The sequence below is a fragment of the Psychrobacter sp. TB15 genome (genome assembly GCF_000511655.1).
In the GTDB taxonomy this organism is placed as follows: domain Bacteria; phylum Pseudomonadota; class Gammaproteobacteria; order Pseudomonadales; family Moraxellaceae; genus Psychrobacter; species Psychrobacter submarinus.
This window is the reverse complement of sequence record NZ_AYXN01000040.1, coordinates 1-57,671: the sequence shown is the minus strand read 5'-3', so window position 1 is coordinate 57,671 and position 57,671 is coordinate 1. Positions and strand designations below refer to the sequence as shown.

The 57,671-nt window shown below is 44.5% G+C and carries 53 protein-coding genes and 1 pseudogene; 35 read left to right on the top strand and 19 right to left on the bottom strand.

What is annotated here, in order from left to right; all coding sequences use genetic code 11:
* Window positions 1-89: 89 nt before the first annotated feature.
* The 3 genes from W234_RS0110100 (at window position 90) to W234_RS0110090 (ending at window position 3,235) form a co-directional block, all read left to right on the top strand.
* The gene (locus W234_RS0110100; protein WP_025646734.1) at window positions 90-806 is read left to right on the top strand and encodes a response regulator; all 717 of its coding nucleotides are present in this window, start codon (window positions 90-92) and stop codon (window positions 804-806) included.
* Between the two features lie 173 nt (window positions 807-979).
* On the top strand, window positions 980-2,662 hold the full coding sequence (locus W234_RS0110095; protein WP_025646733.1) for an ATP-binding protein: 1,683 nt from the start codon (window positions 980-982) through the stop codon (window positions 2,660-2,662).
* A 393-nt stretch (window positions 2,663-3,055) separates the two neighbouring features.
* Window positions 3,056-3,235, top strand: coding sequence for a hypothetical protein (locus W234_RS0110090; RefSeq protein WP_025646732.1), 180 nt, complete (start codon window positions 3,056-3,058; stop codon window positions 3,233-3,235).
* 99 nt (window positions 3,236-3,334) lie between these two features.
* Here W234_RS0110090 and W234_RS0110085 read toward each other — a convergent pair whose 3' ends face one another.
* Window positions 3,335-4,852, bottom strand: coding sequence for an ATP-binding protein (locus W234_RS0110085; protein WP_084212655.1), 1,518 nt, complete (start codon window positions 4,850-4,852; stop codon window positions 3,335-3,337).
* Window positions 4,853-5,092: 240 nt separating this feature from the next.
* Here W234_RS0110085 and rpsP point away from each other — a divergent pair, with 240 nt between their 5' ends.
* From rpsP to rplS, 4 genes are all read left to right on the top strand, one after another.
* Window positions 5,093-5,359 (top strand): 30S ribosomal protein S16, encoded by a 267-nt coding sequence (rpsP, locus tag W234_RS0110080; RefSeq protein ID WP_025646730.1) that lies wholly within the window; start codon window positions 5,093-5,095, stop codon window positions 5,357-5,359.
* A gap of 138 nt (window positions 5,360-5,497) precedes the next feature.
* Window positions 5,498-6,028, top strand: coding sequence for a ribosome maturation factor RimM (gene rimM, locus W234_RS0110075; RefSeq protein ID WP_025646729.1), 531 nt, complete (start codon window positions 5,498-5,500; stop codon window positions 6,026-6,028).
* Window positions 6,029-6,048: 20 nt separating this feature from the next.
* Window positions 6,049-6,801, top strand: a complete 753-nt coding sequence (gene trmD / locus W234_RS0110070) for a tRNA (guanosine(37)-N1)-methyltransferase TrmD (RefSeq protein ID WP_025646728.1) — start codon at window positions 6,049-6,051, stop codon at window positions 6,799-6,801.
* Between the two features lie 223 nt (window positions 6,802-7,024).
* The gene (rplS, locus tag W234_RS0110065) at window positions 7,025-7,456 is read left to right on the top strand and encodes a 50S ribosomal protein L19 (RefSeq protein WP_025646727.1); all 432 of its coding nucleotides are present in this window, start codon (window positions 7,025-7,027) and stop codon (window positions 7,454-7,456) included.
* A 191-nt stretch (window positions 7,457-7,647) separates the two neighbouring features.
* Here rplS and W234_RS13935 read toward each other — a convergent pair whose 3' ends face one another.
* Window positions 7,648-8,286, bottom strand: a complete 639-nt coding sequence (locus tag W234_RS13935; RefSeq protein ID WP_025646726.1) for a DUF4442 domain-containing protein — start codon at window positions 8,284-8,286, stop codon at window positions 7,648-7,650.
* A gap of 219 nt (window positions 8,287-8,505) precedes the next feature.
* Between W234_RS13935 and W234_RS0110055 the strand changes: the two genes are divergently transcribed.
* Window positions 8,506-8,844, top strand: a complete 339-nt coding sequence (locus W234_RS0110055) for an HNH endonuclease (RefSeq protein ID WP_025646725.1) — start codon at window positions 8,506-8,508, stop codon at window positions 8,842-8,844.
* Between the two features lie 179 nt (window positions 8,845-9,023).
* Complete coding sequence (locus W234_RS0110050; RefSeq protein WP_025646724.1) at window positions 9,024-10,550, top strand: DUF3360 family protein; 1,527 nt, start codon at window positions 9,024-9,026, stop codon at window positions 10,548-10,550.
* 610 nt (window positions 10,551-11,160) lie between these two features.
* Here the strand turns inward: W234_RS0110050 and W234_RS0110045 are convergent.
* Window positions 11,161-11,778 (bottom strand): thiol:disulfide interchange protein DsbA/DsbL, encoded by a 618-nt coding sequence (locus W234_RS0110045; RefSeq protein ID WP_025646723.1) that lies wholly within the window; start codon window positions 11,776-11,778, stop codon window positions 11,161-11,163.
* A gap of 409 nt (window positions 11,779-12,187) precedes the next feature.
* Here W234_RS0110045 and ubiG point away from each other — a divergent pair, with 409 nt between their 5' ends.
* The 4 genes from ubiG to W234_RS0110025 all read left to right on the top strand — a co-directional run bounded on the left by ubiG (window position 12,188) and on the right by W234_RS0110025 (window position 15,117).
* Complete coding sequence (ubiG, locus tag W234_RS0110040) at window positions 12,188-13,018, top strand: bifunctional 2-polyprenyl-6-hydroxyphenol methylase/3-demethylubiquinol 3-O-methyltransferase UbiG (RefSeq protein ID WP_025646722.1); 831 nt, start codon at window positions 12,188-12,190, stop codon at window positions 13,016-13,018.
* Window positions 13,019-13,099: 81 nt separating this feature from the next.
* Window positions 13,100-13,810, top strand: a complete 711-nt coding sequence (locus W234_RS0110035) for an HAD family hydrolase (RefSeq protein WP_025646721.1) — start codon at window positions 13,100-13,102, stop codon at window positions 13,808-13,810.
* 63 nt (window positions 13,811-13,873) lie between these two features.
* Entirely contained in the window at window positions 13,874-14,710 is an 837-nt protein-coding gene (locus W234_RS0110030) for a YciK family oxidoreductase (protein ID WP_025646720.1), read from the top strand.
* 140 nt (window positions 14,711-14,850) lie between these two features.
* The gene (locus W234_RS0110025) at window positions 14,851-15,117 is read left to right on the top strand and encodes a DksA/TraR family C4-type zinc finger protein (protein WP_025646719.1); all 267 of its coding nucleotides are present in this window, start codon (window positions 14,851-14,853) and stop codon (window positions 15,115-15,117) included.
* Between the two features lie 65 nt (window positions 15,118-15,182).
* Here W234_RS0110025 and W234_RS13930 read toward each other — a convergent pair whose 3' ends face one another.
* Both W234_RS13930 and ompR read right to left on the bottom strand, forming a co-directional pair.
* Window positions 15,183-15,878 (bottom strand): exopolysaccharide biosynthesis protein, encoded by a 696-nt coding sequence (locus W234_RS13930; protein WP_198013369.1) that lies wholly within the window; start codon window positions 15,876-15,878, stop codon window positions 15,183-15,185.
* 23 nt (window positions 15,879-15,901) lie between these two features.
* Window positions 15,902-16,651: a two-component system response regulator OmpR gene (gene ompR / locus W234_RS0110015; RefSeq protein ID WP_025646717.1), complete on the bottom strand. Its 750-nt coding sequence runs from the start codon at window positions 16,649-16,651 to the stop codon at window positions 15,902-15,904.
* Between the two features lie 426 nt (window positions 16,652-17,077).
* Between ompR and W234_RS0110010 the strand changes: the two genes are divergently transcribed.
* On the top strand, window positions 17,078-19,591 hold the full coding sequence (locus W234_RS0110010; RefSeq protein ID WP_025646716.1) for a Tex family protein: 2,514 nt from the start codon (window positions 17,078-17,080) through the stop codon (window positions 19,589-19,591).
* Window positions 19,592-19,706: 115 nt separating this feature from the next.
* Here W234_RS0110010 and W234_RS0110005 read toward each other — a convergent pair whose 3' ends face one another.
* The 3 genes from W234_RS0110005 to W234_RS0109995 form a co-directional block, all read right to left on the bottom strand.
* A complete protein-coding gene (locus W234_RS0110005) occupies window positions 19,707-20,126 on the bottom strand; it encodes a hypothetical protein (protein ID WP_025646715.1) in 420 nt (139 codons plus the stop codon).
* 75 nt (window positions 20,127-20,201) lie between these two features.
* Window positions 20,202-20,990 carry a hypothetical protein gene (locus W234_RS14220; protein WP_025646714.1) on the bottom strand — a complete coding sequence of 263 codons (789 nt, stop codon included), beginning with the start codon at window positions 20,988-20,990 and terminating at the stop codon, window positions 20,202-20,204.
* A gap of 511 nt (window positions 20,991-21,501) precedes the next feature.
* Window positions 21,502-22,767 (bottom strand): saccharopine dehydrogenase family protein, encoded by a 1,266-nt coding sequence (locus tag W234_RS0109995; RefSeq protein WP_025646713.1) that lies wholly within the window; start codon window positions 22,765-22,767, stop codon window positions 21,502-21,504.
* 742 nt (window positions 22,768-23,509) lie between these two features.
* Here W234_RS0109995 and W234_RS14340 point away from each other — a divergent pair.
* Entirely contained in the window at window positions 23,510-23,665 is a 156-nt protein-coding gene (locus W234_RS14340) for a DUF1328 domain-containing protein (RefSeq protein WP_025646712.1), read from the top strand.
* 114 nt (window positions 23,666-23,779) lie between these two features.
* Here the strand turns inward: W234_RS14340 and W234_RS0109985 are convergent, their stop codons facing one another.
* The 4 genes from W234_RS0109985 to W234_RS0109970 all read right to left on the bottom strand — a co-directional run bounded on the left by W234_RS0109985 (window position 23,780) and on the right by W234_RS0109970 (window position 27,510).
* Complete coding sequence (locus tag W234_RS0109985) at window positions 23,780-24,073, bottom strand: 4a-hydroxytetrahydrobiopterin dehydratase (protein ID WP_025646711.1); 294 nt, start codon at window positions 24,071-24,073, stop codon at window positions 23,780-23,782.
* Between the two features lie 99 nt (window positions 24,074-24,172).
* Entirely contained in the window at window positions 24,173-24,466 is a 294-nt protein-coding gene (locus W234_RS0109980; RefSeq protein ID WP_025646710.1) for a GNAT family N-acetyltransferase, read from the bottom strand.
* Between the two features lie 306 nt (window positions 24,467-24,772).
* The gene (locus W234_RS0109975) at window positions 24,773-26,140 is read right to left on the bottom strand and encodes a fatty acid desaturase family protein (RefSeq protein WP_025646709.1); all 1,368 of its coding nucleotides are present in this window, start codon (window positions 26,138-26,140) and stop codon (window positions 24,773-24,775) included.
* A gap of 161 nt (window positions 26,141-26,301) precedes the next feature.
* Window positions 26,302-27,510, bottom strand: a complete 1,209-nt coding sequence (locus W234_RS0109970; RefSeq protein ID WP_025646708.1) for a flavin reductase family protein — start codon at window positions 27,508-27,510, stop codon at window positions 26,302-26,304.
* 432 nt (window positions 27,511-27,942) lie between these two features.
* Between W234_RS0109970 and ettA the strand changes: the two genes are divergently transcribed.
* Window positions 27,943-29,604 (top strand): energy-dependent translational throttle protein EttA, encoded by a 1,662-nt coding sequence (gene ettA, locus W234_RS0109965; RefSeq protein WP_025646707.1) that lies wholly within the window; start codon window positions 27,943-27,945, stop codon window positions 29,602-29,604.
* 108 nt (window positions 29,605-29,712) lie between these two features.
* On the opposite strand, the gene plsB is transcribed toward ettA, so the two are convergent.
* Window positions 29,713-32,484: a glycerol-3-phosphate 1-O-acyltransferase PlsB gene (gene plsB, locus W234_RS0109960; protein ID WP_025646706.1), complete on the bottom strand. Its 2,772-nt coding sequence runs from the start codon at window positions 32,482-32,484 to the stop codon at window positions 29,713-29,715.
* 218 nt (window positions 32,485-32,702) lie between these two features.
* On the opposite strand from plsB, the gene ybaK reads away from it, so the two are divergent.
* Together ybaK and W234_RS0109950 are read left to right on the top strand one after the other, a co-directional pair.
* Entirely contained in the window at window positions 32,703-33,197 is a 495-nt protein-coding gene (ybaK, locus tag W234_RS0109955; RefSeq protein WP_025646705.1) for a Cys-tRNA(Pro) deacylase, read from the top strand.
* A gap of 71 nt (window positions 33,198-33,268) precedes the next feature.
* Complete coding sequence (locus W234_RS0109950) at window positions 33,269-33,640, top strand: 5-carboxymethyl-2-hydroxymuconate Delta-isomerase (protein ID WP_025646704.1); 372 nt, start codon at window positions 33,269-33,271, stop codon at window positions 33,638-33,640.
* Window positions 33,641-33,760: 120 nt separating this feature from the next.
* On the opposite strand, the gene W234_RS0109945 is transcribed toward W234_RS0109950, so the two are convergent.
* Complete coding sequence (locus W234_RS0109945; protein WP_025646703.1) at window positions 33,761-35,581, bottom strand: acyl-CoA dehydrogenase C-terminal domain-containing protein; 1,821 nt, start codon at window positions 35,579-35,581, stop codon at window positions 33,761-33,763.
* A 364-nt stretch (window positions 35,582-35,945) separates the two neighbouring features.
* Between W234_RS0109945 and W234_RS0109940 the strand changes: the two genes are divergently transcribed.
* Window positions 35,946-37,076 carry an FUSC family protein gene (locus W234_RS0109940; protein ID WP_025646702.1) on the top strand — a complete coding sequence of 377 codons (1,131 nt, stop codon included), beginning with the start codon at window positions 35,946-35,948 and terminating at the stop codon, window positions 37,074-37,076.
* A gap of 46 nt (window positions 37,077-37,122) precedes the next feature.
* On the opposite strand, the gene aroE is transcribed toward W234_RS0109940, so the two are convergent.
* Window positions 37,123-37,959, bottom strand: coding sequence for a shikimate dehydrogenase (gene aroE, locus W234_RS0109935; protein WP_025646701.1), 837 nt, complete (start codon window positions 37,957-37,959; stop codon window positions 37,123-37,125).
* Between the two features lie 389 nt (window positions 37,960-38,348).
* On the opposite strand from aroE, the gene W234_RS0109930 reads away from it, so the two are divergent.
* Both W234_RS0109930 and W234_RS0109925 read left to right on the top strand, forming a co-directional pair.
* The gene (locus tag W234_RS0109930; RefSeq protein WP_025646700.1) at window positions 38,349-39,014 is read left to right on the top strand and encodes a hypothetical protein; all 666 of its coding nucleotides are present in this window, start codon (window positions 38,349-38,351) and stop codon (window positions 39,012-39,014) included.
* A 3-nt stretch (window positions 39,015-39,017) separates the two neighbouring features.
* Complete coding sequence (locus tag W234_RS0109925) at window positions 39,018-40,061, top strand: aminotransferase class IV (protein WP_025646699.1); 1,044 nt, start codon at window positions 39,018-39,020, stop codon at window positions 40,059-40,061.
* A gap of 7 nt (window positions 40,062-40,068) precedes the next feature.
* On the opposite strand, the gene W234_RS0109920 is transcribed toward W234_RS0109925, so the two are convergent.
* Both W234_RS0109920 and W234_RS0109915 read right to left on the bottom strand, forming a co-directional pair.
* A complete protein-coding gene (locus W234_RS0109920) occupies window positions 40,069-40,833 on the bottom strand; it encodes a DNA-methyltransferase (protein ID WP_264673190.1) in 765 nt (254 codons plus the stop codon).
* A gap of 65 nt (window positions 40,834-40,898) precedes the next feature.
* Window positions 40,899-41,147 carry a hypothetical protein gene (locus W234_RS0109915; RefSeq protein ID WP_025646697.1) on the bottom strand — a complete coding sequence of 83 codons (249 nt, stop codon included), beginning with the start codon at window positions 41,145-41,147 and terminating at the stop codon, window positions 40,899-40,901.
* Window positions 41,148-41,225: 78 nt separating this feature from the next.
* Here W234_RS0109915 and W234_RS0109910 point away from each other — a divergent pair, with 78 nt between their 5' ends.
* The 5 genes from W234_RS0109910 to tmk all read left to right on the top strand — a co-directional run bounded on the left by W234_RS0109910 (window position 41,226) and on the right by tmk (window position 45,654).
* Window positions 41,226-41,492, top strand: a complete 267-nt coding sequence (locus W234_RS0109910; RefSeq protein ID WP_264673191.1) for a helix-turn-helix domain-containing protein — start codon at window positions 41,226-41,228, stop codon at window positions 41,490-41,492.
* Window positions 41,476-42,312 carry a DNA adenine methylase gene (locus W234_RS0109905; RefSeq protein ID WP_025646695.1) on the top strand — a complete coding sequence of 279 codons (837 nt, stop codon included), beginning with the start codon at window positions 41,476-41,478 and terminating at the stop codon, window positions 42,310-42,312. The genes W234_RS0109910 and W234_RS0109905 overlap by 17 nt, the downstream gene beginning before the upstream one ends.
* Complete coding sequence (locus W234_RS0109900) at window positions 42,305-43,594, top strand: type II restriction enzyme (protein WP_025646694.1); 1,290 nt, start codon at window positions 42,305-42,307, stop codon at window positions 43,592-43,594. The genes W234_RS0109905 and W234_RS0109900 overlap by 8 nt, the downstream gene beginning before the upstream one ends.
* Before the next feature lie 71 nt (window positions 43,595-43,665).
* Window positions 43,666-44,949, top strand: a complete 1,284-nt coding sequence (mltG, locus tag W234_RS0109895) for an endolytic transglycosylase MltG (protein ID WP_025646693.1) — start codon at window positions 43,666-43,668, stop codon at window positions 44,947-44,949.
* 63 nt (window positions 44,950-45,012) lie between these two features.
* Window positions 45,013-45,654, top strand: coding sequence for a dTMP kinase (gene tmk / locus W234_RS0109890; RefSeq protein ID WP_025646692.1), 642 nt, complete (start codon window positions 45,013-45,015; stop codon window positions 45,652-45,654).
* Between the two features lie 128 nt (window positions 45,655-45,782).
* On the opposite strand, the gene W234_RS0109885 is transcribed toward tmk, so the two are convergent.
* Window positions 45,783-48,101, bottom strand: a complete 2,319-nt coding sequence (locus tag W234_RS0109885; protein WP_025646691.1) for a cation:proton antiporter — start codon at window positions 48,099-48,101, stop codon at window positions 45,783-45,785.
* A gap of 960 nt (window positions 48,102-49,061) precedes the next feature.
* Between W234_RS0109885 and W234_RS0109880 the strand changes: the two genes are divergently transcribed.
* The 6 genes from W234_RS0109880 to W234_RS0109855 all read left to right on the top strand — a co-directional run bounded on the left by W234_RS0109880 (window position 49,062) and on the right by W234_RS0109855 (window position 54,401).
* On the top strand, window positions 49,062-50,501 hold the full coding sequence (locus tag W234_RS0109880) for a Do family serine endopeptidase (RefSeq protein ID WP_025646690.1): 1,440 nt from the start codon (window positions 49,062-49,064) through the stop codon (window positions 50,499-50,501).
* 264 nt (window positions 50,502-50,765) lie between these two features.
* The gene (gene dapA / locus W234_RS0109875) at window positions 50,766-51,671 is read left to right on the top strand and encodes a 4-hydroxy-tetrahydrodipicolinate synthase (RefSeq protein WP_025646689.1); all 906 of its coding nucleotides are present in this window, start codon (window positions 50,766-50,768) and stop codon (window positions 51,669-51,671) included.
* A gap of 118 nt (window positions 51,672-51,789) precedes the next feature.
* On the top strand, window positions 51,790-52,122 hold the full coding sequence (locus tag W234_RS0109870) for a hypothetical protein (protein WP_025646688.1): 333 nt from the start codon (window positions 51,790-51,792) through the stop codon (window positions 52,120-52,122).
* 243 nt (window positions 52,123-52,365) lie between these two features.
* On the top strand, window positions 52,366-53,079 hold the full coding sequence (gene purC, locus W234_RS0109865) for a phosphoribosylaminoimidazolesuccinocarboxamide synthase (RefSeq protein WP_025646687.1): 714 nt from the start codon (window positions 52,366-52,368) through the stop codon (window positions 53,077-53,079).
* A 311-nt stretch (window positions 53,080-53,390) separates the two neighbouring features.
* On the top strand, window positions 53,391-54,038 hold the full coding sequence (locus tag W234_RS0109860) for a DNA-3-methyladenine glycosylase (protein WP_025646686.1): 648 nt from the start codon (window positions 53,391-53,393) through the stop codon (window positions 54,036-54,038).
* Window positions 54,039-54,089: 51 nt separating this feature from the next.
* Entirely contained in the window at window positions 54,090-54,401 is a 312-nt protein-coding gene (locus tag W234_RS0109855) for a YqfO family protein (RefSeq protein WP_025646685.1), read from the top strand.
* 161 nt (window positions 54,402-54,562) lie between these two features.
* On the opposite strand, the gene W234_RS0109850 is transcribed toward W234_RS0109855, so the two are convergent.
* On the bottom strand, window positions 54,563-55,192 hold the full coding sequence (locus W234_RS0109850; RefSeq protein WP_025646684.1) for a PepSY domain-containing protein: 630 nt from the start codon (window positions 55,190-55,192) through the stop codon (window positions 54,563-54,565).
* A gap of 272 nt (window positions 55,193-55,464) precedes the next feature.
* On the opposite strand from W234_RS0109850, the gene W234_RS0109845 reads away from it, so the two are divergent.
* The 3 genes and pseudogenes from W234_RS0109845 to W234_RS0109835 all read left to right on the top strand — a co-directional run.
* Entirely contained in the window at window positions 55,465-56,172 is a 708-nt protein-coding gene (locus W234_RS0109845; RefSeq protein WP_025646683.1) for a ZIP family metal transporter, read from the top strand.
* 649 nt (window positions 56,173-56,821) lie between these two features.
* Window positions 56,822-57,262 (top strand): transposase family protein, encoded by a 441-nt coding sequence (locus tag W234_RS0109840; protein ID WP_025643546.1) that lies wholly within the window; start codon window positions 56,822-56,824, stop codon window positions 57,260-57,262.
* A gap of 8 nt (window positions 57,263-57,270) precedes the next feature.
* Window positions 57,271-57,654 (top strand): annotated as a pseudogene (locus W234_RS0109835) (transposase family protein); the annotation flags it as partial.
* Window positions 57,655-57,671: the final 17 nt, after the last annotated feature.

The following is a 57,671-nucleotide window of genomic DNA, read 5'->3' as shown; positions in this document are numbered from 1 at the left end:
AGAAGCATTGTTAAGACTACTGCTCTCTTAATATTCATTCTCGCTGCAAATTTTCTGTTTTTAATTTAGATGTATTAGAGGATATAACGATGACAACCCCTGAAGATGACAACACCCCGCGAATTTTGATTGTTGAAGATGATGAGCGTCTGGCTATGTTAACCCAAGATTATTTGGTTAAAAACGGCTTAGAAGTCGCTATCGAGACAGATGGCAATCGTGCTATTCGCCGTATTGTCAATGAACAGCCTGACATGGTAGTGCTCGATGTCATGCTGCCAGGTAGTGATGGTTTGACGGTCTGCCGTGAAGTGCGCCCGCATTATCAAAATCCAATTTTGATGTTGACCGCACGTACTGAAGATATGGATCAAGTACTAGGTCTTGAGATGGGCGCGGATGATTATGTTGCCAAGCCTGCCCAGCCGCGCGTACTATTAGCTCGTATTCGTGCGTTATTGCGCCGCTCAGAAAACGCCCCATCAGAAGATGTACCGCAGCGTTTAGAGTTTGGTGAGCTAGTCATCGATAATGGTGGCCGTTCAGTGAATCTAGGCGAAGAATTGGTTGACTTCACTAGCGCTGAATATGACCTGCTTTGGTTGTTAGCATCTAATGCTGGCCGCATCTTATCTCGTGAAGATATCTTTGAGCGCCTGCGCGGTATTGAGTATGATGGTCAAGATCGCTCTATTGACGTACGTATCTCGCGTATCCGTCCTAAAATTGGTGACGATCCAGAAAACCCAAAACGTATTAAGACTGTCCGTAGTAAAGGCTATTTGTTCGTCAAAGAAGGCAACTAGGGCTATAGGGATTATTTGTAAAGAAACCAGCGCTGTGCTGGTTTTTTTATTTTTTGAATAAAGATCTTAATCAAGTTTTTAATGCAGCAAACTCTAACATATTTACGAGCGTTGCTATAGAATAGCAGCAGCAATTTACTAATAAATCATTTCATGCTTTGGTTACGGCAATTATGTCATTAGTCTCATCTTTAAAACACAGTATCTTTGTTCGTATATACGCTGGGCTCTTGATAGTCTGCTTGTGTGTTGCTCTTTTTGCGCAGTTATTGATGGATACTATCAATCAAGAGCGTATGCAAACCTATCGCGAGAATATGGCGACTGGCGCTTTTTACTTGGTAAGTGAGGGTCTTGCGCATCAGGAGTCGGAAACCCAGCGCGAGTACTGGCTATCTGATGCTAGTAGTTTATTCGGCTCAACGTTTCGTATCGTGCCAATCGAAAATATAGATTTTAGTGCTAGTGAACGACGCCGTTTCGAAAGTGGCGAAACGGTAGTTCGTTATGTCAGCCAACCGGCCTATGCTGATGTCTACCACCGTTTACCTGATGATAAAGTATTGACCGTGCGTGTCTCGCAGGTCACTGAGCAACAAGTACGCGCTATGGCGGTGTTCTTATTAGATGATTTGTCTTATTACGCGACCCTGCCGGAGAAGCGCGCACGCCTAACGGAACTTGAAAACAAATTTTCTTATCCCTTGACGTTAGACACTATAGATACTTTTGATTTAGATGATGACCAGTTGGCACGCTTGCGCCGTGATGAAGTGGTTATTTTGCTGCAAGATAGCAATAGTAGCCAAGGTAACTCTTCTATCAAGATTGTCATTCCCTCTGAGATCAATGATATGGCCGTTTTAATGGGGCCAATACCATTATTTAACTGGTTTCCACTGAATTTGATTATCAGTATGGTACTGATTAGTATGTTTCTAATCAGCTTAGGTGTCTATGCGCTTATCTTCCCACTTGAGCGCAAATTGCAGCTGATACAAGTGGGGGTGAATGAGGTCAGCGATGGTAATCTCGACATTCAGGTACAAGTGATTGGTCAAGATGAGATTGCGCGCCTCTCTGCTACTTTCAATGCGATGACCTCTCATATTAAGCGCTTGATTGAATCGCAGCGCGAGCTGACACGCGCGGTATCGCACGAACTGCGCACACCTGTTGCCCGTATTCGCTTTGCGGTTGATATGCTAGCCGATACCGACGATGAAGACTCGCGCTTTATGCAGCGCGACTATATCGACGAAGATATCGAAGCTTTGAATGGTTTAATCGATGAGATTTTGACTTATGCCAAACTAGAGGAAGGTTCACCTAAGCTCGACTTAGAGTCAGTCAATCTGAAAGAATTGGTAGAACAAATTGTCCGTGAGACAGAAGCCCTAGGCAAAGATATCAAAATCGTTGGCAATCCTCCTAATAGTAAAGTGACTGCCGTGGCCGATCGGCGCTACTTACACCGGGTGATTCAAAACCTTGCCGGTAACGCGCTGCGTTATGCCGAAGGTACTATCATTATTAGCGCTTGGGTGAAAAAGGGCAATGCATTTGTCAGCGTAGAAGATGATGGGCAGGGTATTCCAGAAGAAGATCGCGAAAAGGTCTTTATTCCTTTTGCTCGCTTAGACGACAGCCGTACCCGAGCTTCAGGCGGTTATGGTTTAGGGCTGTCGATTGTCTCGCGCATTGCTTTTTGGTTCAATGGCAGCATGAGCGTTGATGAAAGCCCAGAGCTTGGCGGCGCTCGTTTTATCATGACTTGGCCTGTCAAGCCCCTAACTCAGACGATTGCCGCTGACCAAATCACCCAAGAAAAGAGCGAGCGCAGCTTTGAGAGTTAAGCTTAAACATTTAGCTTATTATAGGGCGTGTTGGACATTCACAAATGCGCACTGCTGATCGCTACTAGTTTATCAAAGCTGTGTTCTAGTCGTCGTTAAAATTGCAGGTAATGCTTATTGCATTGGTTAGCTGATTTTATTTAAACAGTCGCAACGACTAGGGCGATTTTAGCATCAGCCCTAACTACAACAACAGGGACAGGACTATTTTTTGCCGCTTTATTGATAAAAATAGACGCTTAGAACGACTAAACTTACCATTTTTATCTGCAAATCGCCTAAAAAATAGTCTCTGTCAGTGCCATGGTCGAATGTTCAACACGCCCTAGACTTATTAGAATTAAATAGTATTATTGCGCTTTATAAATAGGACGAAGATAGAGGAGAGCTTGGATGCCTTACTTGTTTGGCGGCTTGATAATACTCAATGCAGCAGTACTGGTGAGCTATTTGTTTTTTCAACAGCCTAGTACTACCCAGAGCTTACAACAAGCGCAAGATGAGCTGGTGCAGCCTATAGACTTTATCAACAGCTCTGAGCATATCCCGCCCCCTATCGGTACTACAGATTAGCTTTTGGCTTACCTTTTAATCAGCAAATGCTTTTATCTTCTATTCGCCATGTCTCGATAGTATCACTGATAGTGTTGCCGATAGTGTCGCGGGTAGCACTTAGCGATCTGTAGCCTTAGTATCGGCCTTTTCATAGCTCCCTTCTTTATCAGCAGTCTCCGTATTAATAGTTTCTGTATTGTTAGTTTCCTTATTAACAGTCTCTTTATCAGTCGCTGCTGCTTGGTCAACTTCAGCAATCAGCGGTATTTTGACACAGACTTGTAAGCCGCCTTCGGGGTGATTAATCGCCTCTACCGTACCGTGATGTAATCTAGCAATACGGTTCACGATAGCCAGACCTAGACCACTACCTTGTGTGGTACGAGCGGTTTCGCCGCGCTCAAACGGCTGCATGATACGCTCTAACTGATCTTCTGCTACGCCATCACCGCAGTCACGCACACAAATGACCAGCTGCTCTTGCGCCTCACCCATAACCTCGCTCTCACTAATGACATCGCTCTCAGTTGTCGCTAGCGTCTCTTTAAAGGTTGGCACCACCGTCGCTGATAGAAATATAGGCGTCTTTCCATAACGATTGGCGTTATTGACTAGATTAATAATCATCCGTTTGATAGACAAAGGACGTACAGGTACTTGCTTATCTAGTTGAGACTCATAAACGAACTCCATAGGCGCAAACTGCACAATAATCTCATTAAATATCGTATCCAAGTCAGTCAAACGCACCGGCTCATCAGAGCCATCTTTCATAAACGAGATAAACTGCTCCAAAATCGCATCCATATCTTCTATATCATAAATCAAGCCTTCTCGAAAAAAATCATCCGGCAGCATTTCAGCAGTAAGGCGCATACGGGTCAGCGGCGTGCGCAAGTCATGCGAGATACCTGCGAGCATAATCGTGCGCTCCTTTTGCGCTTGATTAAGCGTAGTGAACAAGCGGTTAAAAGCCAGATTGACTTGCCGAATCTCAGTAGGCCCTACTTGTGTCGGCAGGGTAGTGGCATGACCCAGACGAATATAGTTAGTCGCGGCTCGCTGCAAATGGCGCAAGGGTCGATTTAATTGCCGCGCTATCAAGATAATGGTCAGTAGCGTCAAAATAGGAATGCCGAGTAAGAAAAACCCTAACAGTGTCGGACTGTACTGGGAGTAGTAGATAACCGGCTCACGTATCCAAAAACTCGTGTCGCGGCTATCTTGCACCCATAATTGCGGCGTTGGCTTAAATTTAAAATAAACCTGTACCGGACGACCCAGCTGCGCACTGATTTCACGTTGTAATACATCGGTAAAAAATCCGACAAATCGCTTTTTCTCAACTTGTGGAAAGTCGCTAGGGTTTTCTACTGTGACCACATGTGAATGCTCATAGACCCAGCGCTGCACTTCAGGGTTATTTTGCCAATCCTGTTTGGCACTATTCATCAGTCGTAACTCACTGGTCAAATAGCGAGCGTGGGTCTTTAGCTCAGGCAAATAAAGACTGCGCCAAAAAAACCAAATGGATAAGCTGACGCTGATAACGACCATAAAAGTAATCATAAAAGTGGTCAGCCAGCTGTTCGACCAACTACTAGAGCGTCGTGTCGGAGTGTTCGCGGTACTCATAGCAGAAGAGTGCTCCAAAAGAGGTAGAGAATAATTACCAATATAAGATAAAAGAGTGCTGAGATGAGTATAGTGCAATCGCATAAAATGCGCTATGGGCTGGGTTAAATGTACAGCAAAAACCGCTCATCTAAGTGATTGTTATCAAACAACTAAATAAACACAGTTTATGTTTTCAAAAATAATAGACTATGATATAATTGTGCCCTTTTTGGTATACCTGCGAAAGAGAGAAATCAGATGGTTGTTATTCGTTTAGCACGGGGCGGTGCCAAAAAACGCCCATTTTATCAAGTCGTAGTTGCTGATCAACGCCGCGCGCGTGATGGTCGCTACATCGAAAACATTGGCTTTTTTAACCCTTTGGCTAAAGAGTCAGAAGAAGCAGTACGCTTAAACATGGAAGCGTACAATGCGTGGGTCGCAAAAGGCGCACAGCCTTCAGATCGCGTTGCTTCATTAGCAAAGTCTTACAATAAGGCTGCTGAAAGCGAAGCGACTGCTTAAGTTTTAAGTGATGATCTTTAAATAGCTCATCAGCTATTTTAGGGTCTGATTTTAGAGATACTGACTTACAAACTTAGCGCTCCATAGCATATCGTTATCTTCTTTACCTTACACTGATTTATCACATTTAGAGTCGTTATGTCATCAGCACCTGCTAATAACCTTATGAAAATAGGTCAGCTCAAAAAGCCTTACGGTATAAAAGGCTGGCTTTGGGTGTTTAGCGATACCGATGATCGAACGGCTATATTTGATATGCAGCCTTGGTATATGAAGACCGCTATGGGTATGAAGCCTTTGACTGTCAAAGCTTGGCGAGAGCAAGGATCGGGTATTGTCGCTCAGTTTGAGCAAGTTCCTGATCGTAATGTTGCAGAAACCATGAATGGGGTAACCCTTTGGGTGGAGCAAGATGTCTTGCCTGAGACTGGCGAAGATGAGTACTATTGGTCCGATTTGATCGGGGTGCGAGTCTTCAATGAGCAAGATGAGTATTTAGGCGATATTACTGAGATGTTTGAAACCGGTGCCCATGACATTATGCGTGTCGCGGCTACTTCAGACAGCTTAGATGATGAAGAGCGTCTGATACCTTGGCACAAACAGACTGTGCTTGAAGTAGATATAACGGCTAAAACCGTTGTCGCTGCTTGGCCAAGTGACTATTGATCTGTGATTAGTGATTGCTGATGTATTTTGCTGTCATAACTATCTTTCCTGAGATGTTTGCTGCGATTCGTGATTTTGGTATCACTGGACGCGCGGTGACTCAGCAGCAAGTTATGATTGAGTGCATTAATCCACGCGATTATACCACTGACAATTACCGCCGTATTGATGAACGTCCCTATGGTGGTGGTCCTGGTATGGTGATGATGGCTCAGCCACTGTCGCAAGCGATTGACGATGCTAAAGAGCAAGCTCGCCTGCACGGTTGCCGCACTGACAGCAAACACTGTCCGGTGGTTTACCTGTCACCGCAAGGGCGGACGCTTAGTGAAGATAGCGTACTTGAGATGGCTGATTATGATGGCATGATTTTATTATGTGGTCGTTATGAAGGCATCGATGAGCGCTTGTTGACACAATACGTCGATCTAGAAATATCGCTTGGTGATTACGTCTTAACTGGCGGTGAACTCCCAGCTATGGTGCTGATGGACAGTGTGATACGTCGTTTACCTAACGTTATGGGTGATGACAAATCTGCGGTGCAAGACTCGTTTGTCGATGGCTTGCTCGATTGTCCTCATTACACTAAGCCGCATGAGTTTGCTAGTATGGCGGTTCCGGAAGTATTGCTTTCAGGCCATCATGCCAATATTGCTAAGTGGCGCTTTTGTCAGCAAGTTGAGCGTACCAAGGCAAGACGGCCAGATTTATGGCAAGCTTTTAGTCCAACAGCTGAGCAAGCCCGTTGGCTAAAAGAGCAATCAAAGTAGCGTCCATAATAGTCAGATGCTTACTTATGTCGTCAGTATAGCTAAACTGTTAAAAAGAATTTTGCGCAATAATGAACCGGCTATAGTGTAATGGCCGTTTACCCAACCCCACTTACCTTGTATCTACCTACTATCAATTTAAAGAGTAGACAGAGACAATTAATTATTACAAACAGGTAATATGCGCTTAGCCTCTATTATCTAATGTGAGGAGACAACTCTCATGAGCAACAAACATCCATTAGTTCAAAGCGTTGAAAATGCTCAACTAGTAGAACGCCCTGACTTTAGCGCTGGCGATACTGTCGTCGTACAAGTAAAAGTACGTGAAGGCGAGCGTGAGCGTCTACAGGCCTTTGAAGGCGTCGTTATCGCTAAGCGTAACCGTGGTCTAAACTCTGCGTTTACCGTCCGTAAAATCTCAAGCGGTGTTGGTGTTGAGCGTGCTTTCCAACTGCATTCTCCAATCATCGATAGCATTGAAGTGAAGCGCCGTGGTGCCGTTCGCCGTGCGAAACTATACTACTTACGTGAGCGTTCTGGTAAATCAGCACGTATCCGCGAGAAGCTTGGCGCACGTCCAGCAAAAGCTGGCGCTCAAAAGAAGACTGATGCTGGCGTCCCTGATGCGGTTGAGACTGCACCTGGTATCTAAGCCAGCAGTCGCGCTCAATGCTGAGCCTAACTATTGATAGTTATGAATTACTTATCAGTAATCATTACTAGCGATAGTGACAAGCCCTTATTCATAGGTTTATTATATAAATAAGTAGGCGTACCAAAAAAGACAAAACCCCAATCTATGCGCAAGCTAGATTGGGGTTTTTGTATTGATAAAGCACAACTTTAATTATTTTCTCCAAAGCTTACTTCGCTGCTTGCTTCACCACTTACATTGTTATTTACTTTGTCGCTTACATTGTCGTTTGGCTTATCTGGTAAATCTAGACGACTGGCTTGATTCTTAGATCTGCTGTGCTTACGCAAGCGAATATAGACGGTTTTGGTGACGATGGCGACGACTTTTTGGTTTTTATCGACGATTTCAGTACGATAGTCGCGAAATACTGGCTCGCCACTCTCAGCGAGTTTGCGAATAGCCGTCGCCTCACTGCTAGAGACTTTTATCCGTGCCGTTACTTTATTAGTAGCTGGCGCGACAAACTCAATGTGTGAGCTTTTATCCCACACTACATAATTACTCCCTAATTGCTGCATCAATAGCAGCATATAAAAAGGGTCGGTCATAGCGTACAAACTACCACCAAACTGTGTGCCAACGATGTTTTTATTCAAAGCCGTCAGCCCCATGCTGACAACGCATAATCCTTGATCGGTATCTAAGTGCTCAAGCTTGATACCCGCACCTACATAAGGCGCGTAGGTATTGATACGTAGCTTCAATAGATGCGGCGTCAGTATCGGCATAATGTACTGTTTGGCTTTGCGATTTAATATCTCGAAATTTTTTGGAAATAGCTTCATCTTTTATCCTTCAATCCCTAATTTTTATAATAATATCAGTCGGCTATAATCAGCAATCAGTCTGAGTAATCTTTATCCAGTCAGCGCAAATGCGCAGTATTAGCAGCTGTCACTATTGACTACTGAATCATGCGCCTAACGTACAAGTGTACACTTAAATGCCCAAATTTTATTTTATAATAGAAAGTAGAGTGAGAGAAGAAGAAAAGGAGACTAGCTATGTCAAAGACTAACAGTGAGCAAAAGGAGGAGACAGTAGAAGAGAGCTGTCAGCTCTGTAGCCGCACAAATCTACCTTTGACTCGCCATCATCTTATTCCGCGCTCACGGCACAACAAGGCCCGTACGCAGCGCCGCTTTAGCCGCACTGAGATGAGTGGCGATATTGCCATGCTATGTCGTCCTTGTCATAGCCAAATACATAAAATTTTTACTAATCATGAGTTGGCAAATTATTATCATACGATAGCGCGCTTACAAGAACATAGCGAAGTCGAAAAGTTTGTCAATTGGGTAAAAAAACGGCCAACGGGGCTGAAGATAAGAGTAAGAAATTAAGCTTATAAATAGCGATGGGAAAACAATACTCGCATTATAGATACTGATGACCTACAATGACCACCCCTTTGTTTACGGTAGTTTAACCTTTAAGAATAGGTCTAGACAGCAGTCCTAACTATCGGTAATTAAAACGAACAAAGGATTATTTAAGTTCTCAGTCAACATAAGGAGATGTGATGAGTAATCCTCAAATCCCCGCATCAAAAAACGCAGACGCTAATCCCAACCTTGCTCATGAAAATGATCCTTTGCAAGGTAGCTATGCCGAATTACATCAACCCTACGCAAGTTTTGAGAGTCGCGACGCTTATCTCAATCATGAATTACAAATCATGCAACCTAAGCGCTGGCGACCAAATTTACCTTTTAGAGATTATCGCTTCGAGTTTGAAGATACCATTCCGGCAATGGCAGCCACTATCGGCAAAGTCGTGATGGTCGGCGCTATTGCCGCAACTTTTGCAGGGCCTCTTGGTTTAGGAGAAGCCTTTGTTTTAGAAAACGTGCGTTATGAGCTGCTCATAGTCGCGTTTTTTGTCATTTTATTCTCAGGTTTTTTGCTGCCTACTGCCAACCTTGCTGGTACTCACGGCCCACTGATTCCTCTTATTCCGATTGTCGTTGCCGCCGGTGGCCACCCTATGGCTTTTGGCTTACTCATTGGCGCTTTTGGTCTGCTGCTAGCGATCAGCAAAGGCGGAAGCTTATTGGCCAATTTAACCAGTAAGGGGGTGTGCGGCGGTCTGCTGCTCTATCTTGGCTTTATTGGGACTATCTCACAAGTCAAAAACCTTTTTGCTTGGGCAGAAGGCATTGGTATGGCGCATATTGCCTTTGTGGTGATTTTGCTCACTATTATCCTGTATGCGGTTTTAGAAAACTATCAAAAGCGATGGCTTGCCGTGCCGCTCAGCTGCTTATTAGGCGGCGGCGTGGCCTTTGCTATGGGCGCACCGTTTGAATTTAAGACCACGCCCGGTTTGCCTAATATGAGCCCGATGTACTGGTGGGGCGAAAACACTGGCTGGATGCTAGGGCTGCCAACGATTGAGAGTTTCATTGTGGTACTACCCTTTGCGGTATTGGCAGTGGCGATGTGGTCGCCGGACTTTTTGGGACATCAGGTGTTTCAAAAGATTAGCTATCCTGAGCGTACTGAGCGCGTGCGTATGGATATCGATGATACGATGATTAGCGCTTCGGTGCGTCAGGTAGCAGGCTCGGTACTTGGTGGCTCTAATTTTGCTTCTTCTTGGGGCACTTATATTGTGCCTGCCGCCATCGCTAAGCGCCCAATCCCAGCTGGCGCGGTACTAACCGGACTATTTTGTGTCATCGCTGGGGTTTGGGGTTATCCCATGGATCTTGCGATTTGGGAGCCAGTCATGTGTGTGGCCTTAATCGTTGGAGTGTTCATTCCGCTACTCGAGGCGGGTATGGAGATGACCCGTGAAGGTAAAACCACACAGTCGGCGGCGATTGTTGTTTTTGCCTCAGCGTTAGTAAACCCAGCATTTGGGTGGTCTATTACTTTAGTATTAGATAACTTAGGTCTGATTGGCTCAAAAGAGCGCAGTGCCAACTTATCTAAGATGAGTCGCTGGATCATTCCGGTAGTGACCTTTGTGATCTTGACTGGGGTGATGGCTATCGTAGGGATGCTGCCTGGTATTCCGGCACTATTACCAAGCTTTCGCCACTAGGATAGGGTTAAAGGTTCAGCGTAGGTACAAACATAAAAAGCCAGCTTTATTAAGCTGGCTTTTTATACTATTAGGGCGTGTTGAACATTCGACCTTGGCACTGACAGAGACTATTTTTTAGGCGATTTGCAGATAAAAATGGTAAGTTTAGTTGTTCTAAGCGTCTATTTTTATCAATAAAGCGGCAAAAAATAGTCCTGTCCCTGTTGTTGTAGTTAGGGCTGATGCTAAAATCGCCCTAGTCGTTGCGAAAATCTAGCCAATGCAATAAGCATTACCTGCAATTTTCACTTAGACTAGAACTATTTTAGCTATCAGCAGTGCGCATTTGGGAATGTTCAACACGCCCTAGATCTTATAGGGTATATATAAGCTATTTTCGCTCTTATGTACTCTTTATATCTTAGATGTTTTTTATATGAGTGCCATGGAGCTTATGACCTTAATATAGTTAATTCGAAATAAAACCAATATATTTATTTTCTCGTGCTACTGGTATAAATTTTATTTGCTTGCTATGCGCTTCGCACTCCAGAGGCTGCACAAAATTTATCCCAGTAGCACTGTGTCGGATTTGAAGTGAATCAACTATAGCTATCTAGCGGCGCTACTATTTTTCAGCGCGCACTTTATCCACTAAGAAGTCTACCACTTTAGGGACTTTCGCGCTCTCACCGGATACCACGTATTTACCTTGTACTACGACGGCAGGGACACCCGTGAGCTGATAACGCTTGGCGCCTGCTTGTGAGCGTCCGATTTTGGTGCCTACTGCAAAAGAGTTATAGAGGCTATTGAATTTCTTTTTGTCGACGCCTTGTGAGGCATACCAATTAGCGAGTGAAGCTTGGTCAAATAGTTTTTTACCATCCTTGTGGATTGCATTGAATAGCGCATCATGAGTTTTGTCTTCATAACCTAATAGCTGCGCGGCATAGAACCCACGAGCGCTAGATTCCCAAACTGGGTTTAGGGCGGCGGGAGTCTTGAAAAATGCGACACCTTTGTCTTTAGTTTTTGCCCATTTTTCCATATGCGGGTTCAAAGAGTAACAATGAGGGCAGCCGTACCAAAAAAACTCACGAACAATGATAGCATCACCGCTGATTTTTTCTGGATTATCAAGAACTTTATAATCTTTACCGGCGACATAATCGGCCGCTTGTACGCTCATATTAGCAAAGCCAATGGCGCAGGCTAAACCAGTCAATGCGAGGACACGTTTCATACTTCTTCCTTTAATTCTTACGGCTTGAGGGTGTTAAGAGGCACTTATCAAAAGTGCTAAAAAAAGGTTAAATACACTTCGGCTATAATAACGTAAAATGACCGTCATTGTGAACCGTATTCTTAACCAATAGTTGCCGCGCTGTAGCTATTATTTATAGCTTGAGAATGTATAAACAACTATCTATTTTATCAGACGTTCACAATCGGTCACTAGGTGGCTAAGGTAATATAACGACGCTCATGCTAACATTACCTATGGTTTCTAACGCTATTGATACTAGCAGTAGAGTGTTTTTAGTATTAGCTTGCTAAGACCTCATCGCTATCACTGATGAATTCTTAGTTTTTTGAGCCTATCGAATCTAATAACAACGACAACGACGATAACCGTATTCAAGGATATTTCTATGAGCGCAACGCAGCCCCATCAAAATACAATCAACAAAACTCAAGATGGACAAGAGGATATAGCAGAGCAAACGGTCACGAATGTAGACCCTAGTGAGGTTGATAAATTCAACCAGCTTGCAGGCGAGTGGTGGGATAAGACAGGGGCGTTTGCGACTTTGCATGAGATCAATCCGCTACGTCTCAATTGGATCACTGAAAACGTTGAGCGCGGTTATCAAAGCGCGGATACTAACAAAACCGCAGCTGATGGCTTACAAGGTAAAAAGATACTCGATATTGGCTGCGGCGGCGGGATTTTATCTGAGTCTATGGCGCGGCGCGGCGCTGACGTTACCGGTATTGATTTGGGTACTGAGAACCTAAAGGCAGCGACCCTGCATGTGCAGCAAAGCGGTTTAGAGGAGACGCTACGTTATCAGCATATCGCGGTTGAGACTTTAGCGGCGCAGATGCCAGCTCAGTTCGATGTGGTCACTTGCATGGAGATGTTAGAGCATGTTCCAGACCCTAGCGCTATCGTACAAGCTTGCTATGATCTATTAGCGCCAGGCGGCGTCTGTGTGTTATCGACGATCAACCGTAATCCTAAGTCCTATTTGTTTGCTATCGTTGGCGCTGAATATGTACTGAGATTATTGGATCGCGGTACGCATGATTACGCCAAATTCATCACCCCAGCTGAGCTGGATAAAATGGCACTCAACGCCGGATTTAATCGCCAAGATATTATTGGACTACACTATAACCCCATTACCAAGCGCTACTGGCTTGCACAGAATGTCGATGTCAATTATATGATGGCAGTGCATAAGCCTATGGATCAATAAGACTAAATCAATAATGCTGAAGAGATAAGCGTAAATGGGTCTTTTATAACAGCATAATACTCATCAATTAAGGCAGCGACTATGACTAATTTTGTGAAGGCGGTACTCTTCGATCTAGATGGTACTTTGATCGATACTGCTGCTGATTTTGTGCGTATCATTGGCAAGATGAGCCAAGAGAATGAGTGGCAAGCGCCAAGTGATGCCGATATTCGCCAGCAAGTCTCTGCTGGTGCCTCAGCAATGGTCAAGCTCATGCTAGAGCATAATGGTCAAGTCGGCGTCACTGAAGAGGAGCTACTCACTTATCGGCAGCAGTTCTTGGATGATTATGAGGCCGATATCTGTGTCGATAGTTGTGTTTTTGCTGAGCTTGACGAGTTACTACAGACCCTTGAGAAAAACGGCATCCCTTGGGGCATTGTCACGAACAAACCCCGCCACTTAGCAGAGCTACTACTAAGTAAACTGCAGCTCGATGAGCGCTGTTCGGTACTGGTCTGCCCTGAAGATGTATCACGTACTAAGCCTGATCCTGAGCCTATGTATCTGGCGCTAGAAAAACTAGGCATAGCGCGTGGCGGCTCTGCTAGTGTGCTGTATGTTGGCGATCATATACGCGATATCGAAGCAGGCAATGCCGCTGGCATGCCTACCATTCTAGCGGCTTATGGCTATATCCCTGCAGAAGATCAGCCTAACCTAAAGAAGTGGGGCGCATCTCATATTGTCAAAACGCCAAAGCAGCTTAAGCAATTATTATTAAGGTCTGGTAATTTTGATTATTTGTAAACAGTCGCGCTTTTTAAATTAGTCAATCTCGTATAAACCCTATCGATAGCAGTGAGCAATACCATGAACAACACTACAAGCAGTACTGAGAAAAACTCTGAGCAGAATACAACAAATGAAAATAGCTATCAGCCTTTGAGTCATGAGCAAATCCGTAATTTTGTCGCAGAAGATGACAGCTTAGAGGGCAAAGTGATTCTAGTGACTGGAGCAGGGGACGGTATTGGCCGAGTTGCCGCTTTAACTTATGCACGTTTTGGTGCAACGGTACTACTCTTAGGCCGCACGACTAGTAAGCTTGAAGCAGTCTATGATGAAATCGAAAGTATGGGCGGTAAGCAGCCCGCTATTTTACCTATGGATCTCGAAACGGCCAGTTATGATGAGATGCAAAAGCTGGAACGGCTAATCGATAAGGAGTTTGGTCAATTAGACGGTCTTCTGCATAATGCAGGTATCTTAGGCGCGTTGACCCCGCTTGAGATGTACGACGTCGATATGTTTGCCAAAGTAATGCAGATAAATTTCACCGCTACCTTTAAGCTGACTCAAGCGCTACTGCCACTGCTAAAAGATGCCAACAATGGCTCTATTGTCTTTACCTCAAGCACAGTCGGTACGTATCCTCGCGCTTTTTGGGGCGCGTATGCTCTATCTAAGCAAGCGCTAGAAGGAATGAGTGATATCTTTACTCAAGAGACGCAAAACACCACGAACCTACGTTTTAACTGCATCAACCCAGGCGGTACTCGTACCAATATGCGCGCGCATGCCTATCCGGGAGAGAGCCCTATGAGCCTCAAAACGCCGGAAGACATTATGCCAGGTTATGTTTGCTTAATGAGTGATGAGAGTATCGGTGTGCGCGGTCAAGTAGTAGCGCTGCAGCCCAAACCATAAACTTAAGTGTAGCCTGCACTGTCCAAACTCTTCTGTATCTACCTAACAGCCATGCATTGAAATACAAACTACTATGCCCCATCTATCTGTAATCAAAGGATTTTATTATAAATATAGATAGAGCGGTGAGGAGTAAAGTTATGGCAGGTGGATGGTCAAGAGATGGTGCAGAGCACGAACAAATGGATGCTACGGTCAATGATGCGTTAGATCGGGTACGCCAAGCACTACCGACAGGGGAGAGTGCGGAGTATTGTGATGAATGCGGCGAGCCAATACCAGAAGCGCGAAGAGTAGCCGTACCAGGTGTGCAGCATTGTATCGGCTGCCAAAGCGAGCTTGAACAAGATGCTAAAGCCTCTGAGCTATTTAATCGCCGGGGTAGTAAGGATAGCCAACTGCGCTGATAAGTATAAATTTATAATAAAAAACCAACCTGACGCGGTTGGTTTTTTTGTCACAGCACTTTTTGTCACAGTACTTGAGTAATCAAAAAATAAATAGTTGCTAAATTGAACAGTAAACCGGCTAAAAATACATAGCCATCTTCAGTAATTAAAGAGATAGCAAATAAAATCACTGAGGCTGCCGGTATCATAACTGCAAAAGGCACAAGCTCAAGCGGAATCATAGCAAGAGCGGCAAAGATACAAAGGGCTGCTGCCACCTTTTTTGCCTTGTCAGAGGTCAGCGACTTGAGTCTAGGCTTAACCAGTTTATCAATCCATTTTGTGGCTTTTGAGGCGATATTCACACCTTTATGCAGCTTGTCTTCATCAAAAGAGATATTATCAACAAACTGCGGCAGCCAAGGACGCTCTTTGCCAAACAGCATCTGAACGCTTATCAAAGTAATAATCACGCCGCAAATAGTCGGCACTCCGGGGATACCTCCAGTCGGCATAATAGCAATAAGTGCAGGGGCAAATATCAGAGGTCCAAAGCCTTTTGAATTCAGCGAATCCATAATATCGCCGATACTGATCTTATCAGCATCTTCATTAGGTTCTAATTGCTCAAGTACCGCAGTCAAGCTGTGCTCTGATGAAGAGGGATCCGACTTTGAATCACCTTTATCATAATGAGCATTGTCATGCTCATCTAAAGCCGCTTGATTACGGTTTGTACCAGCATTAGAGTTGGAAGGGGAAGTGTTATTGTCTGTCACCATAGCTCCTGAGCGCTTACGCCTTACTCATCTTCAGCATCCGCTTCGTCTGGAACGAATACGTAGCCCACGCCCCAAACGGTTTGAATATAGCGAGCTTGTGAAGGATTGTCTTCGATTAAACGGCGCAGACGCGATACTTGCACATCGATAGAGCGCTCCATAGCGCCCCATTCGCGGCCTCGCGCAAGATTCATTAGCTTATCGCGGGTTAAAGGCTCGCGTGGATGCTGTACCAAAGCTTTGAGTACCGAAAATTCGCCAGTGGTCAACGTGACTACATTACCATCGCGTTTAAGGGTGCGGGTAGACAAATCAAGCGTCCAAGGACCAAACTCAACCACTTCTAGCTGATGGCTTGGCGCGCCGGGTAATTCGCGGTTCTGTCGACGAAGTACTGCTTTGATGCGGGCGAGTAGCTCTTTTGGGTTAAAAGGTTTTGGTAGATAATCATCAGCGCCGGCATCTAGTCCAGCGATACGATCGGCATCGCCGCCTTTTGCGGTCAGCATAATGATCGGGATGTCGGCGTTATCTTCGCGCAAGCGCTTACAGATACTGATACCGTCTTCACCTGGCAGCATCAAATCGAGAACGACTAAAGAAAATAGCTCGCGCTGCATGAGCTTATCCATCTGACTGCCATCATGGGCGGTACGTACCACAAAGCCATCATCTTCCAAAAAGCGCTGAAGCAAAGAGCGCAGACGCGCATCATCATCAACGACTAAGATACGCTGAGTCAGAGTATCGGAGCTTTTATTATCAGTCATATAGATATCCTTTAGTGAAAGTTATTATTATAAAAATAGTGGCAATGGGTGTATAACCCAGTTGTTCGTCGTTATGCAGTAGCTTTAAATTTGTGTTATCGCTTTTATTGAGCCGTCTACTCTCTAAAGGCCTCATTTATCCTATATTTTTCTGTATTCTAGGATTACTTTTAAAGCTATAAAGGTATTACCTCAGTGTATAAGATTGCGCTACTAATTGCATCACTTGTTCACTGAAATGCTGTATGCGTTTGTTTAACGGGGTAAATAAATTATTTATTTGTTCAATTTTGCATCGTTTTAGCCCAAAAAAACGCTATTTCATCCATAAAATACAAGGATATACGCCGTAAGTATAAAAAGGATTATAAATCAGTCAGCTTTTGCTATAATGCCAATCACCATTTCTCAACGATTGATACGTATATGAGTAGCACTGATAGCTTAACGTCATCGGCAGTCTCAGCAAATGCGCAGGGATTAGATGCAACCACACAAGCCAATATCCACGACAAGCTTGCACGCAAGCTTGGTATTAAGACGGCTCAAGTCAACGCATTTGTCAAACTTTTCGATGAAGGCGCAACGGTTCCTTTTATTGCGCGTTATCGTAAAGAAAAAACGCAAAACCTTGACGATGCTCAGCTCAGAGCATTAGAGAAGTCGCTCAGCTATGAGCGCGATATGGCCAGTCGTCGCCTAAAGATTACTGAGCTGCTACGTGCGCAAGGCACACTCACGGATGAGCTGCAAGGCCGTATTGATAATGCCGCGTCAAAACTTGAGCTAGAAGATATCTACTTACCTTATCGTCCGCGTCGTCGCTCCCCTGCAGCCAAGGCCCGCGCAGCCGGTTTAGACAGCGCAGCAAAAGCCCTATTAACACAAGAGATTACGCCGACGCAGGCGCTAGCGGACTATCAGCTGCCTAGCAGCGTCACCGACGATAGCGGTAATGAGATCGATGTTGACTTTAGCGACCTTGATAAGCAGCTGGCCGGTGTTCAGGCCATCATCGTTGATGAGTGGACGCAGGCGCTTGATCTACTCGATAGTCTGCGTAGCGGCTTTGCCAAAACCGCTAGTGTCGTGACAGCGGTTGCTAGTGAAGAAAAGCGCGAAGTCGGCGAGAAGTTCAAAGACTACTTTGATCATAGCGAGAGCTTAGCGCGTCTGCCCAATCATCGCCTACTAGCCATGCTACGCGGTCGTCAAGAGAACGTCTTAGGTATAAAAGTCGATGGCGAAGATGCGCCCTTTATCGAAAAAATTATTAACCACTTTAATATTGATGCGACAGCGCCAAGCGAGCGCCGTGAGTTCCTCATTGAGGCTGCAAACAGCTTATGGAAAGACAAATGGCGTCCGCATATTGAGCATCGCTTGTTGACCGAAAAGCGCCTAGCCGCAGAAGCTGACGCGATCGATGTTTTTGCTAACAATTTGCAGCATCTGCTGATGTCAGCACCCGCAGGTCCAAAAGTGATCTTAGGTGTTGACCCTGGTATTCGTCATGGCGTCAAGATGGCAATCATCGATGCGCAAGGTCATGTCATGCTGGATAGTAGCGATAAGCCCGTTATCGCTACTGTGTATCCTTTTGCTCCAGATAACAAAATGGATGAGGCTAAGGCGCTTATCGATGAGCTATTAAGTACTTACAATGTCGATTTGGTCGCAATAGGTAACGGTACCGCCAGCCGCGAAACTGACGCTATGATAAAAGAGATTTTGTCGGCTAACCCGTCACTACAAGCCAAAGCGGTTATCGTTAATGAGTCTGGTGCTTCGGTCTATTCTGCCAGTGAGCTTGCCAGTGATGAATTGGCTGACTTAGACGTCTCGGTCCGCGGCGCGGTATCTATTGCTCGTCGTCTGCAAGATCCGTTATCTGAGCTCGTCAAAGTCGATCCAAAGGCGATTGGCGTTGGGCAATATCAGCACGACGTCAATCAAAACCAATTGGCCGACAGCCTTGATAAAGTCACCCAAGATAGCGTCAATGCGGTAGGCGTCGATGTCAATACGGCAAGTCCAGCAATACTGACGCACATCGCGGGTCTCAATCGCAACGTCGCCCAGCAAATCGTCAATTACCGTAAAGAGCATGGCGCTTTTTCGAACCGGGAAGCGCTAAAAGACGTTCCGCGCTTGGGAGTCAAGACCTTTGAGCAAGCCGCTGGGTTTTTGCGAATTCGTGATGGCGATAACCCGCTGGATGCTACTGGCGTACACCCTGAGAGTTACGAGCTGGTGAATAGCTTACTTGAACACACCAATAAAGATTTAAGCGAGATCATCGGTAATGATGGGGTGCTTAATAGTATAGATACTAGCGCTATCACTGCTAATGACGACAATGTCAGTGTAAAAGCCATCATTGAAGAGCTAGCAAAACCTGCGCGCGATCCGCGTCCTGAGTTTAAGACAGCAAGCTTCCGCGATGATGTTAATAGTATCAAAGATCTAGAAGAAGGGATGACGCTTGAGGGCGTCGTGACGAATGTGACGGCTTTTGGCTGTTTTGTAGATGTGGGTGTGCATCAAGATGGACTAGTGCATATCTCGCAGATGGCTAATGATTTTGTCGCTGATCCGATGAACCGTGTCAAACCAGGCGACATCGTTTCAGTACGTGTCATCTCCGTCGATGAGCCGCGTGGACGCATTGGCTTTAGTATGAAACCTGAAGCGCAAAAGTCTGAAGGCCGAGTGAAGCCTGCAGCGTCTGTCAAAACTAAAGAGGCAAATACTAATCCTGATAAGGGCAATCGAGCCAAAGATAAGCGTTCAGCGCCACGTGGTAAGCGCGCTGACAAGGAGCGCAGAGGTGCGAGTAATCAGCCTAATCGTACGTCAAAGCCAAAAGCGGAGACGCCTAGCAGAATCGGTACGCTAGGAGCGCTATTACAAGAAGCTGGCGTCACCAAAAAGAAATAACAATATGTCTGTAAGCTTACAACAGTAACTAGCACAAAAAAGGCAGCCGATTGGCTGCCTTTTTTATGAATGATAAGCAATCATTAATGCTTATTTATTATAAATATTATATTGTCTATCGTACTGTAATGCGGCGACTTTCATTAAACTCAATCTCACCTGGCTGAGTCGCTAAAAGCTCACCACGCGGATCTTGTTTTTTTTCTTTAAGAGTGACCGGTGCAGGAGTAGTACGCATATCTGCTGGAGTGACATTACCGCTATTCACTTCACCTTTTATCAGTGGCTGATAATTAGCAGCGCTATGCTGCATATTTAACGGTTGTACTTTATTAGCCGTATCGCTATCTAGTTCCACTTCACCAGGCTGAGTAGCCAGCAGCTCACCACTAGGGCCTTCAACTTTAGATTGCAAAGTAGTAGGCGCTGGTGTGGTTCGCATATCAGCGGGAGTAATCTCGTTATGGGCAGCTACCGCTAAGCTTGGAGCTATCAAAACAGCTCCTATCGTTAGGTATAAGAATTTTTTTTGCATAAAATGCTCCTTATTTCTAAATGAGTTATCGCTTATGTATGAATCATAGCTTACATGTCATATATAGAGTATTTATTATTCTACCTCTACATCAGCATCAGGAACGCGAATCACTGGGAAAGTTTGATCCACTTCGGTTTGATTTAAGATAGCAGGATCTACTTCTTGACCGACGATAGCTGCCTGGCGACCATCTTCAATAGCGATAGCAGTACCTGAATTGGTCTCAACGCGCTGTATCTGGTCTGCAGGAGCGACGATTACTTCTTTCACGCTATAAGTAGAAGGACGAATAACACGTCTGGTCTGTACGACTACTGGCTCGACACTACGCGCTTCAGCGATAGCAACTTGCGCTTCTGGTGCTTTCATTTCACTGATAACGGGAGTAGGGAAGTTGCTACCAAAGTGGTTATCACATTGCTGCATAGTCACGCGTACTGGGTTACCACTGCTATCCATATAGACGTTCACTGGCATGTCAGCTGCGAAAGGAACATATTTACCGACTAATGCGCCAGAAACACCATAACGACCATTTGATTGACCTACGCCTAGATCACAAGCGCCTGCCTCATAGTCAGCGGTACGTAAGTTATTATCACTAACGACGCGCTGAGGAATCATGACCTCTGATAAACGCATCTTTGCAACGCTAGCTTCGCCTGCAAGCGGCATAGGCTCTTGGTAAGTATAAGGTGTATAGTATTTCGCTGAGCCGTCTTTAACTGCCGTGACACACTCATCATAAGTATCATAACCGACGTTACCATTACCGTCTGTAGTCATAGCGGCGTTGGCGTTAACGCCTGCCATAGCAAGGCCTGAAGTGAGTACAGCTGCTGTCAATACATTGAATTTCATAATTATTCCCTCTCAATTATTATCATTATTGTTTAGCAAAACTCATAGTTACTCTTAAACGCTAGTCGGTTTTTATCTTGTTGAAGCGACTTTATTATTTAGACAGAACCATCTCATAGGAGATAGACACTTACAGTACTTAGCTTTTACTAATTGGTAAGTGCTTATTAGCAATGACTAACGCCTAGACACAAACAATACTACTTGAGCACATAAAGCATCGCTGTGTCATTCGGCTAACAATGTGTAGCATTATGTGTTGAATATCTAAAAATCAGCAGTGTCATTTACGCAAGTGATACGTTGTTAGTATTTGATAACATTGTATATGTCAAACAAGCCAGATAAGCGGTAACAGATTGCACCACTGCCCACACTTATAAGAGAGGGCCTAAATAAAAAAACCGCATTCTATTTATGGATAGAATGCGGTCGTCAGTATTATATAGGCTGGATCAAGCTAAACTAGCTAGCTGCTAAACAGTATTTACGAATAATAGCTATAGGCAGATTATTTATCTTCTACCACTTCAAAGCTCAGGCCAGAATGCTCCTCAAGGCGAGCGATAAGCTTATCACCCATCGCAGATGCAGGCGTCCAGAATCCGCCTTTAACATCCTTGCGCGAGATGTCTTGCGCCAAACAAAGAGCAGACTGCGCCAGCATTCTTGACGTACTGCCATAACCTGGATCTCTATCGCCGGTCACTTTTGTACTGATAGAGTCGTTACTTGGGGTATAACCGAAGAAGCGAATATCGAAATAGCCATTTTCTTGCTCTGATTTAGAAGGGCCAGAGCCTGATTTTGGTAGTACGTGCTTAGAGAGTAATTCGCGGCTAGGCTTGAACATCATAGTAGTGGCAAACCCGAATAATCCTGCACTCAAAGCATAGCTCGTCAGCTGACCTTTGACGCCATCTTTCATCCACATCGCTTCGTCATATTTGAACTCACGACCATACTCATAATCTGTAAGCTGATTGGTACGATGGACGATACGGGTGTTGATACTGGCCATTACAAAAGGCGCCAACCAGCGGCCATGCTCGCTGTCATATTCAGGTTTGCTGACATTTTTTTGACGCACATTTGGCGCATCAGCATCGTCGTTGAGCAGATATGGATTAGCAACTTGCTTACGGCGTGATTTGTCTTTGCCAACCTCTTCAAAAATAGTCGCCATAGACGCAACCGTACCGCCAGATAAACCGCCCTTGGCTGCTTTGACGCGCATATGAATCTTTTCACAAACCTCATCAAACTGCTTTTCGGCCTGCTGCTGAGTGAAATACACACCCAAGTCTGAGGGAATAGAGTCAAAACCACAAGAGTTCACGATACGAGCGCCACTCTGGCTCGCTGTATCTTGATACTTGTCCATCATGTCTTTGATGAAAATCGCTTCGCCGGTTAAATCGACATAGTCAGTACCGTTATTGGCACATGATTTGATCAACGGCTCGCCGTATTTTAGATAAGGGCCGACGGTTGAAATCACCACCTTAGCTTGCTTGGTCATCTCATCGAGGCTCGCCTCATCATTACTATTAGCAATGATGATATCTACCTTTTTAGCTGAGCCTGAGTCACTGATCTCAGATTGGAGTTTTTTTAATTTTTCTTCGTCGCGTCCAGCGATGGCCCATTCGACATCATTAGAGTCTGCTAAAAACTGGGATAAGTATTTAGCAGTAATCTGACCTACAAAGCTTGTAGCACCATACAGAACCACAGCGTAGGGACGATTGTCTTGTCTTTCTACAGAGTTAGCCATATTCAATTTCCTTATACATTAGGTGATAAATCTAGATTTGCGATAACGAGACTAGTAGCTATGTTAAGTCACGGACTCATAAATTCTAAGTCACAGACTAACAATAAGTCACGTTACGCCACTTTGTTACACATTATTTTAGGCCGGGTAGTACTAAATAATGATAAAGCTACCTTAATAAAATAGAGTAGCTTCCGTTGTCATACATAATACTACAGGTGGTAGCAGCACATTGTATTTTAAAGGTCTAAAGCGCTTGCCACAGGTGAAACGAGTCACCTATGCAGTCACTCAAGAGCACTATGCGCCACTGTCTATTGTACGCCGCTGTCTATTTTGCTCGTAGGTATATGTCATACAGTTGTATATAAGCTCCAACAATATTGATGAACCCTGTCAAAGTGCTACAAAACTAAAGCACTAGCTACACAGGTTACACAACATAGCCCGATGCTTACTAAAATCAACGTAGCTTGGGTTTAAAGTAACTATATAAAGTTGCTAATCTATTCTCATAAGCCATACCTCATACCGAGGCTTTGGGCTTTTAACAATAATTTTTATAATGTAATAAATACTTTATCAATTAAACACTTTAATCACTCATGGCTTTTAGTACTGCTTTCTAAGCGCTATTAAAAGCAAGTACTAAAGAAACTAGGTACTGACCGCGTAAGCGACTTACAGTAAATGCAGTAATTGAGTGTATTAAGGTTTTAATGTTAATTCGAGGAGAAGCAATATGTTTCGCTGGGCTATTATTTTCGCTGTTATCGCACTTATCGCTAGCTTGTTAGGTTTTGGTGGTGTTGCAGGATTATCATCGAACTTGGCATACATTTTCTTAGTGGTTGCCGTCATTTTATTCATTGTGGCTTTTGTCGGTCGCAAAATGTAGTCAGTAAGACAAGCATTAGACAAGCCATTATTAAAAAGAAAAACGTCCTACTAAAGGACGTTTTTTATGCTAGTTATCTTTTTATGGTGGTTATCTAGGTTAAATAAGCCTTTTCTAGAATATTTTGGGCTGTACAATATACTGCATACGCTTCGCCAAGCGAATATCCAAACTACTAATACCGCCTGTATCATCGGTAGTCAGCCGGACTTTGACAGTATTATAATTATTCTGCCATTCAGGATAATGCTCTAATGCTTCAACATAAAAAGCCGCTTGGGTCATAAAGCTGATGGCTTCCACAAAGTCATTAAATTCGAAAGATTTTACAATACTGTTTCCATCACGCTGCCATCCTGGTAAGTCTTGCAGCTGCAGGTCGACTTGTTTTTCAGATAAACTACTCATAGCAATATCCTTTATTATTATAGCGGTCACTCTAGTATAGCGCCCGCGGTTGTAGTAATCACTAACAAATACTCTTCAAAACGGTCTATGCAAGACTGACTATACTAAATCTTGATACTCAGGGTGCTTATTGATATAAGCCGCTACAAAAGAGCACTGTGGAACGACTTTTTTATCATGCTCACGAGCGTAATTCAAGGCATGTTTGACTAATGCTGAGCCCACGCCGCGTCCGCCTAGAGCCTGCGGTACGATAGTATGATCATAGACTAAGGCATTGCCTTGATCTTGATAACTGATATAACCCGTCTGTCCGTCAATAGTGGTCTCGAAACGATTTGCTGCTAGGTTATGAACAATATCTAAGTTTGGTTTGGTCGTTTGGTTATTCATCATACAACTCCTTTTATTATTATAAAATTTTTAATAACGGCCCTATTTTCTAAGGATTAACGAAAAAGGCAGATTTATTAAATACTATAGACTTCTTGCATAAGTCATCGCTAGCCCTTGCAACTCCGTCAGTGAAAGTCAATAACTGGTACTTTTGCAAGAAATCTTATGTCGTCAGTAAATACTTTGTACTGGGTTGAGTATGTAGGATCGATACCAAACAATCTAGTCGCTTACCGTAATAGTCGATATGACGATTGTTAATAGTATTAAAGTCTTTTAATCTGCGTTAAAAATGTGAATATATCACCATGCATAAGCTATCGCCTTACGAATGACAGGTGGCAAGAATCGACTAAGACCCTTTGCTATCTCGCTCTCTGGTGTCGACTTATGTGAATGAGTGGTAGTATCCGCAGCCGATACCGACTGGTAGGCTTGCCACTCTTGCTCGCTGGGCTTACTAAAGTGATGAATACGTCCCAATACTTGTCGTAGCTGTGTACTAAAACGTCCAGTGTTGTAGGCCAGATTGTATTTGTGGCAGATGGCTTTTACTTGCGGGGCAATACTGGCATAGTGGCTGGCGGGCATATCAGGGAAGATATGATGCTCAATCTGATGGGATAAATTGCCTGTCAAAATGTGAAACCATTTATTCCCTTTGATATTGCTAGAACCCAAAATCTGACGCACATACCAGTCGCCTTTGCTCTCATCAGTATCGAGATGGGTATAGATATGCGCTTGCTCAGTGAAATGACCACAGAAAATCACCGCCCACGTCCACAGGTTACGAACCGTATTGGCTACTATGTTGCCACTCAGTGTACTCATAGCGCTACGACAACCTAGGGTCAAGGCGGCTATGGCTGGCAAGGCAATATAGTCTTTGCCTACTTGTCGGCCAATTTTGGCAAATAGTGCACGAGATTTTTGTTGCATGATTTTATGCAAGTCAGGGGAGTCGGCGTATTCATCGACACTGATCTGAATATCATGAAAGGCAACTGCCCATTCAAAGCCAAACGCCAGCACCGCTGTACTAAACATATTGTAGCGATCTTCTGGCGTCCAAGGCTGCTCATCAGTGACCCGAATCAAATGATAGCCAACGTCATGATCTCGACCAACAATATTGGTAAACGTATGATGTAAGTAGTTATGCGAGTGTTGCCACAATGGCGCAGGGCAAACAATGTCCCAGTCAAACTTTTGACTGTTCAGATGCGGGTGCTGCATCCAGTCGTATTGACCATGCATGACATTATGTCCAAGCTCCATATTGTTGAGTATCTTGCTAAAACTAAGCATTGACGTACCCAATAGCCAAGTACCTATCTGCGAGCGGCGTGATGACATGCGTCCTGCGACAGCCAGTAAACCACGGGCGACAAGCTCACTATAAACCACAGTCGCATAAATCCGCTGAATGTATTTGGCGTCATCGCTACCTAATGAGTCCATCACACCTTTATATAGCGCATTTAATTCTACTGCCAAGGCATCACTTTGTGCTTTTGTTAATGGTGCATGGGTCACTGTTGGATAGCGAATTTGCTGTGTTGATATAGTTGGCTGCCCGCTATCATTTTTTGCCAACGGTGCATCGGACAATGGCGTCAAGATAGGTACGGCAGAATGTGCTGTATCAATAGGTGGTAATAAGCGCATATATAAATCCTTAACCGAAACGGCACGAATAAACAGCACTGGATTCGATTTTATGAGTTATCTGAGTTTTAGCATACAATATGAGTTAACATCAGTCTATTTTTTAGTTTTAATAGGTCGATAGTCAGGGGCTAGTGGTCGTATTTTTTATTTCAGCAGTGCTAGATGTCTAACACCACGTCTGTCATAGCGATATTGATGCAGGTTTGGATAGACTCGTAGCCATCACTACTTATCTTGCCAGTTTGGATGTTTTTGACCACGCCGCTCACTTTATTACAGCGGCACAACTGGCAAATTCCTTGCCTACAACCATGCGCTAGGCGTATACCTGCATTTTCGGCAGCGACCAATAATGTGGTGTCGCTATCGAACTGCCGTTGCCGTGATCGCAAATACACCGTATGCGACTCTGTCTGTAGTGCATTATCTAGTACTTGATTACCACCGCTATCAAAATCAGGCAGTGCGCTACCGAAATTCTCTATAATAATATTGTCACGTAGCTGATTGCCCTGCGGTAAAATGATTTCTGACACTGCTTTATATAAGCCGGCTAATAACGCTTGTGAACCGCAGGCAAATATCTGAGTATCTACCAATGGTAGATTAAGTGATAACAGACCCTCTGCACTTAAGTATCGTTCGCCAGCCAAATAAGTCGCAGGGTTATAAGTGTGGATCAAATGATAGCTAAAGGTTGGATAGATATCGCTCAGCTGTTGCCACTGATGCTGAAAATGAGGAAGTTCTGTTCGATTATAATGTAGCAATGCCACCTGATGTCCGTCTGCTAGTGCTTGCGTAATAAGTCCTAGCATAGGCGTGATACCGCTACCGCCAGCGACAAATAACAAAGGGTGCAGTTTTTGGTTATTTTGTTCTCTATTATCTAAACTTGTCTTTGCCTGTGCCAAAGTAAAATGACCCAGTGGCATACTGGTATCAACGATGCTAGATAGCGACAGTTGCTTGGTCAAATAGTCAGATACTAACCCTTGCGGTTTAACAGCAATAGTAACCGTATGACGTTGGCTTTTTGCTGACTTAGTAATGACGGCATCATCTTGCCACCACAATGGTTGATTCGCCAATCCTACGATTGAATAGCTGCGCTGATGATAAACCCCATCGATAAAAATACGTAAATCAAGATACTGACCGCCTTGCCAATCATCTGTCCCTTTGGATATCTGCTGCCTAAACGCTTGATTGGTCTCAAATTGTAGTGCGATCAAATCCTCACTCATCTCATATCGAGCAATAAGGCGTAGCTTGGGTGTCGTCAATGACCAAAACGGATGTAAGCGCGACCCGATAAAATCGACAAACGCACGTTGAACTATTTCAGGGCGATAGCCGTTGGCCATATCATCAGTACCTGTATAAATATTATTAAAAATATATGAGAAATAATGACTCAGCTTATAGCCAGTTTCATTAATGGCATACTAAACCATTATTTTTTGCGTTGTTAAGCCACTCTAATATGTTAACGGCTATTGATTAACTTTGCGAAAGTTTTGATGCTATTTTTTGTGGTTTTTATCAAACAGCATTAAGTCAGAATGTTAAGCTCGTAACCTCAGAAAAATATTTTTACCCGCTTTTATCCAGAAACAGCGATACTCTATGACAAAAGCTGCAAAACAAGGGGTAAAACAACCTGTTAGCTTGCAGGGTATGCGTCACAATGCGATAATGACCTATAATTTGTAACCCTGATTTTGAGGTACGGCACGCTTGGCAGCATCGCTGAGTGGCATTTGCTGTTCTCTTCTATGCAGTTTATCGGAGTGTTAATGGCTCAATATATTTACACGATGAACAACGTGTCAAAACTTGTTCCGCCTAAGCGCGAAATTCTAAAAAATATCAATCTCTCCTTTTTCCCGGGTGCCAAAATTGGTGTCTTAGGTATCAATGGGGCAGGTAAGTCGACCTTGCTACGTATTATGGCGGGCGTGGATACTGAGTTCAGCGGTGAAGCACGCGCGCAGACAGGCACAAAGATTGGTTATTTGCCGCAGGAGCCACAACTCGATGACAGCAAAGATGTGCGCGGCAATGTCGAGGACGGTATGCGTGAGGCGTTAGATGCGTTAGCGCGCTTAGACCAAATCTATGCTGAGTATGCTGAACCGGATGCCGATTTTGATAAGCTCGCAGAAGAGCAGGGCAAGATGGAAGATATCATCCAAACTTGGGATGCGCATAACCTAGAGCCGCAGCTGCAAAAAGCCGCTGACGCGCTACGTCTACCGCCTTGGGATGCTGATGTCAGTAAGCTATCAGGTGGTGAAAAACGCCGTGTGGCATTATGCCGTCTACTATTGTCTCGTCCCGATATGCTGCTACTCGATGAGCCTACTAACCATCTGGACGCCGAATCAGTCGCTTGGCTTGAGCAATTCTTGCAAAACTATAGCGGCACTATCGTTGCCATTACCCATGATCGTTATTTCTTGGATAATGTGGCGCAGTGGATTTTGGAGCTTGACCGAGGCTATGGCTACCCGTATGAAGGTAACTATACTGAGTGGTTAGAGCAAAAAAACAAGCGCTTAGAGGAACAACAGAAGCAAGAAGAGTCGTTTGCCAAAGCGCTGAAAAAAGAGCTTGAGTGGATTCGTAAAAATCAAAAGGGTCAGCAAGCCAAGTCTAAGTCGCGTGTACAGCGTTTTGAAGAGCTGAACTCAAAAGAATTCCAGCAGCGAAATGAGACCTCAGAGATTTATATTCCGCCCGGTCCGCGTCTAGGTAATAAAGTTATCGAGGTCAATAACATCTCCAAATCTTTTGGCGATCGTCTGCTGTATAAAGACCTTAGCTTCAATGTACCAGCGGGCGCTATCGTCGGTATTATCGGTCCGAATGGTGCGGGTAAAACCACGCTGTTTAACATGATTACTGAGCGTGATACTCCTGATACCGGCTCTGTCGATCTAGGCGAAAGCGTTAAGGTCGCTTATGTCGGCCAGGTACGTGATAACCTCGATGACAAAAAAACCGTCTGGGAAGAGATCTCTGATGGTTTAGATATTATCACCGTTGGCGACTACACCACGCCAAGTCGTGCTTATATTGGCCGTTTTAACTTTAAAGGTTCAGACCAACAAAAGCACGTAGGTCAGCTCTCAGGTGGTGAGCGTAACCGCTTGCAGCTGGCGAAGACCTTAAAGCAAGGCGCGAACGTCCTATTACTCGATGAGCCCTCTAACGATTTGGATATCGAGACCTTGCGTGCGCTAGAAGACGCTATTCAAGTGTTCCCAGGTACAGTCATGGTGGTCTCGCATGACCGCTGGTTCTTGGACCGTATCGCCACTCATATCTTAGCCTTTGAAGAAGAAGGTCCGATTTGGTTTGACGGTAACTACACCGAGTTTGAAGCGTACCGCAAAAAGACTATGGGCGATGAAGCTGGCCCTAAGCGCATGAAGTATAAGAAAATCACTAATTAAGCGAAAAAGTCGCTTTATGTTAGTACACAAAAAGACCGCTATCAACTAGCGGTCTTTTTTTTTGAAGCGTTATAGATAGTGAAGCGTGATAGATAGATAGTAAGGTAATCAGCGTTTACGGCCAAACTTACGCTGTTTTTTATTACTAATCTCAGTAATAGCGTGGGTAATCTCTGTGTCATCGAGACTAGCCACTTGTTGCAAGATTTGCATCATATCAGGGGTCAAAATGTACTTGGCATGATGAGCGATATTATTGATACGCTGATCGAAGCTTAGTACGCCAGTCTCTGCATCTTTTTGTACATAGTTGAGACGAATAAGGGCATTGACGAAGCTCGTAAATAGTGAGCGATCAAAGAAGTCAGGAATATCATCGGCATAGAGCACAGATAGACGTTGACCCAATAGATGGCACAGATCGACCACTTCGCTTTCAGTTAGATTGCCTGAGCCTTGCTGTGCAAGCAGCGCTAGCGTCATAAAGTAACGTTCAAGGCTTTGCTCGATAGGCGTCGCGAGTACTTGTAGCTGCTGATAGCGGCTACTGTTCGTTTCAGGGGCGCTGAGGACGCCATCTTCTAATTCAACAATTAGCCCATGGTCAATCAAGTTATCTATCTTTTGATTGAGGACCGCTTGCAGGCTCTGCGCTGAATAATATAAAAACAGCTCACCTTGCAAAAACGGATACAGCTGCGAGACGATATTATCTAAGCGGCTACGCTCAATACGGCCATTACGAGCGACGAGCGCAGCTAAGAAAGAGAGTAGGATAAAGACATGCAAAATGTTGTTACGGAAGTAACTGAGCAGCGCTGCTTGCTTGCCTGCGACTTGAATGATATCTCCTAAGATATGCGGTATGCGCTCGATGAGCTTGAGCTTGATACCATAATCGATGATGTCTTGGGGACTCATATCAGTCACAACCGTATCATCGGCATAAGGCAAGGAGCGGGCAATGCCTTGATACAGAGCGATTTGTTCGCGGCATATATCTTCATCGAGCGCCGCTTTTGGCGCTGATAAGAGCACTAATGACAATAAGGAAACGGGATTGACGACTGCCGCCTTATTGATATGCTGCATAATTTTGACGCCGATGTTATCGACCATCGCACTAGCCTTGTTATCGAGCGGCGTATCTGTACGATCAGCAGGTAGACTGTCTGCTTCTACCTCGAACTTTTGCAAAAAGTCGCTCAAGTGCAGCGGCGTACCGAAGCTTAGATGCACATTACCAAAGATACGCTCGATCTTTTTGGTGGCTTTTAATAAGCCAACCACCGACTCTGACTCTTTTGGCTTGCCTTTGAGCTCACCGATATAAGTGCCGCCCTCCATAATGCGTTCGTAACCGATATAAGTCGGAATAAACACAACTGGCTTATTGGTTTTGCGCAGTTGACTGTGTACCGTCATCGCTAGCATCCCCATCTTCGGCGGCAGCAGACGACCTGAGCGCGAACGCCCGCCTTCAATGAAGTACTCAATAGGGGTGCTACGACTGATTAAGGTGTGCATATACTCGCGCAGCACCGCTGTATACAAGGCGTTACCGCGAAAGCTACGACGAATATAAAAAGCGACCGCGCCGCGTAATAACGGCCCTAATACTGGCACATCTAAGTTATCACCGGCTGCTACATAAGGAATGCTCAAGCCGCGCTTATAGATCACATAAGACAATAATAAATAATCCACATGACTACGATGACAAGGCACATAGATAATCTCGTGATCGGTGGCAAGCTCTCGTACCCGCTCAAAATGATGCACTTCCACGCCATCATAGAGCTGTGTCCACAGCCAAGTCAGAAAGCGCTCAAAGACTCTGATAATCGAGTAAGAGTAGTTATTGACCATCTCATTGGCGTAGCCGCGAGCGACATCACGCGCTTCATGTTCAGAGACGCCGGTGTCACTGGCTTCTTTTTCGATAGCATGTTTGATAGCGGGCGAATAAATCAGCTTGTCGACCAAGTTACGTCTATCGGACAAATCAGGCCCTAGCATACTCGCGCGCTGCTTATCTAAATACAGATCGAGCTGATATTGTAGGTTACGCAGTAGTTCTCGATTGGCATCAAAGGTCGCAACCAAAGCCGTGTTAGTACTAGCTGCCTGCTGGGGTTTGTTAGTCTTAGGGTTGTCCGCTTCCTCTGAATCATCATTTAACTGGTTATACACGATAGTACGTAAGTCCTGCGGCGCATGAAACTGTACAAAAGTGTCGCGGCCCATGACGCCGATATTGAACAGCTGCTTAGTGATACTAGGGTCTTCCCAGTTGTCTGTCATGAGTAGCTTAAATAAGGAGTCTTCTTTTTCAGGCGCGCGTCCCCACAGAATCGATACCGGCACTAGTCTGATATTGAGATCAGGATGCTGCAACGTGGCAGCAACCAAACGCGCTAGGCGCGGTGAGAGCTGATCGTCTGTGGCTTTTGGATGGTTCAAAAAGATAATAGCTGCGTTTTCATCGATGTCATGAGCTAAGTCTTTTACCCCAACGAGAGCTGGCGGCAGCTGATACTCACTAGTCTGCAAATCAATAAGGATACTGTTGGAGCGTGAGTAGTCTTGCAGTACATAAAAAGTCAGAGTCTGCTCATCATTAGCAAGCTTAGGCAGCTCGCCTAATAGCTTAGGTTTGACCGTGACGCCAAGTGCTTTTCCGGATAGTTTGCGGTAGATCTGGCTAATAGGCGCTTTACTGTAAGAGGTGCTCGCCAGCTTATCGTCATCAGCGTAGATATCGACGGCTTGGTCCGCGTCTTTAGCATGATGAGTAGTCGCTTTAGTAGCCACTGAGCTATCAGTAGGGGTAGCGCTCGACGCTTTTAAAAAGCGTTTTTTTAGGAAACGGGGTATCATAATTAAAATCATATCTGCAAAATGTAATACGCTTATGATGCCACAAAAGTACAAAAAGCGATATATGGCCTTCATCAATATCAGTATCTATAGCTAATAGTATTAGTCTATTAGTCATCGAAATGCTTATGCCAAGCTATGTTAATCGATACAAAAAGTGGTTAAGATAAATGGCATTCAAACGCTTCATTTTTACTCATTCTTTGGGGTAGCCGCTTATGACTCCCGCTATTAATCTAGCCAAAACACTCAAGCTCACGTATACCATACATGAATATACGCATGAAACCAGCGCAAGCTCCTACGGGCTAGAAGCCGCCGAAAAGCTAGGCGTTGCCGCCGAACGCGTCTTTAAAACCTTAGTTGTAAAGACGGACAATGGCCAATTGGCGGTAGCAGTGCTGCCAGTAAACAACACGTTAAATTTCAAAAAAATGGCTAAAGCGTTATGTTTGCATAACACTGTATCTTGCAAAAAAGTGCAAATGGCCGAGCCGCAAGAGGTGCAGCGTAGCAGTGGCTATGTGCTTGGCGGGGTCAGTCCTTTAGGACAAAAAAAGCGCCTAGCAACAGTGATTGATAGTAGTGCGCAGCAACACCCAACCATCTATGTGAGCGCTGGACGTCGCGGGCTAGAGATTGAGCTGCCGGCTAGTGAGCTGGCGGCAACCCTAAAGGCGCAGTTTGCTGATATTATCGATAACGACTGCTAACTTTTTTATACCTAGCCTTATTTATGCCTAGCCCTTTTTTATAAATGTAATACTTTAATAAGGAAAATTCTATGCCGCATCTTACTATTCAAGCCACACCTAATGTCACTATCGAGCGCCCTGAGACACTCTTAAAAACACTGAACCAAGCACTGTGGAGTAGCGGACATTTCGGCAAGCCTACCGATATTAAGGCGCGTATGCTACCTATCGATCGTTTTTTAGTTGGGGTCGAAGATGACGAGCAAGAGTATGGCTTTATTTATGCGCATCTTAAACTGATGAGTGGGCGTGATATCATAGCGCGTAATCAGCTCGCTGAGATATTGGTGATTGCTATAAATAGTGAGCTGGCAAGCGATCAGTCAGGCCGCGCGGCGCTGCAGATATGCGTTGAAGTAGAAGAGATTAGCGCAGTGTATCATAAACAAATGCTTGAATAATAAGCAATCGAGTCGCAGGTTTTATACGCTTATTATCGACCATAAAAAAAAGCGCCTAATCAATAGACGCTTTTTTACTTTTGTATGAGTAGCTGTTTTTAGACGGCAACAGGCTTAGTATTAGTCTAAAAATGCAAAGTTTTCGATGTCCATTGAAGTCATGCTCTCACTTGGTGCAACCATACCTTCAGCGTGGCCTGAGGTGCGAGGTAGCAGCTTATCAAAATAGAACTCAGCGGTTTGAATCTTCGCTTGATAGAATTCTGGTGCCTCTACGCCGCCGTTTTCTAGCTTGTCATAAGCGACAGCCGCCATACGTGCCCAGTGATAACCCATCATCACATAGCCTGAGTACATTAAGTAGTCTTCTGAAGCCGCTGAGATGATTTCACGATCTTTACGCGCCATCAGCATCAAGCGTACCGTTAAGGTGTTCCACTCAGCACATAGCTTAGTCAAAGCCCATACGAATTTACGCATGTCTTTATCAAGAGCGTGCTCACTACACCACTTCATAATGCTTGAGGTGTAGTCGCGGATGATCTTACCTTTTGACTGCAAGATAACTTTACGGCCCAGTAAGTCTAGGGCTTGAACGCCGGTAGTACCTTCGTACATAGTAGCGATACGTGCATCACGAGCGATCAGCTCCATGCCCCACTCTTTGATATAACCGTGGCCACCGTAGACCTGCTGGCCGTGCTTAGCCGCTTCAATACCCAGCTCAGTCAAGAAGCCTTTAAGAATAGGTGTATAAAAGCCTAATTTATCATCCCATTTTTCAAACTCGGCATCATCACCATTAGCCACACCTTGCGACATCTTATCCGCATAGCGAGCTGAGTGATAAATCATCGAGCGGCCGCCTTCTGCAAAGGCTTTTTGCGTCAATAGCATACGGCGCACGTCAGCGTGATGGATAATCGCATCTGCTACTTTTTCAGGATCTTTTGTGCCTGATAAGGTACGCATAGAGCGGCGCTCTTTGGCATACGGTAGCGCGTTTTGGAAAGACAATTCAGTATGTGCTAGGCCTTCGATACCTGTACCGATACGCGCCGTGTTCATAAAGGTGAACATAGCTTTTAGGCCTTTGTTCGGCTCACCGATGAGGTAACCTGTCGCGGCGTCAAAGTTTAGGACACAAGTCGCTGATGAGCTGATACCCATTTTGTGCTCGATAGAGCCACAAGTGACGCCGTTACGCTCGCCAGCTTCGCCTTCTGCGTTTGGCAAGAATTTTGGTACGATAAATAGTGAGATACCGCGTGTACCTTCAGGTGCATCCGGCAGGCGAGCAAGAACGATATGGACGATGTTGTCCGTCAAGTCATGCTCACCGCTTGAGATGAAAATCTTAGTACCGCTAATTTTATAGGTACCGTCCTCTTGCGGAATCGCTTTTGACTTAACTTGGCCCAAGTCAGTACCACACTGCGGCTCAGTTAGGCACATAGTACCTGACCAAGTACCTTCGACCAGCTTATGCAAGTAAGTTTCTTTTTGCTCATCGGTACCGTACTGCATGATAGTGTTGATACAGCCAGTCGATAGGCCTGGGTACATAGACCATGGCCAGTTAGCCGTACCGATGATCTCAGCTTTGATTAGGTTTATCGACATCGGCAAGTTCATACCGCCGTACTCTTCAGGGTATGAGATACCTTGCCAGCCGCCTTCTACAAACTGGTTGTAAGCTTCTTTGAAGCCTTTAGGCGTAGTGACGACGCCATCTTCAAAATGACAGCCTTCTTCATCAGCAGGCTGATAGATAGGAGATAGAATGTTTTCGGCAAAATCAGCCATTCCTTGCAAGATCATGTCGACCGTTTCAGGGTCCGCGTTTTCGCCATTGTCCAAGGTTTTATAGTGTGACTGATAATCAAAGACATCATTTATCAAAAACTTAATATCACGTAAAGGGGCTTTGTAAGTTAACATAGGGACTCTCTTTGACAAGTTGAGACAACAACCGATGATAGGTGATTAGATCTTCATCGGCGAGCTGACTATAGAAATTATGGTAAGGCTAATATAGGAATAAGATAAGGGTGAGTTATCTTGACTATAAAGGGGCGCTGCTATGACAATTATGATAGACCCAGTATAAAGAGTCTGTCGCCACAAATATACCATTTATAAATAATATTCATAACTAATAAATTATGATATTACTATTGGTTATGATAAAAGGTGAATGGGACACAGAAAATGACAGCTGCAGTTCAGTCAAATATAACATAGTTCTTGTCGCATCAGAGTCATGGGATAACTCAAAGGTAGAGGGTAATTTAGGGTTTCATATATGTCAGTTAAGTACAGTCGCCATGTCTACTACCGCTTGTTGCAGCGGCTATGGGTGACTATCAAGCGTTTGATTAGCGGTGAAGTTGAGCATTTGATGGCTGTCAATCAAAGCCGTCGGCCTTGGCATATGCCCCTTATCGCTGCTATCGCGATTAGCTTTCCGGTATTTGTGGGAGCGTATTTTGAGGCGCTATCTGCCGGGATTAAAGCTTCGCTTGGGGCAATGATTATTCTAAACTTGCCCTTTGGAGGAAGCTTGCCGCAGCGTATGGTGACGGTGATGGCTTGGGGTTTTGCGATGGCGTTATGCTTCGCGTTGGGGCTTATCGCCCAGCAGCTGGCTTTTATTAAGATTCCGGTATTTGCGTTAGTGGCTTTTGCTATTGTGATCTTTGGGCGCTACTACAACCAGCCGCCGCCGGCCGGACTGTTTGTGATGATGTCTACCGCTATCGCCTTATTTATCCCTGTACCTTTGACGCACATTGTCGCAGCGACTGGCCTTGTGATGCTCGGTAGCGGTTTTGCTCTTATCATGGCGCTGCTGTACTCGCTGTTTTTATTAGCGACACGCAAGCGCACTAATCTACCAGCTCAAAGCTATCAGCCGGAGACAATCAGTGAAAGTATCATGGTGGCCGGTTTTGTCAGTCTAGCTTTGTCCATCGCTTTAGTGCTCGCGATGCCTTATCCGTATTGGGCGGCGGTGAGCTGCTTTATTATTATTCAAGGTATTCATCTACGTACCATGTGGATTAAGCAGTTTCATCGTCTGCTCGGCACGCTGATAGGCATGGGAGTGGCGGCATGGATGCTGTCTTGGCAGCTGACATTGTGGCAAGTCGCTGCCGCTATCTTGGTGCTGATGCTATGTATTGAGTCGTTAGTCGATCGCCATTATGGTCTTGCAGTGGTATTTATCACGCCATTGACCGTGTTTATCGCTGAATATGGCAGTGGTCTACCGCCCTCGCAGCAGCTCTATCAAGAGGTCATCCAAGCACGAATGCTAGATACTGCGCTCGGCTGTATCATTGGCCTGATAGGCGGTATGGCGATGCAATCTGCAAAGCTGCGGGCCCCGCTACACCGCTTAGAGCGCTGGCTGTTAGCGCGTTTTGGGGTTTAGAATGTTTAAAGTGCTAAGTGCTAAGTGCTAAGTACTCTAAAACGCTTTACGCCGATGGTGGTTGCAAGTCTATTGTCGCTGCCGCAACCTCTACCGCTCGTCCGGTCCAGCGCTCAAAGCTTAGCGCTGCTTGATTGATAAGCATACCGTAACCATCCGACACTTGCGCGCCGCGCCGCGCAAAGTGCTGCAAGAACGGCAGGGCGCGCCCGTACATCATATCGTAAGCATAGTGAGTGTTCAGACTATCCGCTATCGGCAAAGTGTCCCCTGTCAGACCGATGGAGGTAGCATTGATAATCAAGTCGAACTCGCCAGTCAGCTCCGCCGTCGTACAAGTCGCAATCGCCTGCCTCTCAATCGTTTGGCTCGCGGCGCTAAGCTCAGTGACTAGTGTCTGCGCTTTACTCAAAGTGCGATTGGCAATCGTTAAGGAGGCAATACCTGCTTCGATAAGCGGCAGCACCACGCCGCGCGCCGCGCCGCCTGCGCCAATAATCGCCACACGCGCGCCATCAAGCGGCCAGCCTAAGCTTATGATGTGATTGACCAAGCCTTGACCATCGGTGTTGTCACCATAAACTGCGCCGTCTTTTATTAGTAACGTATTGACTGCGCCTGCCACGCGGGCATGTTCAGATAGCCCTCCTTGCGTCTGACAGTGACTAAAGGCGATTTGTTTAAACGGTACAGTGACGTTAGCGCCCACGCCGCCGCCATAAAAAAAAGCCTCTACTACGGCGACAAAGCTGGCTTCATTATCTGGACAATACTGGCGCTGATAGCGAATATCGATATCGGTTTGGACGGCAAAAGTCTGATGAATTTCAGGGGATTTGCTGTGGTTAATGGGGTTGCCGATAACGACAAAGTGCTGAGTCATTGCGAAAATCCTGTTAAGCGAGTTTGAAAGCGGTACTGGTTTTATTCCTAGTTTTGTTGTTACTTATATATCTACTTATATGTCTACTTTTGCATGGCTACTTTTGGGCTAAAGAAGCGTTTAGGGATGCAGTAGCGCTCAGTTATCATAAGCGATAGGTCATTCTTTGACAAACGGGCATTACCAGCGGTCAGTTGTCAGCGGTGATAAATCAACAATACCGTTAACAAAACTGTACTCGCTCGTAGTGTTATCGGTAACCTAAAGGCTAGTCAAGGCTGCAGCAGTTGGGTAAACTAGCAGCATTGAGTTTTTGGTAAAACCCTATTTAAATCAAGCCGGTCGAGGACTCGACATTCAATATTCTAGATAAGATGAGTAAATTGCCCATGCAGAAAAACAGCCTTCAACCTTTGATGGTCAGTATGCTAATGATAGCGGGTGTCTCTTTGAGCGCTTGTAATGACTCAAACCCAAGCGCAGAAAGCGAAGCTTCGGTGTCGTCAACCACCGAGGAGGTCGCGACCGAAGCGCCTACCGATTCAACAGACGCCGCCGATCTCGATGGCGCGGTCGCCAGTCAAGGAAACCCTATCAGCTATGATATGTCCAGTTGGGGCAGTACCGCGGTCGAACCAGTAACGATTGACGAGCTAGATAATATCCAGTCAACTTTTGGCTCAGTGGTCACCACCGACAAAAACAGCCTCGATTATGCCAGTAACCCGGCGACTAAGTACCGCTTTATGCAAGCTGATGAGCCGTATCTAGATATTATCGACTCGCAGAAGTATCTAGAGCTGGGCTGGTACTATGCCAATCCTACCGATACAGATAAAGAAAAAGAGCTCAGTCAGGCGCACGCCCAAAAGGCCTACACACTAGTCCGTCAGCTGATGGGTGATGAGGGTGGCCGCGTGCTCGCTGATATGCTCAACGGTCAAATCGTCAAAAATAAAACCGCAGGCGGCCAAACCATTGAGCTTGCCAAATGTGAGTTTTATAGCTGTATGATTATCTTTAATAAATCAAAAGCGCAAGCGAGTGCAGGCTAAGCGGTGAGCAGTATCGACAGTACTGACAGTCTAAAAAGTGCTGATAGGCTAGTAGAGGGCTGGTACGCGCTTTATCCGCCAGCAAATAAGGCGGCGATAGCCTCAGTAGATCCGAAACCAGTGACTATGTCTTTAGACAATCGCGGTTTGGCTTATGGCGATGGTTTTTTTACTACTATGGCGGTGCGCGATGGTCAGGTGCTGTGGGCGGACTATCATTGGCAGCGGCTAGCGAGTCATGCCGTAGCCCTGCAGCTTGATATTGCGACGCCACACTTAGTCTCTAGCCTAAAAGCTTACGCGCAGCAGCTACAGCAAGGGGTGATGAAAGTCATCGTCACTCGCGCGACCCAATCGCTACGTGGTTATAGCTTTGCTGCGGATGCAGCGGGCAATGCTTGCGAGATTTGGCTCAAGCTTATGCCTAGCGAGGGGCAAAGTGCGACTGATCAAAGCGCCACTCATAAAACAGCTGGCTCTCACGATACCTTAGATACCTTACTGCTGCCAAATGGTGCTCCTGTTATTCAGCAAGCGCCGCGCCGCGCCGTTTGTCTGACTTCACAAATCGCTGTACTGCCGCCTACTTTGGCAGGACTAAAATCGTTAAATCGTCTCGATAATGTGCTGGCCAGTGGCGAGCTTGAGCAGATTAAGGCGAGAAGCCCTAATGCCGAAATAGGTGAGGGCTTGTTACGTGATATGAGCGGGCAGTGGGTCGAGGGTGTAATGAGCAATGTCTTCTATCAGTTATCTGGCTCTCATACTACGAGCAGTGGTCAGCAAGAGGATGTTAACAAGGATAGAAACTATCTCACTGATGGCCAATGGTACACGCCGCCGATGACGCGATCGGGCGTGGCTGGGGTCATGCGCCAAGTGCTTATTGATAGTTTAGCTGAGACTCAAAACCCGGTGATTATGAGGTCAGTTGGTGATAATGACTTGCTACAAATTAGCCAAATGTTCTTTTGTAATGCGGTGCGCGGTGTCATGCCTGTATCGAAGCTTACTTTGCTATCGGGGCAGGTGGTTGAGTTTGGTTAAACTCTCTTCAGATGTCAGTTTTATTCAACAATCTATAAAAATGCTTTTTGAAAAACTCTTTTCTACCATCCTCTTGTAAATCCTCATACCGCGCCTGACTCAGTTTTAGATAGTCGAACTCCTGCTCAATACCAATAAAACGTCTCTCCAAAACGTGACCAGCAATACCTGTCGTTGAAGAGCCTGCGAATGGATCAAGTATTAGCGCATCTTTTTTAGTAGATGCCAAGATAATCTGTGCCAGTAATGCAAGCGGTTTTTGTGTAGGATGTTTGCCACATGATTTCTCCCACTTAGCTATGGCAGGTAAGCGCCATACATCTTTCATTTGCTTGTCATTATTTAAGCGTTTCATTAAGTCATAATCGAAATAATGCGGTACCTTTGGATATTTACGTGCCCAAATGATAAATTCGGTTGAATGAGTGAAAAACCGACAAGAAAAATTGGGCGGCGGATTGGTCTTTTCCCATGTAATAACGTTCAGTATCTTAAAACCTAGCTGCGGCAAGATACGTCCTAAAGTAAATATATTATGATGCGTACCACTGACCCAAATCGTAGCGTTATCTGCCATTTTACCTCGAACAGCAGATAGCCATTCATAGGTAAAAACATAGGCGTCATTATCACTAATAAGCTTGTCCCAATCGCCTTTATTGACCGATTGAATTTTGCCGTTCTTTACGGTTTGCCCACCATTGGATAAAAAATAAGGCGGATCAGCGAAAACCATATCTACATCATTTTCTATCTGAGGAATAACGGTCAAGCAATCCCCTTCAAGTAAACTAAAATCTGAATTACTACTTATAAAAAATGAACGACTTTCCATGTCTATTCCAGCATATCAGCTAAAAAGTGAAGGAGTTTAGGTAAATCAAACTCACCCTCTGCAAACCCATACTGCTCGCAATCATCTGGAATAACAACAGTTTGGCCAATAAATCTCTTATCATTGCTAATGATACGAAGCATATTTACTAACTCGTCTCTTACTATCAGAGGCTGTGTATCATCTAATGTTCCCTTAGCCGACGAAGAGATAGAGTCAATGTTTATAGTAAGATTCTCAATACTAATCATAGCTAAATCCTTTAAATAACTTATAAGAAGTAATTCGCAAATGACACTTATTGTGTGTAGTTAAAGGATACCTAACTCTTGAAAATAACGCAAATGAAAAAACTAATCTTAGCAAGCTTTGGCAAACGTATTCGCACACTGCGTAAAGCTCGTAATCTCAGTCAAGAGCAGCTGGCTGAGTTAACAGGCTTTCATCGTAATTATATTGGTATGATAGAACGAGGTGAACGTAATCCCGCACTAGTCAATATTGAAATTTTTGCTGATGTATTTGAAGTAAGTATATCTGAGCTATTCAACGATAATGTATTTATAAAAGAGGTCGATAATGGCGAAGAAAAATAAATTGGTGATGCCTTTTTTAAAGTGGGTTGGCGGAAAGCGTCAGCTTATGACTGATATAGAACCTTTACTACCTAAACGTATCTCAACTTACTATGAGCCGTTTGTTGGTGGAGGTGCTGTATTTTTACACACACAACCAAAGAAGGCAGTTATAAACGATTATAACTCTGAGCTTATCAATGTGTATGAAACTATAAGAGATGATGTTGATGCACTTATTGAACATCTAGCTACTCACGTAAATGAGTCTGAATATTTCTATCAAATTAGAGCACTGGACAGACAAGATTTCTTTGACGAACTATCGAAAGTAGAGCGTGCTTCACGTGTAATTTATCTAAATAAAACCTGTTTTAATGGTCTTTATAGAGTGAACGGCTCAGGTGAATTTAATACACCTTTTGGACGCTATAAGAGTCCTAATATTATTAATGAAACTGTATTGCGGGCTGTAAGTCACTATCTACAAAAAAATGATATCAAGCTACTTAGTGGAGATTACCAAGACGCTCTGAAAAATATACGTAAAGGTTCATTTGTTTATTTTGATCCACCGTATGATCCTATTTCTAAAAGCTCAAACTTCACAGGTTATGTTCAAGGTGGATTCGGCAACGATGAACAAATTAGACTCAGAGACACTTGTATGAAACTAAATGAGAAAGGAATTAAGTTTCTTCTATCTAATTCTGCAACTGCGTTTATGAAAGAGCTTTACCAAGATTTTGAAGTTATAGAGGTGGGAGCTAGTCGTCATATAAATTCTGTAGGAAGTAAGCGAGGTGAAGTAAAAGAGATTTTGGTAAGAAACTATGAGTAAAACCAAAAGCAAAAATGATATTGCTTGGGAAAAAATATTTGAAGATTACTCAATATTGGATAGTCTAAAAGGTAGCGACTCCTTTAATATTACAGCTTCACAAATAAACGAATATCGTGAAGCTAGATTAATGACGAAATTCGATTTTCAAGCCCAGTTACCTGAGATTTTTAAGAATAATAATTTAGCCATTTTACCTATTACTAGAGGTAGCTATATCATAGGTAAGTTCAATTTATTTACAAAAATAAAAAACTCAAAGAAAATAAAAACAATTGGTGCTAAAAAACCTGATCATATTGAGTCTATAGATATTGAAAATATAAGTAGCGAAACTACGGCGCTTCTCTGTGCAAATATCTGTGAGATATTGACTTCTTTTTTTGAAGAAGAGAGTATAACTCACGTCATAGGTGGCAGGATGGGTTCTGGAGATTTTAATTTTGAGGTTTCTAATGTCAAAATTGAGGTTTCGAAATCTCAAATTGAAATTGATGGTGGTTTCGAGTCTGATACATCAATTTATCTAATTGAAGTAAAGAATTTAATACATGATGACTTCTTGATTAGACAGATTTACTATCCTTATAGAGTTTGGACTAAAAAGCTAGAAGAGAGAGGTATAAATAAGAAAGTACGCAATATATTTTTGACTTATTATGATGGGGTTTTTTATTTGAGAGAGTATGTCTTTAGAGATATTAATAAGCCAGACTCTATAGAAATGATAAAAGAAGGGAAGTATAGTATTGTGAAAGACTCTTTGAGCCTAGCGCGACTGAAAGAAATAGTTGATAATGCAATATTCGTAGAGGAGCCAAATGTGCCTTTTCCTCAATCTAACGACATAGATAAAACTATAAATCTTTGCGAACTTCTTTTCTACAAAAATACTAAAATGTCTAAAGAGGAAATAGCGAAAGAATTCCGTTTCGTACCAAGACAAGCTGACTATTATGGTAACAGCGCACTGTACTTCAATCTCGTCAACTATAGCGAAGATAAAAGATATAATCTTACCGAATTAGGCGAAAAAATATTTAGTAAACCAATTGAGCAGCGACAATTCGAGCTTGTAAGTTTAATCATGAAGTACGAACCATTTAATATCGTGATGAAAAGCTATTTAACTAATGGTGTTTGTCCAACAGTAGAGGAAGTTAAATCTCTAATAAGGGACTGCAAACTGCATGGTGTCGGTAAAGATAAAACAACGTTTGGTCGAAGATGTTCCACTGTTATTACTTGGACTAATTGGATATTAGATAGAGTAGAGGTCTAAAAACCTAAATACCATTGAAAAGCTTACGGTTCAATGCTAAATTCTAGCAAACTTCTGCCCTTTGAGTTGCCATGAGCACGCCGACCCCCGAAAACCCTGATAACAAGCCTAATGATAGCGCGGCTACTGAGTCAAATGCTAAGAGAGTCGACTCGTCACCCGTAGAGCCAACCGCTGAGCGTGACGCCACTGATGACCTAGACAAAGCGCCCGCGACCGATGTGTCGCTGATTAGTGGTGGCAGCAAACCGCGGCGCTACAAAAAAGATAATCCATCGTTTTTTATGCAGCGCGGCTATCAGATATTGTTAGTGCTCGGGCTGATTGCCGCTTTCTTGCTAGTGATGGTCTATCAGACGCTATTTGGCCGTATCACGCAGCCGGCACAAAAAGTCACTATCGAGCAGGGCGATACTTATTATGGCTTGCTACCGCAGTGGCAAAAAGAGATTCCACTGTTTTCTGCCAGTATTGCCAAGTTATATATCAAGTCGCAAGTCGATGCACCGCTGCACGCCGGGATTTATCCGTTACCTGAGAACCCAACGATTGCAGAAGCCCTGCATATATTTGGTCAAGGCGCAAAAGTGGCGATGGTCAAAGTGCAAGTGATCGAAGGCAAGACTGCAAGCGATCTGTATCAGAACTTGCGTGACAATGAAGGTATCGTCAAAGAAGTGCTAGTTGAGGGTGCAGATAATGCCAGTATTGCCAAAGCGCTAGATTTGGCCGGAATACTGCCCGAGTCCGTGACCACGAGCGACGACCCTATCGTCAATCATAATCTTGAAGGCTGGTTTACCCCAGATACTTATTATTATGGGGAAGGCGCAACCGACACCCAAGTGTTGACTGATTTGTATAAGCGCCAGCAGCAGGCATTGACTGAGGCGTGGGAGAACCGCGCGCCAGATCTGCCTTATGAGAGCCCTTATCAAGCACTGATTATGGCCTCTATCATCGAAAAAGAAACCAGCATAGCCGATGAGCGCCCGCTAGTATCCGCGGTGTTCAATAATCGCCTAAAACAAAGCATGCGCCTGCAAACAGACCCAACGATCATCTATGGTATGGGCGATCGCTATGATGGTAATATCCGCCGTAAAGATATCGATGAAAAGACGAGCTATAACACCTATCAAATCGACGGCTTACCGCCAACGCCAATCTCCTTACCGTCGCCAGCCTCTATCGAAGCGACTTTGCATCCGGCAGATAGCGAAGCCTTGTACTTTGTGGCGACGGGCAATGGCGGTCATAAATTCACCAATAGCTTAAGAGAGCACAATAACGCGGTGCAAGAGTACCTCAAAGTGATGCGCGAGAAGAAATCACAAACCCCGCCTGGCGAGTAATAATATCGCTCAATCAAGCTCAAATAAGCATAAAGATTGGCTTAGGATGATTTAAGGAATAATGTGACAACAACAGTAGGTCGGTTTATTAGTTTTGAAGGTACAGAAGGCGTTGGTAAGACGACCGCTATCGAAGGCTTATGCCAACGTTTGCAGGCAGCGGGTATCGACTACGTACGTACTCGTGAGCCGGGCGGTAGTCCATTCGCTGAGCGTCTACGCGCCATCTTGCTCGATCCGGCGACTGATATCAATGACGATACCGAGCTACTACTCCTCTTTGCCGCGCGCGCGGATCATCTGCAGCAAGTTATCCTGCCTACACTGCAGCGCGGCGCTTGGGTGATTTGTGATCGCTTCACCGACTCAACCATCGCCTATCAAGGCTATGGCCGCGCCGATGGCGATCAGCGAGTATTAGCAAAAATCGACAGTCTAATCACTCAGTTTATCTCGCCACTGCCAGAGCTGACGCTATGGCTGGATCTACCGGTGCTAGAAGGTATGGCCCGCGCTGGTAAACGTAGCAAGGCTGATCGCTTCGAGCAGCAGGCTACGGCGTTTTTTACCCGCGTTCATCATGGCTTTAGTATGCTGGCTATGCAGCACCCTGAGCGCATTGAGCGTATCGATGCCAGCGGCAGCAGCGATGAAGTGGGCGGGCGTATTTGGCAAACCGTGCAGGCGCGCTTTGATTTAGGCTAATCGCTTTTGCTAGGGTTTTCTTAACCAAGGACTCAATAAAAACGCCAACTCAAATCAAGGAGTTGGCGTTTTTTTATGCAAGCTTATAACGATCACTTGTCCTGATAAATAACAGGGTTAAGCACCAGTTATTTATCAGTACTGTTTTTAGCAGGACTGTTTTTAGCAGGATTATTGTTAGCAGAACTATTGCTATCTGTACTACCCGGCAGACGGTTAGGGTCGAGCGAGCCTGACTTGGTCTTGGGTGCTTCCCCGCTGACGTTAGTGCCAGTGTCAGTCTTAGTCGTCGCTTTGGCGTTATTTGACTTTACGCCTTTGTTTACTGTTGCTTCTACAGCTGGGGTAGCCGGTTTTGCGGTGGTTTTATCAGCAGCAGTGATTTTATCAGGAGTATTACCCGCCTTAGCGGCTTTACTCTCATTGACTTGAGAGCTGTTGTTTTCAGTGTCGCTGGCAGTTTTAGTACCAGCGTTGTCAGCGCTATCTTCCTTACCAGTAGCCGTGCTCGCTTCCTTATCAGCCGCTTGTGCTTCAGTATCGGCGGTTCCGTCTGCTACTAGCTCTTTTTCTTTGCGTTTTTCAGGCGCTTTATAGCGGGCCTCAAAGTCTGCATCGGCTGCAGCACGCGCTTGTTCTTGCTTAGCTGTAACGTCTACTGGCTTTGGCTTGATGCCATCATCGACGACTAAGGCGATAAGCTTACGATCGCGCGGCACACTACCATCGAACTTATCAGTGATGACGTGTAGCTTACCTTCTTTATCGATCGTGTAGAGCGGTACAAACTGCTTGTTATCGGCCTTATACTGCTCATAAGTATAACTGTCGGTGATATTTGTGATCTTAATCTTGGCTTTTTTGGAGAGCATGCTCGCTAATTTGGTATAAGTGACGTCTTTGCCAAATAGCCACTGCGAGCTGAAGTTAGACTGTTTGTCATCGCGCTCACTTTTGACTTTCTCTTCACTGAACTTGAGACGATACAGCTTACGCTCACCGAATTCGTGGCGATAATGAATCTCAGACAAAGTATTCATCTCTTTATCCATACTCATGGCAAACAGACGACCGATACCGATGAGATCAAGATGATGATCGGCGTGATCGGAGATAGGGTTACCAAAATAAGTTCGCAGCCCGCTCATACGTGCTTTGGCAATATTGGTATAGTTGTTATGAGCGACGATGACATCGAAGCCTTGCTCTTTTAAAGATGTCGCCACTAACAGCGCAATAGGGTTGGAACCGACGATCAAGATACCGTTAGTTTCAGGCTCACGCACGCCCAATAAGTTACCGACGAATTTGGCTCCTAAGCCTTGAATCATCACCGTACCGATAATCACCATAAAGACTAAGGGCACTAATAGCTCAACGCCTTGAATATCATACTCTTGTAGACGAATAGCAAACAGTGAGGATATAGCTGCGGCGACAATACCACGCGGGCCAATCCAACTGATCATCAGCTTTTCATTGGTCTTTAGGTTAGAGCCAATAGCAGAAGCCCAAACCGACAGCGGACGCGCCACTAGCATCACAATCGCTAATAATACTAATCCTGCAAAACCGACACTGAGCAGGCTTGAGAGCTCAACCCGCGCGGCAAGGATAATAAATAGCACAGAAATCAGTAGTACCGTCAGCGACTCATTGAACTCTAGAATGGTATCGCGTGGGAATTTAGGCCAGTTAGCCAGTGCCACGCCTAGTACCGTCACAGTCAACAGCCCAGACTCATGCTCTAGATGGTTTGAGACCGAAAACAGCACCAACACAAAGGCTAAGGTAAAAACATTACGTAAAAACTCAGGTATCATGTGGCGGCGCATCAAAAAGGCGAGTACCCAAGCCCCTATGAGTCCTAAAGCAGTCGCTAGTACCACAATCTTGGCAAATAAAAGAATGCTGTTGGCTTGTCCGCCTGAGATGATATATTCATAAACCAAAACGACGGCAATAGCGCCGATAGGGTCAATGATGATACCTTCCCACTTGAGAATGTTGGAGATGGTCTTATTAGGACGGACGCTGCGCAGTAGCGGCATAATCACTGTCGGCCCAGTGACACAAACGAGTGCACCGAACAGTAGCGCAATCAGCGGATCGACATCGAATAACAGATAAGTTGAGAGCGCAACGATGGCGATAGTAATGAGCACGCCAACAGACACTAGCATCTGTACGACCGTACCATGCTGCTTGATCTCATCAAACTCTAAGGTCAAAGAGCCCTCAAAGAGAATGATCGCCACCCCTAAAGAGATAAAGGGGAACATCAGCTCACCTAGCACCAAATCAGGATCGAAAATACCAAGAATAGGTCCAACGATAATGCCAATTAATAATAAAAACAAAATGGACGGCTGCTTTAAATACCAAGCTAGCCATTGGGCGGCAATGCCGGCGCCAACTACGCCAGATAGTAATAGGGCGGTATCCATAAATTAATCCTTTTTATAAACCTGTCACACATCACAGATTAGCGTCGGTTTAATACTGCCATAAAACGCTAATGAGGTTTTATTTTAAAGTTAAATTTTAGCCTGACCACAATCAACACGCCCTAGTCATAAAATACAATAATAATGAGTACAAACTCTAGCACAGGGGGACACTAAAATAACGGCAGAAATAATGGGTTAACCAATACGAATCATTTGACACTAGCTATTATAGAAAACTAAAAAGCCGTTGTAGACCTTTTCAATGTAAGGCTTGTCATCAAGGGCATACAGTAGGGCATCTATGTTAATAAAGTACATTTACGCTTTTAATAAAGTACATCTACGCTCATAATAAATATAAAAAGATGAAAGCTTACTTTTGTTTACCATAAATAGTAATCGGTTTATCATAATAGCATGATTTTATTTTTGTTGTATCAGCACCCGACCAAGCGGATAGTCATTCTTTAGTCATAAGAGCGTTAATGGCCAAGGCGTCGGCGACAATGACTCAGCAAGACCCTGACAAACAACACTCAAACGACAATTAAATGACAATCAGACGACACTATGATTCAGGTAAAAATTACCTCATACTAGGGCGTGTTGAACATTCGACCATGGCACTGACAGAGACTATTTTTTAGGCGATTTGCAGATAAAAATGGTAAGTTTAGTCGTTCTAAGCGTCTATTTTTATCAATGAAGCGGCAAAAAATAGTCCTGTCCCTGTTGTTGTCGTGAGGGCTGATGCTAAAATCGCCCTAGTCGTTGTGAAAATCTAGCCAATGCAATAAGCATTACCTGCAATTTTAACGACGACTAGAACTATTTTAGCGATCAGCAGTGCGCATTTGTGAATGTTCAACACGCCCTAATAGACGTTTTTATACGATAAGTTGATATCAAACACAAAAACCGCAAATAATAATACGAAGTTAGCACAAGGGGAAGAATATGCAGGAGAAAATGGCCAATTATAACCTCAAGTCTTGGTGGCAGCGCAGCTTATTAGCTGTCGCGATAGGAGTCAGCGCCGCTACTATGAGTCCTTTAATGGTTACTCCTGCCCAAGCTGTGGTCGCTAGTACGGACTTCTCAGATTTAGTACAGCAAGTGACGCCAGGGGTGGCTCGGGTCAACGTAACGACTAATATTAGTGACGAGGAGCTGGCTCAAGCGCAGACAGCAGAGCTGCTACGTCAGTTCTTTGGTGATCGCCTGCGTCTGCCAGACCGGCCAGCCACGCCCGCTATCGAAAACGCTTATGGCACCGGATTTTTTGTCACTAAAGATGGGTACATGCTGACCAACCATCACGTTGTTGAAGGTGCTGATAAGATCACTGTGACGCTCAATGATCGCACTGAGTTAGATGCGGTGCTCGTAGGTAGTGATGAGCGCTCAGATGTTGCTGTCTTAAAGGTTAAGGGCAGTCAGTTTCCGGCTTTGAGCATTGGCGACTCCAATCTGCTAAAAGTAGGGGAGCCGGTACTTGCAATAGGCTCGCCTTTTGGCTTTGATTATTCTGCTTCAGCCGGCATCGTAAGTGCTAAGTCGCGCAGCTTTTCACGAGAGACAAGCGTGCCATTTATTCAGACGGATGTCGCGCTCAACCCTGGTAATTCCGGCGGCCCGCTCTTCAATAAACGCGGCGAGGTCATCGGTATCAACTCACGTATCTTTAGTGGTACTGGCGGCTACATGGGGCTATCGTTCTCTATTCCGATGAATGCGGCGATGGATATCTATGAGCAGCTCAAAACCAATGGTGAGGTGACGCGCGCTTACTTAGGTATTTATCCGCAAGATATCGATCGCAACTTAGCAGAGGTCTATCGGTTATCGCGGCCACAAGGGGCGTTATTGACGCGAGTATCGCCAGACTCGCCAGCGCAACGAGCCGGACTCAAAACGGGCGATATTATCTTGCAGTATAATAAGAAGCCCATTATACGCGCTGATGATTTGCTAAACTTACTGAACCGCGCGCGCCCAGACGATCCTTTCCAAGTCCAAATCCAGCGTGAAGGTAAGCGCCTGATGTTGACCGGCAAGCTCAGCCGAGCGCCGGGTGATGTACAAGCGCAAAGCCGCGATAAGCAGAACAATGAAGTACAGCTCGGTCTGCGTCTACGCGACTTGACCACCGATGAGCAAGCACAGCTTGACTCAGACAGTCAGGTTGGTGTGTTAGTGACCGCCGTTGATCCTACCGGTTTGGCGGCGCGCTCTGGCATTATGGCAGGCGACATCGTCACTAATCTCCACCAAAAGCCGATTAAGACGGTGACTGATTTTACTAGCGCTATCTCCTCACTACCTAAGCAAGGCGTCGTGACTATTGAGGTTGTACGCCAAGGCATTCCCGCTATTATCGGTCTACGTATAGAATAGGGCTTGTTTGTCACTGTTAGAGGCTCTTATAATGACAGCTTTTATAAGAGAAGCGCGTCATTTTAGTAAGGCTTACAAGCGAAGCTGGCTACAATGAACAGCTAGAATTGACAACTAGTCTCGCAAGTAAAATATGCTACACTATCGGGCATTTAGTTATACGTGCAGCTATCAATAGCTATCAATCACAAATACGTTCAAACGATAACATTGGCTTCATATAAAAATGCTAATGTTACCGCAAAAAAACAGTAAGGCATGGTTATGAGTACAGCATACGACGATATCAAAACCCAATTACAAGGCTCTATGGTAGCCTTAGTCACGCCTATGCATCCTGATGGTAAGGTCGATTATAAGCGTCTCGCAGATCTCATAGATTGGCAAATCGAGCAAGGCACGCATTGCTTGGTAGCAGTAGGGACAACTGGCGAGTCGGCCACTCTATCCGTACCTGAGCATAGCGAAGTGATTCGCTTCTTCGTCAAGCATGTCGATGGCCGTGTTCCTGTGATTGCAGGTACTGGCGCTAACAGTACCGATGAAGCTATCAAGCTGACTCAAGAAGCCTCTGACGCCGGCGCTGACTGTGCGTTACTTGTCGCGCCTTACTATAATAAGCCGCCTCAAGAGGGTCTGTATCAGCACTATAAAGCTATCGCTGCCGCAGTCGATATGCCGCAAATGCTCTACAATGTACCAGGGCGCACTGTTGTCGATATTAGTCAAGAGACCGTTGAGCGCTTAGCCGACATTGATAACATCGTCGCTATCAAAGACGCAACAGGCTCAGTTGGACGCGGTGAAGCGCTGATAAAAGCTGTCGGCGATAGATTAGTGGTCTTGTCTGGTGATGATGGTACTGCGCTTGATCTTATGAAAGTCGGCGCTAAAGGTAATATCTCAGTCACTGCCAATGTGGCACCAAAAGCGATGAGCGAGACTTTTGCCGCCGCCTTACGTGGTGATTTTACCGCTGCCAAAGCCGCTCATGACGTCATCGAACATCTGCACCGTGATTTATTCATTGAGTCCAGCCCTATCCCTGCCAAATACGCGCTACATAAAATGGGTATGATCGATAAAGGGATTCGTTTGCCACTCGTTTGGCTCGCTGAGTCGCATCATGCGACTATCGATAAAGCCTTGGTAAAAGCAAACTTAATCTAGTATTTACGCATCAGCTTGTGCAACAGTACAAACGCGTATTTAATGCTAGACACGCAGTCAATATCTAAGCGTAATCACCAATGAGCGCTAATGCTTAAGACAACACAGAGACACTATGATGAAAACATCATTACATATCCCAAAATCACACCTCTCTAAAATCACTCCGGCTCTGCTGACGGCTCTGTTAGGAAGTACTTTAGTGCTGAGCGGTTGCCAGTCGCTAAAAGAGTTTGTGGGAAAACGCGACAATGGTAGCTTGGACTATCAGCAAAGCCAAAAACTTGCGCCGCTACAATTGCCTGCCGATGCACAAACAGCGCCATTTGTACCGCTATATCCAACGCCAAATGCTGGGGTTAATACGCTCAATTTAGAAAACGAAGCGGGCAAGCAGTACCAATTACCAAAACCTCAGCGCACTGTGGCGACTACTGCAGCTACTGAGTAGATTATTTTTCATTCTATTATTTTTCACTCTAATAGTGTCTACATAGTCTGTTCAAAACCATAAACGCACGAAACGTTGTGTGTGCTGTTGCTATATCCCTTTGCCGGACGGCTAGCGTTCGGTGTTCAGGGCTTAGGGGTTATCATCAGCATGCTAGCTCTAGCTGTACTGATGCTTTTACATTGAACCGGCTATCACTCTTTTAGATATCTTATATAAGTTTGCAAGAACAGGACTCTTATCATGCAAAAACAACAACTTTTATACAAAGGTAAAGCCAAATCAGTCTATGAGACTGAAGATAACGATCTGCTCATCTTGCACTTTCGTGATGATACCTCAGCGTTAGATGGTAAGCGTATTGAGCAATTAGCGCGTAAAGGTGAGGTGAATAACCGCTTTAACAGCTTTATTATGCAAAAACTCAGCGAAGCGGGGATTGAGACCCATTTTGAGCAGCAGTTGTCTAGCGATGAGGTGCTCGTCAAACGTATGGATATGCTGCCCGTTGAATGTGTGGTACGTAACTATGCTGCCGGCAGTCTAGTGCGCCGTTTGGGATTAGAAGAAGGCCAAGAGTTGACGCCGCCGACCTTTGAGCTGTTTTATAAAGATGATGCGCTAGGCGATCCGATGGTGAATGAGTCGCTAGCCATCACTTTGAACTGGGCCACTGAGGATCAGCTCGCCAAAATGAAAGCTTTAAGCTATCAGGTCAACGACGTACTAAAAGCGCTATTTGATCAAGGTGATTTGATCTTAGTCGACTTTAAATTAGAGTTTGGCGTCTTTCATGACCGTATTGTTTTAGGTGATGAGTTCTCACCTGATGGCTGCCGCATTTGGGATAAAACCACTAAGAAAAAGCTCGATAAAGACCGCTTCCGTCAATCGCTTGGCGATGTGATTGAAGGCTACGAGGAAGTGGCAAAGCGTATTGGTGTACCTTTAGACTAATGCCAATACTGAGCTTTAAATACTGCGGTTAAATACTGATATCACAATAAAAACTGAGCTTATAAGCTCAGTTTTTTTATGCAAAATTTTACTTAATTGTGCTCAAACTGTGACCGTTACAGTTCGCGATATTGCTTATAATAAGAGCTATTATTTGATGCGGATAAAAGCCTATAGTCTATTAAAGATAAAACTGTCATCAATTCAAATGCGCTACTGGTATACATTTTTCTTGCGTGCTGCTATCACAGAGGCTGCGGAAAATTCACCCCAGTAGCGCTATAACACTTTTAAATTGAGTTTACTATATCATGTCCAAAGCGAAGACAAACTCGATTATCCTAGAGCCTTCTTGGTTTGCTCGGCCAACTTGCGTAGTGGCAGCGGACTTGATTGGCAAAGTCTTATGCCGACGCATAACTGACACAGATAGCGTACCAAAAGTACTGCGCGTGCGCATTACTGAAACCGAAGCATATATAGGAGAGCAAGACGGCTCAGTTGCTGCGCACTTAGCGAAAGGCAAGAAAGGCAATTCGCTAGCCGATATTATGTACGCTGAGGGCGGGGTCTTCTACACTTATCTGACTTATGGAGTGCATCTGATGCTTAATTTAGTCAGCGGTACGGCTGAGTCCCCAGATTCGGTGCTGATAAGAGCTGGGTTTTTGGCTGAAGATAGCGAGCGTCTGCTTGAAGAGCAAAATTTAAGTTCTGATAAGCAGCTCACTCATATCAAACAGTTCGCAGGCCCAGGCAAATTGACAAAGCGCTTGCAAATTGACCGTGCGTTATACGGCTCCTCGATTGCGCCTGAGTCTGGCGTTTGGATTGAGGATGATGGCTGTTTGCCGCCTGTATCGCTACGACCGCGTATCGGCATCGATTACGCAGGCGAGGCGGCAGACTGGCTACTACGCTATGTATGGACGGCTCATCCGTCACTGTCAAAGAAGTAAACTATTTAAATAAAAGCCATTAAAAAAGACCATGTAAACTAAGGATACATCATGTATAAATTGACCGTTTTTATTCCAGAGGAAGTGCTAGAGAAGGTTAAAGCGGCGCTATTCGCTGCTGGAGCTGGCACTATTGGCAATTACGAGCAGTGCTGCTGGCAAGTCAAAGGAGAGGGGCAATTTATGCCAATGGCAGGTAGTAATCCGCATCTTGGTAGTCAAGATAAGCTTGAGAAAGTCGCTGAATGGCGTGTTGAGATGGTGGTTAAGACGTCAATGATAGCAGAGGTGATTGAAGCCTTAAAGCAAGCGCATCCTTATGAAACTCCTGCTTATGACGTGCTAGAAGTGTTGGATTTTTGACGATTAAAGGAGCTCGGTAGGTATAAAAAAAGGGTCAAATAGCAGCTAAAAGCTTATCTGACCCTCAGCATCAAGACTGTATGGCATAACAGCGATGCAAAAGCGTATCACTCTATCTATTATTTATCTTGTACTTATTTAGCTTGTACTTAGCTTGCTGATCAGTCTTTTTCTATCTTAATGACATTTAGATTTGGATAGCTCAGCAGAATCTCATACTCTTGCGAGCCTTTTTTGGCCTCAATTTCAAACACGCCGCGATTGTTTCGCTCATCGAGTTCGATATCTTTGACACGGTACCCCATAGCGCTCACCTTTTTGATAGCGCGCTGCCTAACCGCTGAATAGCGACTTTCTTGTTTTATTCTATCTTCGACATCATCATAGCGCTTATTTTTTTTGTACTTCTTATTACCTTTTTTATGGTCGTTATCTCGCCAGACTTGCTCCCATTGCTTTTTATTTGAATTGAGCAGTTTTAAATTGGGATAAGAGTAAGTAAGCTCGTAAGCCTGATTATTCTTTTTTGTATAGGCTTTAATCACTTGCTTACCGCGATAAGTATCGGGTCTGATATCCATTAACTGATAGCCTTGGCGGCGTAAGTCTTTACGTAGCTGTTGTCTGGCACGATTATAGTTGGCGTTTTTATAGCCATCATTGGCCTGATATATCGGCTGATTACCGTAGCCTGGACTGGCAACCGTACAACCAGCTGACATGCCAAACAGCGTTAAGATAAGACTTGCTGAGAGTAGATTTTTAAATGGGAGAGTAGGGGGTGTTTTCATATTTCTGGCTCCTGATCCTAGTAGCGACTTGTTCCTTATCGCTTAATAAATAGCTTTGAAACATTTTCTTACACCTTATAGTAGTTCATAAAAATTGATAATAAATGTCTTGTAAGTTATCAAGTTGTAAACAAACCAACAGCTTCAGTAATGAATACGAGTATTCAGTGATAACCGTATTGCCAAAACCCCTTTTTTCCTCAAAACTACTCAAAAACAAGCCTAATCATCAGGTGAATAATACTAACGGGACGGTGTAGGGAGTCTTAGCTATGCTATTTAAGCTCATTTTATATTCAGGCTTTGCCGGAGCAACAGTGTTCATTGGCGGACTATTGGCCAATTTGTTTAACTATCATGTCAAAGATAGTCCTGTTAAATACGAGATTACTCATACCTTAATGTCGTTTGGCGCGGGCATTATATTGTCGGCATTAGCGCTAGTATTAGTGCCAAAGGGCATGGAGGAGCTGAGCGTCTGGGGCGTGACAGGCTCATTCTTACTAGGTGCGATAGTGTTTATGGCTATTGACTATCAACTAGCAAAGTCTGGCGGACAGCAAGCGACGCTACTAGCGATGCTAATGGACTTTATCCCTGAATCGATCGCCCTCGGGGCAGTATTTGCTATTGAGCCACAAATGGCTGCGTTATTAGCGGTGTTTATCGGCCTACAAAACTTACCTGAATCTTTTAATTCATTTCGTGATTTGGTTCAAAGCGGTTTTAGTGTCAAAAAGACCTTGGCTATTTTCTTTGTACTGAGCTTCTTTGGCATACTATCAGCACTAGCCGGGCACTTTTTATTAAGTGCGCATCCTGACTTAACCGCTCATCTAATGACCTTTGCTAGTGGCGGTATCTTATATCTGCTGATTCAGGACATCATTCCTGAGAGCAAACTTGCCAAAAACTATCTGACGCCGCTTGGAGCCACATTAGGATTTTTAGTAGGAATATTAGGTGAAATGCTGCTCTGATAATACGGCTTTGATGAGGTAACTCGCTGTCTTTATTAAATATTAGATTTTGTCTTGTAAGCATATGCTTACAAGCATTGACGCTAACACCTCTTAACAGTTCGATTACATTTTGGCACTATAGTCACACGGCATCAGGGAATGTGACTCAAGGATTGAGTTAACCGTATTATGGATAATATTTCAGTGATCTACGTCAGGACGACAAAGATTAGTGAAGTAAGGATGCATAACCTGTGCTGATGGTAGCGATACCAGTAGCTAGTTGTATTTAGAGCAGGATGCTCTACTATTGCACTATACTTGATGTACTGCAAGGATGCAGTGGAATGAGTCGTGATAGTTAACAAGGATTGTTAAAGATAAAACCGCATAACAATGATTGTTATGCGGTTTTATAGTTTTTAGTTTATCGTTTCTAATTTATCGTTTTTAAGCTGCAGTTTTTCAGCTATATTTTCTAAGTAATTATTTCTAATTTTTGTCTTTAAATAATAGCTTTTAAGTTATTGTCTCTCAATTATTATTGCTAATTCTCTACTCTTGAGCTGCATGTAATCGCTAGTCAAAAGTTATCTACGAATAGACCTCTTGCAAAAGTAGCAGAGGGAATTAAAATAAGAAGAACATTCATCGTTGTCTAAGAACCATGCCAAACATAGATAAGCTACTCAAACAAAGTGACGCTGGTTTTAAACGCTACACTGGCATTCATAAAGCCACCTTTTATGACATGCTTGATGCCATGCAAGAGCATGAAGCATCTAAGACCAAATCAGGTAGACCAAGTGTGCTCAGTCTTAAGGAGCAGATACTACTAGCCCTGACTTATTGGCGTGAATACCGCACGCTTTATCATATCAGTATGGACTTTGGTATTCATGAGTCTTCTGCTAGCCGTATCATTCGTAAAGTAGAAGACACACTGATTGACTCTGGCAAGTTTGAATTACCTAAAAAGCTGCCTAGTCGTGTCGATGACGACATCAATTGGTCAGTCGTCATTGTTGATGCTACCGAAACCCCTATTGAGCGTCCAAAAAAAACCAAAGAGACTACTACAGCGGTAAGAAAAAACAACACACCTTAAAAGCGCAGGTTATCGTTCATTGGCAAACTGGTTTGATACTTGATGTGCAAACCTGTAAAGGGTCAATCCACGATTTTAAGCTGTATAAAGATACTTGTCCTGACTGGTTACCTTGTGACGCCAAGCTACTAGCCGATAGTGGTTATCAAGGGTTAGCAAAGTTACATGAGCAAACTTTCACGCCATTTAAGAAACCTCGTGGTGGTCAGTTATTAGAGATATGCAAACAGGCCAATCACTATCTGGCAAAGTTCCGTATTGTGGTTGAGCACAAAATAGGCTTAATCAAGTTGTTTAAAATCGTGGCTCATAAATATCGCAACCGTCGTCAGCGCTATGATCTTAGAATGAAGCTGTTTGCTGGTATCATTAATTCCGAGCTTAAATTATGACTTTTGCAAGAGGTCTA

Bases quoted from the DNA above. Each gene is read 5' to 3' on its own strand.
- W234_RS0110100 (WP_025646734.1), top strand. From the start codon at position 90: ATGACAACCCCTGAAGATGACAACACCCCGCGAATTTTGATTGTTGAA.
- W234_RS0110095 (WP_025646733.1), top strand. From the start codon at position 980: ATGTCATTAGTCTCATCTTTAAAACACAGTATCTTTGTTCGTATATAC.
- W234_RS0110090 (WP_025646732.1), top strand. From the start codon at position 3,056: ATGCCTTACTTGTTTGGCGGCTTGATAATACTCAATGCAGCAGTACTG.
- W234_RS0110085 (WP_084212655.1), bottom strand. From the start codon at position 4,852: ATGAGTACCGCGAACACTCCGACACGACGCTCTAGTAGTTGGTCGAAC.
- rpsP (WP_025646730.1), top strand. From the start codon at position 5,093: ATGGTTGTTATTCGTTTAGCACGGGGCGGTGCCAAAAAACGCCCATTT.
- rimM (WP_025646729.1), top strand. From the start codon at position 5,498: ATGTCATCAGCACCTGCTAATAACCTTATGAAAATAGGTCAGCTCAAA.
- trmD (WP_025646728.1), top strand. From the start codon at position 6,049: ATGTATTTTGCTGTCATAACTATCTTTCCTGAGATGTTTGCTGCGATT.
- rplS (WP_025646727.1), top strand. From the start codon at position 7,025: ATGAGCAACAAACATCCATTAGTTCAAAGCGTTGAAAATGCTCAACTA.
- W234_RS13935 (WP_025646726.1), bottom strand. From the start codon at position 8,286: ATGAAGCTATTTCCAAAAAATTTCGAGATATTAAATCGCAAAGCCAAA.
- W234_RS0110055 (WP_025646725.1), top strand. From the start codon at position 8,506: ATGTCAAAGACTAACAGTGAGCAAAAGGAGGAGACAGTAGAAGAGAGC.
- W234_RS0110050 (WP_025646724.1), top strand. From the start codon at position 9,024: ATGAGTAATCCTCAAATCCCCGCATCAAAAAACGCAGACGCTAATCCC.
- W234_RS0110045 (WP_025646723.1), bottom strand. From the start codon at position 11,778: ATGAAACGTGTCCTCGCATTGACTGGTTTAGCCTGCGCCATTGGCTTT.
- ubiG (WP_025646722.1), top strand. From the start codon at position 12,188: ATGAGCGCAACGCAGCCCCATCAAAATACAATCAACAAAACTCAAGAT.
- W234_RS0110035 (WP_025646721.1), top strand. From the start codon at position 13,100: ATGACTAATTTTGTGAAGGCGGTACTCTTCGATCTAGATGGTACTTTG.
- W234_RS0110030 (WP_025646720.1), top strand. From the start codon at position 13,874: ATGAACAACACTACAAGCAGTACTGAGAAAAACTCTGAGCAGAATACA.
- W234_RS0110025 (WP_025646719.1), top strand. From the start codon at position 14,851: ATGGCAGGTGGATGGTCAAGAGATGGTGCAGAGCACGAACAAATGGAT.
- ompR (WP_025646717.1), bottom strand. From the start codon at position 16,651: ATGACTGATAATAAAAGCTCCGATACTCTGACTCAGCGTATCTTAGTC.
- W234_RS0110010 (WP_025646716.1), top strand. From the start codon at position 17,078: ATGAGTAGCACTGATAGCTTAACGTCATCGGCAGTCTCAGCAAATGCG.
- W234_RS0110005 (WP_025646715.1), bottom strand. From the start codon at position 20,126: ATGCAAAAAAAATTCTTATACCTAACGATAGGAGCTGTTTTGATAGCT.
- W234_RS14220 (WP_025646714.1), bottom strand. From the start codon at position 20,990: ATGAAATTCAATGTATTGACAGCAGCTGTACTCACTTCAGGCCTTGCT.
- W234_RS0109995 (WP_025646713.1), bottom strand. From the start codon at position 22,767: ATGGCTAACTCTGTAGAAAGACAAGACAATCGTCCCTACGCTGTGGTT.
- W234_RS14340 (WP_025646712.1), top strand. From the start codon at position 23,510: ATGTTTCGCTGGGCTATTATTTTCGCTGTTATCGCACTTATCGCTAGC.
- W234_RS0109985 (WP_025646711.1), bottom strand. From the start codon at position 24,073: ATGAGTAGTTTATCTGAAAAACAAGTCGACCTGCAGCTGCAAGACTTA.
- W234_RS0109980 (WP_025646710.1), bottom strand. From the start codon at position 24,466: ATGAATAACCAAACGACCAAACCAAACTTAGATATTGTTCATAACCTA.
- W234_RS0109975 (WP_025646709.1), bottom strand. From the start codon at position 26,140: ATGCGCTTATTACCACCTATTGATACAGCACATTCTGCCGTACCTATC.
- W234_RS0109970 (WP_025646708.1), bottom strand. From the start codon at position 27,510: ATGGCCAACGGCTATCGCCCTGAAATAGTTCAACGTGCGTTTGTCGAT.
- ettA (WP_025646707.1), top strand. From the start codon at position 27,943: ATGGCTCAATATATTTACACGATGAACAACGTGTCAAAACTTGTTCCG.
- plsB (WP_025646706.1), bottom strand. From the start codon at position 32,484: ATGATACCCCGTTTCCTAAAAAAACGCTTTTTAAAAGCGTCGAGCGCT.
- ybaK (WP_025646705.1), top strand. From the start codon at position 32,703: ATGACTCCCGCTATTAATCTAGCCAAAACACTCAAGCTCACGTATACC.
- W234_RS0109950 (WP_025646704.1), top strand. From the start codon at position 33,269: ATGCCGCATCTTACTATTCAAGCCACACCTAATGTCACTATCGAGCGC.
- W234_RS0109945 (WP_025646703.1), bottom strand. From the start codon at position 35,581: ATGTTAACTTACAAAGCCCCTTTACGTGATATTAAGTTTTTGATAAAT.
- W234_RS0109940 (WP_025646702.1), top strand. From the start codon at position 35,946: ATGTCAGTTAAGTACAGTCGCCATGTCTACTACCGCTTGTTGCAGCGG.
- aroE (WP_025646701.1), bottom strand. From the start codon at position 37,959: ATGACTCAGCACTTTGTCGTTATCGGCAACCCCATTAACCACAGCAAA.
- W234_RS0109930 (WP_025646700.1), top strand. From the start codon at position 38,349: ATGCAGAAAAACAGCCTTCAACCTTTGATGGTCAGTATGCTAATGATA.
- W234_RS0109915 (WP_025646697.1), bottom strand. From the start codon at position 41,147: ATGATTAGTATTGAGAATCTTACTATAAACATTGACTCTATCTCTTCG.
- W234_RS0109905 (WP_025646695.1), top strand. From the start codon at position 41,476: ATGGCGAAGAAAAATAAATTGGTGATGCCTTTTTTAAAGTGGGTTGGC.
- W234_RS0109900 (WP_025646694.1), top strand. From the start codon at position 42,305: ATGAGTAAAACCAAAAGCAAAAATGATATTGCTTGGGAAAAAATATTT.
- mltG (WP_025646693.1), top strand. From the start codon at position 43,666: ATGAGCACGCCGACCCCCGAAAACCCTGATAACAAGCCTAATGATAGC.
- W234_RS0109885 (WP_025646691.1), bottom strand. From the start codon at position 48,101: ATGGATACCGCCCTATTACTATCTGGCGTAGTTGGCGCCGGCATTGCC.
- W234_RS0109880 (WP_025646690.1), top strand. From the start codon at position 49,062: ATGCAGGAGAAAATGGCCAATTATAACCTCAAGTCTTGGTGGCAGCGC.
- dapA (WP_025646689.1), top strand. From the start codon at position 50,766: ATGAGTACAGCATACGACGATATCAAAACCCAATTACAAGGCTCTATG.
- W234_RS0109870 (WP_025646688.1), top strand. From the start codon at position 51,790: ATGAAAACATCATTACATATCCCAAAATCACACCTCTCTAAAATCACT.
- purC (WP_025646687.1), top strand. From the start codon at position 52,366: ATGCAAAAACAACAACTTTTATACAAAGGTAAAGCCAAATCAGTCTAT.
- W234_RS0109860 (WP_025646686.1), top strand. From the start codon at position 53,391: ATGTCCAAAGCGAAGACAAACTCGATTATCCTAGAGCCTTCTTGGTTT.
- W234_RS0109855 (WP_025646685.1), top strand. From the start codon at position 54,090: ATGTATAAATTGACCGTTTTTATTCCAGAGGAAGTGCTAGAGAAGGTT.
- W234_RS0109850 (WP_025646684.1), bottom strand. From the start codon at position 55,192: ATGAAAACACCCCCTACTCTCCCATTTAAAAATCTACTCTCAGCAAGT.
- W234_RS0109845 (WP_025646683.1), top strand. From the start codon at position 55,465: ATGCTATTTAAGCTCATTTTATATTCAGGCTTTGCCGGAGCAACAGTG.
- W234_RS0109840 (WP_025643546.1), top strand. From the start codon at position 56,822: ATGCCAAACATAGATAAGCTACTCAAACAAAGTGACGCTGGTTTTAAA.